The organism is Ruminococcus bicirculans (ex Wegman et al. 2014), assembly GCF_000723465.1.
Lineage (GTDB): Bacteria > Bacillota > Clostridia > Oscillospirales > Ruminococcaceae > Hominimerdicola > Hominimerdicola aceti.
On the sequence record NZ_HF545616.1, the window covers coordinates 1,268,771 to 1,326,441 of the forward strand.

Annotated in this window: 56 protein-coding genes, 1 tRNA gene and 1 pseudogene (2 of these 58 running past the window's edge); 48 read left to right on the forward strand and 10 right to left on the reverse strand. The window is 42.3% G+C overall.

Going from position 1 to position 57,671, the window contains the following annotated elements:
- On the forward strand, nucleotides 1-720 hold the final stretch of the coding sequence (locus RBI_RS05755) for a fructose-bisphosphatase class III (RefSeq protein WP_038671674.1). 1,218 nt of this gene lie to the left of the window's left edge; the window shows 720 of its 1,938 coding nt (coding positions 1,219-1,938); the start codon falls outside the window, past its left edge; the stop codon is at nucleotides 718-720.
- Between the two features lie 274 nt (nucleotides 721-994).
- Here the strand turns inward: RBI_RS05755 and RBI_RS05760 are convergent, their stop codons facing one another.
- Nucleotides 995-1,915, reverse strand: coding sequence for a S1 RNA-binding domain-containing protein (locus RBI_RS05760; protein WP_022286716.1), 921 nt, complete (start codon nucleotides 1,913-1,915; stop codon nucleotides 995-997).
- A gap of 424 nt (nucleotides 1,916-2,339) precedes the next feature.
- Between RBI_RS05760 and RBI_RS05765 the strand changes: the two genes are divergently transcribed.
- Complete coding sequence (locus tag RBI_RS05765) at nucleotides 2,340-3,218, forward strand: fibronectin type III domain-containing protein (RefSeq protein ID WP_038671676.1); 879 nt, start codon at nucleotides 2,340-2,342, stop codon at nucleotides 3,216-3,218.
- Nucleotides 3,219-3,338: 120 nt separating this feature from the next.
- Nucleotides 3,339-4,121: a helix-turn-helix transcriptional regulator gene (locus RBI_RS05770; protein ID WP_038671678.1), complete on the forward strand. Its 783-nt coding sequence runs from the start codon at nucleotides 3,339-3,341 to the stop codon at nucleotides 4,119-4,121.
- Nucleotides 4,122-4,201: 80 nt separating this feature from the next.
- On the opposite strand, the gene RBI_RS05775 is transcribed toward RBI_RS05770, so the two are convergent.
- Nucleotides 4,202-5,740, reverse strand: coding sequence for an alpha-amylase family glycosyl hydrolase (locus tag RBI_RS05775; RefSeq protein WP_038671680.1), 1,539 nt, complete (start codon nucleotides 5,738-5,740; stop codon nucleotides 4,202-4,204).
- A gap of 35 nt (nucleotides 5,741-5,775) precedes the next feature.
- On the reverse strand, nucleotides 5,776-6,966 hold the full coding sequence (locus RBI_RS05780; RefSeq protein ID WP_038671682.1) for an ATP-binding protein: 1,191 nt from the start codon (nucleotides 6,964-6,966) through the stop codon (nucleotides 5,776-5,778).
- Between the two features lie 215 nt (nucleotides 6,967-7,181).
- On the opposite strand from RBI_RS05780, the gene RBI_RS05785 reads away from it, so the two are divergent.
- The 3 genes from RBI_RS05785 to RBI_RS05795 all read left to right on the forward strand — a co-directional run bounded on the left by RBI_RS05785 (nucleotide 7,182) and on the right by RBI_RS05795 (nucleotide 9,018).
- The gene (locus tag RBI_RS05785) at nucleotides 7,182-8,288 is read left to right on the forward strand and encodes an SGNH/GDSL hydrolase family protein (RefSeq protein ID WP_022286721.1); all 1,107 of its coding nucleotides are present in this window, start codon (nucleotides 7,182-7,184) and stop codon (nucleotides 8,286-8,288) included.
- Nucleotides 8,289-8,386: 98 nt separating this feature from the next.
- Nucleotides 8,387-8,758 carry a zinc-ribbon domain-containing protein gene (locus RBI_RS05790; protein ID WP_022286722.1) on the forward strand — a complete coding sequence of 124 codons (372 nt, stop codon included), beginning with the start codon at nucleotides 8,387-8,389 and terminating at the stop codon, nucleotides 8,756-8,758.
- 184 nt (nucleotides 8,759-8,942) lie between these two features.
- Nucleotides 8,943-9,018 (forward strand) — tRNA-Lys (locus RBI_RS05795).
- 210 nt (nucleotides 9,019-9,228) lie between these two features.
- On the opposite strand, the gene eno is transcribed toward RBI_RS05795, so the two are convergent.
- The 3 genes from eno to RBI_RS05810 form a co-directional block, all read right to left on the reverse strand.
- Nucleotides 9,229-10,524 (reverse strand): phosphopyruvate hydratase, encoded by a 1,296-nt coding sequence (gene eno, locus RBI_RS05800; protein ID WP_038671684.1) that lies wholly within the window; start codon nucleotides 10,522-10,524, stop codon nucleotides 9,229-9,231.
- A gap of 412 nt (nucleotides 10,525-10,936) precedes the next feature.
- On the reverse strand, nucleotides 10,937-11,644 hold the full coding sequence (locus RBI_RS05805; RefSeq protein WP_038671685.1) for an IspD/TarI family cytidylyltransferase: 708 nt from the start codon (nucleotides 11,642-11,644) through the stop codon (nucleotides 10,937-10,939).
- A gap of 71 nt (nucleotides 11,645-11,715) precedes the next feature.
- Nucleotides 11,716-12,861, reverse strand: coding sequence for a ribose-phosphate pyrophosphokinase (locus tag RBI_RS05810; protein WP_022286725.1), 1,146 nt, complete (start codon nucleotides 12,859-12,861; stop codon nucleotides 11,716-11,718).
- Nucleotides 12,862-13,196: 335 nt separating this feature from the next.
- On the opposite strand from RBI_RS05810, the gene murD reads away from it, so the two are divergent.
- From murD to RBI_RS05930, 26 genes and pseudogenes are all read left to right on the forward strand, one after another.
- Nucleotides 13,197-14,588, forward strand: coding sequence for a UDP-N-acetylmuramoyl-L-alanine--D-glutamate ligase (gene murD / locus RBI_RS05815; protein ID WP_038671687.1), 1,392 nt, complete (start codon nucleotides 13,197-13,199; stop codon nucleotides 14,586-14,588).
- Between the two features lie 26 nt (nucleotides 14,589-14,614).
- A complete protein-coding gene (locus tag RBI_RS05820) occupies nucleotides 14,615-15,631 on the forward strand; it encodes a M28 family peptidase (RefSeq protein ID WP_038671688.1) in 1,017 nt (338 codons plus the stop codon).
- 6 nt (nucleotides 15,632-15,637) lie between these two features.
- A complete protein-coding gene (locus tag RBI_RS05825) occupies nucleotides 15,638-16,657 on the forward strand; it encodes a M42 family metallopeptidase (protein WP_038671690.1) in 1,020 nt (339 codons plus the stop codon).
- Entirely contained in the window at nucleotides 16,654-17,430 is a 777-nt protein-coding gene (locus tag RBI_RS05830) for an N-acetyltransferase (RefSeq protein ID WP_038671692.1), read from the forward strand. The genes RBI_RS05825 and RBI_RS05830 overlap by 4 nt, the downstream gene beginning before the upstream one ends.
- The gene (locus tag RBI_RS05835) at nucleotides 17,423-18,694 is read left to right on the forward strand and encodes an aminotransferase class I/II-fold pyridoxal phosphate-dependent enzyme (RefSeq protein WP_038671694.1); all 1,272 of its coding nucleotides are present in this window, start codon (nucleotides 17,423-17,425) and stop codon (nucleotides 18,692-18,694) included. The genes RBI_RS05830 and RBI_RS05835 overlap by 8 nt, the downstream gene beginning before the upstream one ends.
- Before the next feature lie 27 nt (nucleotides 18,695-18,721).
- Nucleotides 18,722-19,681 (forward strand): HPr(Ser) kinase/phosphatase, encoded by a 960-nt coding sequence (gene hprK, locus RBI_RS05840; protein ID WP_022286731.1) that lies wholly within the window; start codon nucleotides 18,722-18,724, stop codon nucleotides 19,679-19,681.
- A 39-nt stretch (nucleotides 19,682-19,720) separates the two neighbouring features.
- A complete protein-coding gene (locus tag RBI_RS05845; RefSeq protein ID WP_038671696.1) occupies nucleotides 19,721-20,443 on the forward strand; it encodes a phosphatase in 723 nt (240 codons plus the stop codon).
- Nucleotides 20,444-20,488: 45 nt separating this feature from the next.
- Nucleotides 20,489-21,403, forward strand: a complete 915-nt coding sequence (gene murB, locus RBI_RS05850) for a UDP-N-acetylmuramate dehydrogenase (RefSeq protein ID WP_038671698.1) — start codon at nucleotides 20,489-20,491, stop codon at nucleotides 21,401-21,403.
- Nucleotides 21,404-21,463: 60 nt separating this feature from the next.
- Nucleotides 21,464-22,321 carry an RNase adapter RapZ gene (gene rapZ, locus RBI_RS05855; protein ID WP_038671699.1) on the forward strand — a complete coding sequence of 286 codons (858 nt, stop codon included), beginning with the start codon at nucleotides 21,464-21,466 and terminating at the stop codon, nucleotides 22,319-22,321.
- A gap of 13 nt (nucleotides 22,322-22,334) precedes the next feature.
- A complete protein-coding gene (gene whiA, locus RBI_RS05860) occupies nucleotides 22,335-23,276 on the forward strand; it encodes a DNA-binding protein WhiA (protein ID WP_038671701.1) in 942 nt (313 codons plus the stop codon).
- 2 nt (nucleotides 23,277-23,278) lie between these two features.
- A complete protein-coding gene (locus RBI_RS05865) occupies nucleotides 23,279-26,749 on the forward strand; it encodes a DNA polymerase III subunit alpha (protein ID WP_038671704.1) in 3,471 nt (1,156 codons plus the stop codon).
- A gap of 2 nt (nucleotides 26,750-26,751) precedes the next feature.
- Nucleotides 26,752-26,919 carry a hypothetical protein gene (locus RBI_RS15040; protein ID WP_022286737.1) on the forward strand — a complete coding sequence of 56 codons (168 nt, stop codon included), beginning with the start codon at nucleotides 26,752-26,754 and terminating at the stop codon, nucleotides 26,917-26,919.
- Nucleotides 26,920-27,037: 118 nt separating this feature from the next.
- Nucleotides 27,038-28,324 carry an EF-P 5-aminopentanol modification-associated protein YfmF gene (gene yfmF, locus RBI_RS05870; protein WP_038671706.1) on the forward strand — a complete coding sequence of 429 codons (1,287 nt, stop codon included), beginning with the start codon at nucleotides 27,038-27,040 and terminating at the stop codon, nucleotides 28,322-28,324.
- Complete coding sequence (gene yfmH, locus RBI_RS05875; protein WP_038671708.1) at nucleotides 28,317-29,591, forward strand: EF-P 5-aminopentanol modification-associated protein YfmH; 1,275 nt, start codon at nucleotides 28,317-28,319, stop codon at nucleotides 29,589-29,591. Before yfmF ends, yfmH begins: the two co-directional genes overlap by 8 nt.
- 41 nt (nucleotides 29,592-29,632) lie before the next feature.
- Nucleotides 29,633-30,883 (forward strand): prolipoprotein diacylglyceryl transferase, encoded by a 1,251-nt coding sequence (gene lgt / locus RBI_RS05880; RefSeq protein ID WP_051706519.1) that lies wholly within the window; start codon nucleotides 29,633-29,635, stop codon nucleotides 30,881-30,883.
- Complete coding sequence (folD, locus tag RBI_RS05885; RefSeq protein WP_038671710.1) at nucleotides 30,884-31,738, forward strand: bifunctional methylenetetrahydrofolate dehydrogenase/methenyltetrahydrofolate cyclohydrolase FolD; 855 nt, start codon at nucleotides 30,884-30,886, stop codon at nucleotides 31,736-31,738.
- A 171-nt stretch (nucleotides 31,739-31,909) separates the two neighbouring features.
- Nucleotides 31,910-32,176: a 30S ribosomal protein S15 gene (gene rpsO / locus RBI_RS05890; protein WP_022286742.1), complete on the forward strand. Its 267-nt coding sequence runs from the start codon at nucleotides 31,910-31,912 to the stop codon at nucleotides 32,174-32,176.
- A gap of 177 nt (nucleotides 32,177-32,353) precedes the next feature.
- A complete protein-coding gene (locus RBI_RS05895) occupies nucleotides 32,354-34,468 on the forward strand; it encodes a polyribonucleotide nucleotidyltransferase (RefSeq protein ID WP_022286743.1) in 2,115 nt (704 codons plus the stop codon).
- 118 nt (nucleotides 34,469-34,586) lie between these two features.
- A complete protein-coding gene (locus RBI_RS05900; protein WP_038671712.1) occupies nucleotides 34,587-35,321 on the forward strand; it encodes a hypothetical protein in 735 nt (244 codons plus the stop codon).
- Between the two features lie 93 nt (nucleotides 35,322-35,414).
- A complete protein-coding gene (locus RBI_RS05905; RefSeq protein ID WP_038671714.1) occupies nucleotides 35,415-36,257 on the forward strand; it encodes a zinc ribbon domain-containing protein in 843 nt (280 codons plus the stop codon).
- A gap of 143 nt (nucleotides 36,258-36,400) precedes the next feature.
- Nucleotides 36,401-36,745 carry a hypothetical protein gene (locus RBI_RS05910; protein WP_038671715.1) on the forward strand — a complete coding sequence of 115 codons (345 nt, stop codon included), beginning with the start codon at nucleotides 36,401-36,403 and terminating at the stop codon, nucleotides 36,743-36,745.
- Nucleotides 36,746-36,762: 17 nt separating this feature from the next.
- Nucleotides 36,763-39,009 carry an SF1B family DNA helicase RecD2 gene (recD2, locus tag RBI_RS05915; protein ID WP_038671717.1) on the forward strand — a complete coding sequence of 749 codons (2,247 nt, stop codon included), beginning with the start codon at nucleotides 36,763-36,765 and terminating at the stop codon, nucleotides 39,007-39,009.
- Nucleotides 38,978-39,136, forward strand: a pseudogene (locus RBI_RS15575) (double zinc ribbon domain-containing protein); the annotation flags it as partial. The gene recD2 and the pseudogene RBI_RS15575, both read left to right, overlap by 32 nt.
- A gap of 60 nt (nucleotides 39,137-39,196) precedes the next feature.
- The gene (locus tag RBI_RS05920; RefSeq protein ID WP_158455111.1) at nucleotides 39,197-39,700 is read left to right on the forward strand and encodes a ComF family protein; all 504 of its coding nucleotides are present in this window, start codon (nucleotides 39,197-39,199) and stop codon (nucleotides 39,698-39,700) included.
- Nucleotides 39,701-39,742: 42 nt separating this feature from the next.
- On the forward strand, nucleotides 39,743-39,937 hold the full coding sequence (locus tag RBI_RS05925) for a hypothetical protein (RefSeq protein ID WP_022286749.1): 195 nt from the start codon (nucleotides 39,743-39,745) through the stop codon (nucleotides 39,935-39,937).
- Nucleotides 39,927-40,184, forward strand: a complete 258-nt coding sequence (locus tag RBI_RS05930) for a hypothetical protein (protein WP_022286750.1) — start codon at nucleotides 39,927-39,929, stop codon at nucleotides 40,182-40,184. The genes RBI_RS05925 and RBI_RS05930 overlap by 11 nt, the downstream gene beginning before the upstream one ends.
- A 32-nt stretch (nucleotides 40,185-40,216) precedes the next feature.
- Here the strand turns inward: RBI_RS05930 and RBI_RS05935 are convergent, their stop codons facing one another.
- Entirely contained in the window at nucleotides 40,217-41,014 is a 798-nt protein-coding gene (locus RBI_RS05935; protein WP_038671719.1) for a mechanosensitive ion channel family protein, read from the reverse strand.
- A 243-nt stretch (nucleotides 41,015-41,257) separates the two neighbouring features.
- Here RBI_RS05935 and RBI_RS05940 point away from each other — a divergent pair, with 243 nt between their 5' ends.
- From RBI_RS05940 to rpe, 4 genes are all read left to right on the forward strand, one after another.
- The gene (locus RBI_RS05940) at nucleotides 41,258-41,710 is read left to right on the forward strand and encodes an OadG family transporter subunit (protein WP_051706523.1); all 453 of its coding nucleotides are present in this window, start codon (nucleotides 41,258-41,260) and stop codon (nucleotides 41,708-41,710) included.
- A gap of 31 nt (nucleotides 41,711-41,741) precedes the next feature.
- Nucleotides 41,742-42,965 (forward strand): sodium ion-translocating decarboxylase subunit beta, encoded by a 1,224-nt coding sequence (locus tag RBI_RS05945; protein WP_022286753.1) that lies wholly within the window; start codon nucleotides 41,742-41,744, stop codon nucleotides 42,963-42,965.
- A gap of 68 nt (nucleotides 42,966-43,033) precedes the next feature.
- On the forward strand, nucleotides 43,034-43,618 hold the full coding sequence (yfbR, locus tag RBI_RS05950; RefSeq protein ID WP_038671721.1) for a 5'-deoxynucleotidase: 585 nt from the start codon (nucleotides 43,034-43,036) through the stop codon (nucleotides 43,616-43,618).
- Nucleotides 43,619-43,704: 86 nt separating this feature from the next.
- Nucleotides 43,705-44,358, forward strand: a complete 654-nt coding sequence (gene rpe / locus RBI_RS05955; protein ID WP_038671723.1) for a ribulose-phosphate 3-epimerase — start codon at nucleotides 43,705-43,707, stop codon at nucleotides 44,356-44,358.
- Here rpe and RBI_RS05960 read toward each other — a convergent pair.
- A complete protein-coding gene (locus tag RBI_RS05960; protein WP_038671724.1) occupies nucleotides 44,341-44,877 on the reverse strand; it encodes an adaptor protein MecA in 537 nt (178 codons plus the stop codon). The genes rpe and RBI_RS05960 overlap by 18 nt on opposite strands.
- Nucleotides 44,878-44,955: 78 nt before the next feature.
- On the reverse strand, nucleotides 44,956-46,899 hold the full coding sequence (abc-f, locus tag RBI_RS05965) for a ribosomal protection-like ABC-F family protein (protein ID WP_038671726.1): 1,944 nt from the start codon (nucleotides 46,897-46,899) through the stop codon (nucleotides 44,956-44,958).
- Nucleotides 46,900-47,116: 217 nt separating this feature from the next.
- Between abc-f and speD the strand changes: the two genes are divergently transcribed.
- The 11 genes from speD to nspC are packed head-to-tail and all read left to right on the forward strand — an operon-like array spanning nucleotide 47,117 to nucleotide 55,513.
- The gene (gene speD / locus RBI_RS05970) at nucleotides 47,117-47,932 is read left to right on the forward strand and encodes an adenosylmethionine decarboxylase (RefSeq protein ID WP_171028812.1); all 816 of its coding nucleotides are present in this window, start codon (nucleotides 47,117-47,119) and stop codon (nucleotides 47,930-47,932) included.
- A gap of 7 nt (nucleotides 47,933-47,939) precedes the next feature.
- Nucleotides 47,940-49,400, forward strand: coding sequence for an aminotransferase class I/II-fold pyridoxal phosphate-dependent enzyme (locus RBI_RS05975; RefSeq protein ID WP_046439735.1), 1,461 nt, complete (start codon nucleotides 47,940-47,942; stop codon nucleotides 49,398-49,400).
- Nucleotides 49,401-49,416: 16 nt separating this feature from the next.
- Nucleotides 49,417-50,268: a polyamine aminopropyltransferase gene (gene speE / locus RBI_RS05980; RefSeq protein ID WP_038671730.1), complete on the forward strand. Its 852-nt coding sequence runs from the start codon at nucleotides 49,417-49,419 to the stop codon at nucleotides 50,266-50,268.
- Nucleotides 50,269-50,279: 11 nt separating this feature from the next.
- A complete protein-coding gene (gene speB / locus RBI_RS05985; RefSeq protein ID WP_038671732.1) occupies nucleotides 50,280-51,128 on the forward strand; it encodes an agmatinase in 849 nt (282 codons plus the stop codon).
- 12 nt (nucleotides 51,129-51,140) lie between these two features.
- Nucleotides 51,141-52,052, forward strand: coding sequence for a YwqG family protein (locus tag RBI_RS05990; RefSeq protein WP_051706527.1), 912 nt, complete (start codon nucleotides 51,141-51,143; stop codon nucleotides 52,050-52,052).
- A 28-nt stretch (nucleotides 52,053-52,080) separates the two neighbouring features.
- Nucleotides 52,081-53,283 carry a saccharopine dehydrogenase family protein gene (locus tag RBI_RS05995; protein ID WP_022288393.1) on the forward strand — a complete coding sequence of 401 codons (1,203 nt, stop codon included), beginning with the start codon at nucleotides 52,081-52,083 and terminating at the stop codon, nucleotides 53,281-53,283.
- A gap of 14 nt (nucleotides 53,284-53,297) precedes the next feature.
- Nucleotides 53,298-53,537, forward strand: coding sequence for a hypothetical protein (locus tag RBI_RS06000; protein WP_038671734.1), 240 nt, complete (start codon nucleotides 53,298-53,300; stop codon nucleotides 53,535-53,537).
- A 12-nt stretch (nucleotides 53,538-53,549) separates the two neighbouring features.
- On the forward strand, nucleotides 53,550-53,780 hold the full coding sequence (locus RBI_RS06005; protein WP_022288395.1) for a hypothetical protein: 231 nt from the start codon (nucleotides 53,550-53,552) through the stop codon (nucleotides 53,778-53,780).
- On the forward strand, nucleotides 53,761-54,081 hold the full coding sequence (locus RBI_RS06010) for a YbjQ family protein (RefSeq protein WP_038673184.1): 321 nt from the start codon (nucleotides 53,761-53,763) through the stop codon (nucleotides 54,079-54,081). The genes RBI_RS06005 and RBI_RS06010 overlap by 20 nt, the downstream gene beginning before the upstream one ends.
- Nucleotides 54,082-54,366 carry a hypothetical protein gene (locus RBI_RS06015; RefSeq protein WP_038671736.1) on the forward strand — a complete coding sequence of 95 codons (285 nt, stop codon included), beginning with the start codon at nucleotides 54,082-54,084 and terminating at the stop codon, nucleotides 54,364-54,366.
- 16 nt (nucleotides 54,367-54,382) lie between these two features.
- Nucleotides 54,383-55,513, forward strand: coding sequence for a carboxynorspermidine decarboxylase (nspC, locus tag RBI_RS06020; RefSeq protein ID WP_038671738.1), 1,131 nt, complete (start codon nucleotides 54,383-54,385; stop codon nucleotides 55,511-55,513).
- A gap of 47 nt (nucleotides 55,514-55,560) precedes the next feature.
- On the opposite strand, the gene RBI_RS06025 is transcribed toward nspC, so the two are convergent.
- Nucleotides 55,561-56,346, reverse strand: a complete 786-nt coding sequence (locus RBI_RS06025) for a Cof-type HAD-IIB family hydrolase (RefSeq protein WP_038671740.1) — start codon at nucleotides 56,344-56,346, stop codon at nucleotides 55,561-55,563.
- A gap of 427 nt (nucleotides 56,347-56,773) precedes the next feature.
- On the opposite strand from RBI_RS06025, the gene RBI_RS06030 reads away from it, so the two are divergent.
- A protein-coding gene (locus RBI_RS06030) for an LTA synthase family protein (RefSeq protein WP_051706529.1) crosses the window boundary here: on the forward strand, nucleotides 56,774-57,671 show its beginning. The gene runs 1,373 nt beyond the window's last position; only the first 898 of its 2,271 coding nucleotides appear in the window; it begins with the start codon at nucleotides 56,774-56,776; its stop codon lies beyond the right edge, outside the window.

Here is a 57,671-nt window from a genome sequence, read left to right on the forward strand (position 1 = left end):
AATTTGCTTTTCCACGGCTGTATCCCTCTTGATGAAAATGGAAAGCTTCTGAGCTTAAGTATAGCAGGAGAGCAGTATTCGGGTAAGGCAATGCTAGATAAGCTTGACGAAATAGCCAACAAGGCATATTTCTTACAGCCTTGTGAGGAGAAAAGCAACTGTGCAGACCATTTGTGGTATCTGTGGAGCGGCGCACGTTCGCCTCTTTATGGCAAGGACAAAATGGCGTTTTTTGAGCGATATTTCCTTGAAGATAAAAAGCTTCACAAGGAAAATTATAATGCCTATTATCACTTCTCAGAGAAGCCTGAGATATGCGGAAAGATACTTGAAATGTTTGGGCTTGACCCACAGCGTGGACATATCATAAACGGTCATGTACCTGTAAAGATAAAAAATGGTGAAAGCCCTGTCAAGGCAGACGGCCGGCTGTTCGTTATTGACGGTGGTATCTCAAAGGCTTATCAAAAAGCCACCGGTATCGCAGGCTACACTCTTATTTATGATTCCCACAGCCTTAATCTTGCGGAGCATAAGCCGTTTATTGCAGGAGAGAGTGAGCATACTCCTGAGATACATATGGTGGAAAGACTTGACCGCCGGGCAAACATTTCAGATACCGACAAGGGAAGGGAACTGCTTTTGCAGATAAACGATCTCCGTGACCTGTTGGACGCTTATCGCTCTGGAGATATCAAAGAAGGTTATAAGGTATTTTAGATGTTCTGAAAGGAGCTTAACACATGGAAAAGGGAGAACTGAACTGGGCTGTTATCGGCTGTGGCGTTATCGCAAACGAAATGGCAAAGCTTAGAAAAGAATGGGGACTTAAATACCCAAATGAGCTATGGTGATATCCTCTTAATGATTCTAACAAGTTAAAAGGCACTGGCTTCAATTGGAAGCCGATGCCTTTTTTATTTTTTGTTTTGCTGTGAAAACAAGTACAAATTATAGTACAAATAAATTACAAGTACAAAAATATGTACGTTTATCACACGAATTCAGAGCATATATTTTTGTAACATTCATTGGTGGAATAGACCCATTTTGTGAGCCTGCCGCTGGTGATGAAATAGTTTATCTTTGAGGGAAAAACGCTGTTTTCAAATACGTCTACGATAATGAGCTTGACTTTCATTTTTTCGGGGATAAGAGCTTTTATGTAAACACTTGCTGCCTGCCCCACACGCACATTTTCTCTTGGTTCAGCAAGTCCTGCAAGGTTCGGAGCAAGCTCTATAAAAATACCGTATGGTTCAATGGAGCGTACTATCCCACCTACAGTTTCTCCTGTGGAGAACAATGCTGCATTTTCTTCCCATGTGCCTAAAAGTTCCTTGTGAGAAAGGCATATCCTGTCCTCGTCACAGCTTTTTACCACAGCATATATGTCCTGACCGTTGAAAAATCTGTCGTTGGGGTGGGTGATGCGTGAGACGGATATGGCGTCTATTGGTATAAGTGATGGAAGACCACAGCCTATGTCAACAAAGCACCCGAAAGGCTCAAGGTGTGTTACCTTTGCCGGTATAACGTCCCCTGATGTGAGGGTACTTATATATCGTTCAATGCACTCTTCTTGTGCAAGACGCCTTGACAACCTGCATATGACCTCGCCCTTTTCGTGAACAATATCTGTCACCTTGAAGCATACCGTTTTGTTTACCCTAGAAAGTAATGCTATGTCTTTTGTTTTGCCTTCTTGTATTCCGATTGCTCCCTCTGATCTTGGGATTATTCCTTTGCCAAAGGGAAGCTCTACTATTATGTTGTGTTCGCTGTCACAAAGCACAGCATGACCCTCCAGTATCAATCCCTGAGCCATTGCCTCAGCCATTGTTCGTTCGCTTTGAAGATAATATCGGTTTTCAGGGCTATTGAAGATCTTGCCCTCAGGTAAATATTTTTTCATTATTTTGCCTCTTTCCCCACAGATTTTTTTAAAACAGCAGGATCTCTGTGGTTGATCCATTGATTTTGTTCATATTCTGCACATATTTTATTTGTGATAATTGTGCGTGAACTCTTGCTGATACAGTAAATTAATATTCAATGTGCTGAAATATTAGTACAATTTTTATATTCTTTGCTTCAAATTATAAACAAAAATAAAAAAAACTATAAAAAAGCTTGACAAATGTAATTGTGCGTGTTACAATAGTGTAGTAATTTGTAATCAGTTTGTAACTTTCTTAACCGTTATCGTTACAGATTGATACATAATTTTAATCGACCGTAATAAAATTAAATAGCGGCACAGACATGACCGCCGCTAATTAAAAGAAAGGGTGTGAATTGGCAATGCAGCGTGTATGCGTTGTAAAGCCGTATTATTAATGGATCATTCAGCAAGTTTTATTTCAGCAAAGAATAAGTCACTGAAAGTTATAGTGATGTTTATTGCAGCACTTATGACATTTTTGGTAATGACAGAGGGATTTAGTGCCGATGCTGCTGCGGCAAAGCTTTCGACTCCTAAGATGACAGCTCAGATTAACTATGGAAGTGAGTTCACTCATCCGTATAACAAGCAGACAAACACTATCAAGGTGCATTGGAGCAAGGTAAAAGGTGCTTCAAACTATGAGCTATACATCAAGGGTGGCAAATATAAGAGTTGGAAGAAATACAAGACAGTCAAGAACACGAACTGCACTGTTACAGGTCTTCAGAGAACGACTTCATATCAGTTCAGAGTAAAGGCTGTAAATGGCTCTGCCGCTTCTGCTTACTCAAAGACACAGACAATAAAGACAGCAAGAATGGACTTCAATAAGGCAGGCTGGGAAGCAATGTGCCGTATAGTTTATCATGAGGTCGGCAAGATGTCAGGTTCAGAGTGGGATAAGCCTATCGTTTATGTTGCAGATTGTGTTGCAAACCAGTATGTTGCCGCAAAGTACACAAAGAATGCAATGTGGAGATCCTACTATGCAAGATATAACAATGTTCAGGATATCATTTATAAGAGCGGCGGATTTATGTCATCTGCACAGCTTTCAAGGGACGGAGCAAATTATTCAAACGTTTCCAGAAGAGTAAAGCAGGCTGTTTTTGGTGCAGTATATGGCAAAACTCACCTTAACGGTATTGCTAATGACTATAATGTTTACTTCTGGTGCAACAGAAGCTACAAGACAAACAGCAGTAAGATAGCCTACTCGTTTAAAATTCCTTGGGGTTATTTCAATGTTTGGAGAACCTATTGGGGATAATTGTAATACTATTATAGAATTATGTGAAAGAAGAGCAGAACAAAGCGTCTGCTCTTTTTTCGTTGACAAGAATGTAGCGGTGTGGTAAAATAAAGTTGATAAAAGCAGGGAGGAATCAGAATGCTTGTGGGTGCGGTCGGCTATAATTATCGCCATAGAAAAGATTTTATTATGGATTGCCCTCAAGGGGTGGGTAGTCCTCTTATATTGCTCATAAAAGAACCGTCGGTGTTCGTCATAAATGGAATCGAGCATAGGGCAGAGAAAAATTCTTTTATCCTGCTTTCACCGGATACCCCTGTGAAATACCATGCCGCAGAAGAGTTTTATACCGATGATTGGCTTTATTTCAATTATGAGAAGGGCGATAAGGAAAAATTTGAAAGTCTTGATGTTCCTAAAGATGCACTGGTATACCTTGGAAATATCGATGAGCTTAGTCAGATAATACGCTCGGTAGCATATGAGTATCAGCTCATGAAAGAGGGGCATGAGGAAGTAACACGGTGCTATATGGAGATCTTTTTGTTAAAGCTTGCAAGACAGCTAAAGTGTACAGACAAAAAGTCCTGTATTATTACTGACAGGAACAGCCGCTTTATGCAGCTCAGAGCATACATATACGCAATGCCTGAGGACATCGCAGACGTAGGCAGCATGGCATGGGATATGGGCATAAGCAGGTCAAGTTTTCAGCATATGTATAAGAAAATGTTTGGAGTGAGCGTCATGACAGACGTTATAAGCGCACGAATGGAAAGAGCCAGTCAGCTTCTTGCAACGACAAATCTCAGCGTAAGGGAAGTGGCTGAGAGGTGCGGTTATACTAATGAATATGGTTTTATGAAGCGGTTTAAAATGCACTTTGGAAAAACTCCAACGGAGTTTCGGAGTATGCTCTGACAACGGCGGATAAACTTTAGACGGCATAACAAAAGAGGTCAAGGAATGTGAAATGTGTCCTTGACCTCTTTTATGTTATTTTATTCTTCAACAAATACAGCGGCCGAGCCTTTAATAATGAGCTTTCCGTTTTCAAGGCTTGCGCCATGACCTACTGTATAAATTATCTTGCCATTGACGTTTTCGATCTCTGTCGTTTCGTCTTTTGGATTTATGACCGCCATTATGCTCTGTCCCTCGCCCTTACGTCTGTATACCAGAGGATATCCGCTTGACAAAAACTCTATCTCGCCCCTGCTTTGCAGTGCAGGATTTTTCTGCCTGAAGCTTATAAGCCCTTTGACTTCGCTTCTAAGTGATGTGCTGTCCTTGGATTGGCTTTCAGCGTCAGGTCTGTCTTTACTGCTGTCCAGTGGTACATAGAGCATTTCAGCCTTAGCTGATGAGAAGCCTGCATTAAGCCCCTTGTTCCACTGCATAGGCGAACGTGAGCCGGTTCTGCCATAGCCACCCTCAACTGATGTCAGATTCTCCACATATCTCATGCCTATTTCGTCACCATAGTAGATAAACGGTGCGCCCGGCATTGTGAGCAGGAAAGCAAATGCAACACGCATTTCGTCTGTATCAAGGGTTCTTGCAAGTCTGTCCATATCGTGGTTGCCTGACGGGATACAGATAAGACCCTTGCCGTCTGTCTTGGCATAATTGGTTTTGTATGCTTCAACAAATTCTTTAGCCGAACCCTTGCCACGCTTAGAGAAATAAGGCTCTTCACAGCGGAAAAGGTCATTATAATGTGACGGACCAAAGTGCAACAGAAAGTCCATATGGAAACCGCCGATTATTGACTTGTCAGGTTCTCCCCACTCTGATACCATAGCGGCATATGGGAACTCCTTATTAAGAAATTCTCTTACGTTTTGCCAAAGTGCGATAGTGCCTTTGCCGTTCTCGTCATTCTTTACAAGAGAGCCTGCCATATCCACTCTGAATCCGTCTGCACCGGCACTGAGCCAGAAGCGCATTATATCCTTGAGAGCCTCAAGTGTGGCTCTCGGACCCTCGTCATTCATAGACTGCTGCCACTTTTTATCAGGATCAGGCTTATAATAGCCGTAGTTAAGTGCAGGCTGATGTGAGAAGAAATTCACGGCACAAGATCCGTCCCTGTCGGAGATACCACGGATACTAGCCATGCCGTCAGGCTCTACCCATATGCTGTCTGTCCACACATAGCGGTCTGTGAACTCGTTCCTCTCGGCTTTCATTGATTCCTTAAACCATTTGTGAGTAACGGCAGTATGACCAGGTACAAGGTCGAGAAGGACGTGCATACCACGCTTGTGAGCCTCGTTAAAAAGCTCCACCAGGTCCTCGTTAGTGCCATAACGTGGTGCGACTGTGTAATAGTCCTCAACGTCATAGCCTGCATCGCCAAAAGGTGATTTGAAGCATGGGTTTATCCAAATAGCGTTACACCCCAGCTCGCAGATATAGTCAAGTTTTTCTGTAATACCCTTGATATCACCGATACCGTCTGAGTTTGTGTCATTGAACGATTGTGGATAGATCTCGTAGAAAACTGCGTTGTCAAGCCACTTCGGTTGCTTTGTCATGATAATTCCTCCTGAATATCGTCAGAATATATTTATTAGTCTTCCATGCCCTTCATGTATTCCACGAACTGCTTTGCAACTCTCGGTGAACGTCCTGCTCTTGAAAGCGCATAAGCCTCAGCCTTTTGAAGCACCTCATCAATAGGAGTTTTAAGCTCGTATTGCTTTGCAAGTTTCTCAACTACATCAAGGTAAATCTTCTTGTCAGGCTTCTGATATGTGACAGTAAGACCAAAACGGTCTGACAGTGAAAGAAGCTCCTGCATAGTGTCTTTGAAGTGTATCTCGTCACCCTCTCGTGAGGAGAACGTCTCGTGTACAAGATGTCTTCTGTTTGAGGTAGCATAAATGCAGAGATTGTCCGCAGTTGATGAAACGCTTCCCTCGAGGATAGCTTTCAGTGCCGCAAAATCATCATCGTCCTCTGTGAATGAAAGGTCGTCTATGAAGATAATGAACTTCAATGGATTTTTGCTTACCGTTTCTACAATGGCTGGTATCTCATGGAGCTGCTTCTTTTTAAGCTCGATAAGTCTTAGACCCTTGCAGGCATATTCGTTTGCTATAGCCTTGACAGTTGAGGACTTGCCTGTACCGCAGTCACCATAAAGCAGAACGTTGTTGGCAGGCTTGCCTTTCAAAAGCGCAAGAGTGTTGTTTATGACCTCCTGACGCTCACGTTCATAATTGTGCAGGTCGGAAAGCTTTATGTCATCAGGATATTCAACCGGAACTATCTTTCCGTCTTTGATAACAAATACATGATACTGAGAATAGATGCCGTAACCGTACTGACCGATAGCATGTATCCTGTCAGCATATATCTGCGAGAAGTCAAGCTTTTGTGTAGCATATCTCGGCAGAAAGCCGTCATAGTCTATCTTTGAGATTATCTCGTCACTTGGTATCTGTGAAAGCTCCTCGATAACGGCAAGCTCGTTTGCAAGACATTCCTCCAAAAGCGCACCTGTCTCCTTGCCTTCTCCCTTTTTAAGCATAAAAAGGTTTTCATTTTCAAGAACCAGCTTGAGCATATATTCTGTAAGATTATCCGAATATGCAAAAAGCTCAGCCACAAAATCTGAGTATTTTTCTATAGCCATGTCGCTGTCAGATTCGCATACAGCAAGTGTTTCAAGTAGCTTTTCAAAGACAGGAACTTCATGTAAGCTCTTGAATATTACTAATGTGTGTGCCTGACGGCAGAGTGCCTTAAAATCGTGCATTATGAACACTTCTTTCTTCATATTTTATATTTATTCTTTATTATACAACATATCATTACTTTTCGTCAACATCTACATTGCACGATTTTAACAAAAAACATTACCGCTTTTTGTAGCTTAAAGCAAAATATTTTTGCCCGTTATGATTTACTTTTGTTTTGAAAAATGCTATAATACTATAATAGACCATTATAGAAATAAAAGGAGAAATGGATATGACGGACAAAAACGTATCTATCATGAATATCGGCAGTATGGGTTATCTTCCACAGGTATTCAAAAAGATAGAGAATGAAAAAAAGCTTAACATTGTTTATTTGGGTGGCTCGATAACAATGGGCTGTAATGCTACAAAGACTGAGTTAAGATATGTTGACCGCAGTGCAAAATGGTGGCAGACGAATTTTCCTGACGCTGAGATAAGCTACTTCAATGCTGGTATTGGTGCAACTACCTCGCAGTTTGGGGTGGCAAGAGTGCAGGAACACGTCCTTGACAAACAGCCAGACCTTGTTTTCGTTGAGTTTTCGGTAAACGACAGCAGTTCGCCCCTATTTATGGAAACATACGAGAGCCTTGTAAGACGTCTGCTGAAAGCTGAGAGCGTCAAGGCGGTTGTGCTTATAAACAATCTTTTTTACGATACAGGCACAAATGCACAGGGCATACATAACGCTATCGGTCTGCACTATGACCTGCCTATCGTCAGTGTAAGAAACTACATTTTCCCTGAGATACAGCTTGGAAACGTTTGTCTTGCAGATTACACAGCGGATATGCTCCACCCTACAGACCTAGGTCACAAGATGATAGCTGATCTTATCTGCAATCTGCTTGATACAGAATATTCATACTATAAGAAGCTTGGTGCAGAGAAGAAGCCTTCACTTCCTGAGCCATTTACAGCAAGCAGATATGAGGACGCACAGCGTTTTCAGAACTATAGCTGTTCGCCCGTTATGGAGGGCTTTGAGCCTGATACTCATGCGGCAGAGCAGTGGAGCGATCCATTCAAGGGCGGTTGGATAGCTCACAAGCAGGGAAGTTGTATTAAATTCAACGTGAGTGGAAGTATTATAATGCTGCAATACAGAAAGACTATCAACAAGCCTGCGCCTGTTGCATATGCTGTCATAGACGGTGACAGGCAGAACAAGGTTCTTCTTGACGCAAACTTTGACGAGGATTGGGGAGACCTTTGCTGTCTTGATGAGATATACAGCGGAGCAAAGGGAGAACACACCGTTGAGATAGTTATTGACACAGAGGGTAAAGAAAATAGCGATTTTATGCTTATTTCTGTCATTACAGCAAACAAATAGAAACGTAAATAAGTGAAAAATTTTACTCGAATCTATTGACTTTATGACATAACGATTGTATAATAAATATATATTATTAAATTAGGAGGCATTCTCTAATGAACGATTTTTTCAAAATTGCTGACAAGTACCTCAAGCCGGTAACTACTGGTGCAGGTGTTGTTCTGGGTCTTGCAGTTACATATGCAGCAGGAAGCTATCTTTCAGGTATGAGCAAGCTGTATGGCGGTTTCTACACATTCATGTATGTACTGTTCTGGATAGCATTTGTTCTTCTTGTTATCTGCGGCATCTATGCACTTTTTAAGAAGTATGCAGGTTCTGTTCCACAGCAGAACGCTCCACAGCAGACATATGCACAGCCACAGGCTCAGGCCGCACCACAGGGTGAAAAGTTCTGCCCTACTTGCGGAGGTAAAGTTCCGGCTGGAAATCAGTTCTGCCCTAACTGCGGCAACAAGATAAACTAATCTTAAAGTTTTGCAGATAAAACGCCCTTGATTTTCAGGGGCGTTTTTTTGTTAGAAAACGCATAAAATTATGCCAAATAGGGAATAAATATGTGCAGTTTGGAAAAAGTGAAAAAATTCTCGAAAACCCCTTGACAAATGGGTGGAAAATTGGTATAATAATTAAGTCGTTGCAGGACGATATGAGTTATTAGCTCAGTTGGCAGAGCATTTGACTTTTAATCAAAGGGTCCGGGGTTCGAATCCCCGATAGCTCACCACTAGGGAAGTATCCTTAGTCAAGATCACGCCTTACTTTGTTAGGGCGTGATTTTTTTATGTCTGTTATATGTGATGATAAAATGGACAAGCAAGTGGTGATGAGCGAGCGACCTCAGATTGCCCCTACACTGCATTTATACAACAAAAAAAGCAGCCCCTGTGGACTGCTTTTTTTCAAGCTTGTAGCTTGATCCTTATATGACAAAAAACTATCTGGTTACGTTAAATGCACCCATTTGTGGATAAACTGCGCTTTCGCCAAGTTCTTCCTCAATTCTGAGAAGCTGATTGTACTTTGCAACACGTTCGCTTCTGCTTGGTGCGCCTGTCTTTATCTGGCAAGTGTTGAGAGCAACTGCAAGGTCAGCGATAGTTGTGTCTGCTGTTTCACCTGAACGGTGTGAAGAAATCGCAGTGTAGCCTGCCTTATGAGCCATTTTGATAGCTTCAAGTGTTTCAGAAACTGAGCCTATCTGATTGAGCTTGATAAGGATAGAGTTGCCGCAGCCAAGGCTGATGCCCTTTGCAAGTCTTTCTGTATTTGTTACGAACAGATCGTCGCCAACGAGCTGCACCTTGCCGCCAAGCTCCTTAGTGAGAAGCTGCCAGCCCTCCCAGTCCTCTTCGTCGAGAGCGTCCTCGATAGAGATGATAGGATACTTTTCAACAAGCTTTTTCCAATGTTCGATAAGCTCAGCAGAAGTGAACTTTGTGCCAGCCTTTGGAAGAACGTACTCGCCCTTCTTTGAGCCTTTCCACTCGCTTGAGGCAGCGTCCATTGCTATCATGAAGTCCTTACCCGGCTCATAACCTGCGTTCTTCACAGCTTCGAGTATATACTGGATAGCCTCTTCATCGCTTGCAAGGTCAGGAGCGAAGCCACCCTCGTCGCCTACAGAAGTAGCAAGTCCCTTTGATTTAAGCAGGGCAGCCAGAGCGTGGAAAACCTCAGCGCACCAGCGAAGAGCTTCCTTAAAGCTTGGAGCACCCACAGGCATTATCATAAATTCCTGAACATCAACAGTGTTTGCAGCATGAGCGCCACCGTTAAGAATGTTCATCATAGGAACAGGAAGTCTGTTTGCTGAAATGCCACCGAGAAATCTGTAGAGAGGGATATCAAGAGAGATAGAAGCCGCTCTTGCAGCAGCGATAGAAACAGCGAGGATAGCGTTAGCACCAAGCTTTGACTTATCTTTAGTGCCGTCAGCCTTTATCATAGCCTTATCAACGGCATAGATGTCAGAAGCGTCAAGACCGCAGACAGCGTCATTGATAGCAGTGTTGATGTTCTCAACTGCCTTTGTTACGCCCTTTCCGCCATATCTGCCCTTATCGCCGTCACGCAGCTCAAGAGCCTCAAACTCGCCTGTTGACGCACCGCTTGGTGCAGTGCCTCTGCCCACTGTTCCGTCTGCGAGATATACCTCAGCTTCAACAGTTGGGTTTCCTCTGGAATCCAGAATTTCACGTCCGATTACTTTTACGATCTCAAGATAGTTCATAATATAAGCTCCTTTTTAATATTATGCAGACTACCCGAACGCACCACCATTCGGGCTGATGACATTTCGCTCTTGTCATCATAGAGAAGTCTGCATGATCTATTCTCACGAGGTTAGTAGCTACTAACCACATTTATTTTACCATGCGTGAAGCCGTATGTCAATCTTAGTTAGGCGTATCTAATATATTTTATAGGTATGCACAAAAGGTGTACCGCCTGCCGGCATGGCTATTGTCTTTTTGAACAACAGATAAGCTTTGCGAAACTTTTCGTTTGTTATTATTGACAAGCTTTGTGAGAATATTCGTTTTGGACGTGATCTTATTTATGCTGAAAACCGCACAAAGCATGGTAGGGTATAGAAAAAAGCGGTGCAGAGATCGTTCTCCGTCACCGCCTTGATTTATTTCTCATTTCTCACTTAACTCTGCAAGTGCATTCGCCATTCTTAGATCGCTATCTGTGGTTATCTTGAAATTCAATGCGTCCCCGAGGACAAGGTATATATCCTCATAACAAGCTGTAAACACAGAACAAGTGTCCGTCAGCTTTTTATTTTGCTCCTCGCTAAGCGAATAATAATTCCTCCTCAGATCCCCGAGTCTGAAAGTTTGCGGAGTTTGCGCCTGATAAAGCTCGCTTCTGTTAAGCGTTTCCCTGACCTTTTCGCCGTCAGATCTTATTATGGTATCAGCCGCAGGCATATAAGTTCCGCAGGCGGAATGTTTCGCCATTGCACTTATATTGTCCTTTATTATCTTCTCCGTCACGAACGGTCTAACTGCGTCATGGGTGAGTATTATGTCCCCCTCATTCTTACCATGTTCAGCGACTATTGCCTCAGCTATGTTCATTACAGTGCCGTTTCTGTCAGCTCCGCCGTCTATAACTCTTACACGCTCTTTGTCTATCCCGAAGCGTTCAAAAAGCTCGTTAGTGTATTCGTGCCAGTCAGGTTTTATGCCCACATAAGCCATATCTATCTCCTCCACTGCAAGAAACGCTCTCACTGTTATAACGATAACAGGCACTCCGCCTATCTCTATAAATTGCTTTGGTATAACCGCACTTTTTACCCTAGAGCCACAGCCTCCTGCAACTATCCCTGCAAATATCATTTTATCTTCTCCTCATATAAAAAAAGTTCGGGACAGCCGTCCGCCCCGAACTTTATCGTTGTGTATTGAATTTACTTTATGCCGTATTTTTTCAGCAGAGCTTCGATCTTTGTGTGTGGGTCGATGACCTGTGAAATTGACTTGTCATGATTGAGTGATGCAATGAAGTAAGCAATGTACTTAGAGCAGTCTACCTCGTAGAACCATGGGCTTGAAAGCAGCTCAGGAGTTCTGTATGTGAGGTTCGTACCGAATACGCCGTCGATAATGCCGTCAGCATAAGCCTTGTTGAATGATTCAAGACCATTTGTGAAAATTGGATAAGTAGCATAGCAGTAGATCTTGTTAGCTTTACGCTTTTTAAGCTCTACAGCGATATCCAGCATCGACTCGCCTGATGAGATGATGTCGTCGGCAATGAAAACGTCCTTGCCGGCAACGTCATTGCCCATGTATTCGTGAGCAACGATAGGGTTTCTTCCGTCGATGATAGTTGAATAATCTCTTCTCTTATAGAACATACCGAGGTTTACGCCCAGAACAGAAGCGTAGTACATATTTCTGTTGATAGCGCCCTCGTCAGGGGAGATTATCATGAAGTGATCCTTGTCAGGTCTGAAATCTGAAAGGTTTTTAAACATTGCCTTGAGAACCTGATAGGAAGGGATTATGTTGTCAAGACCCATGAGTGGAACAGCGTTCTGTACTCTTGGATCGTGAGCGTCAAAAGTAAGGATATTTGAAACGCCCATAGACTGAAGCTCCTGAAGAGCAACTGCACAGTCAAGAGATTCTCTGTAGTTTCTTCTGTGCTGTCTGCCGCCGTAAAGGGAAGGCATGATGATGTTTATTCTGTGAGCCTTACCGCCTGCAGCCTGGATTATTCTTTTAAGATCCTGATAATGATCGTCAGGTGACATACAGTTTTCCCTGCCGAAATAGTTGTATGTGCAGCTATAGTTTCCTACGTCGCAGAGAATGAAAAGATCGTCGCCTCTGATAGATGACTTGATAAGGCCCTTGCCGTCACCGGAAGAAAATCTAGGACAAACAGCCTCAACAAGGAAAGTATCCTTAACAAATTCGTTTTCATTAGCCCATTTTGTAAGATAACCATCTACCTTCTTGCCAAGCTCGGAAGCGCCTGCCATAGCAATAAGACCAAGCGGTGCAACTCTTGAGTCATTGTCGAACAATACATTGTCAGCATTACCCATTATTATCATATCCTCCAATACTAATTGTTGTCTGACCTCAGGTCAGTACGAAACATACCAATATACATATATTATACTTTATAAATCCCGATTTTACAATAGCTTTTTTGCAAATAATAAATTTTTCTCACTTTTCACAAAAAACACACTGTTACTGCGGCACATTTAGACACAAAAATCAAGTAAACGTTTGCTAACCGCACGACAGGTAAACTTTTTTTGCATATATAAAAAAGTCCTTGCGTTTTTGGATAAAATGATATATAATAAAATAGAATAGGTATGTGTGCAGTATATTGCACACAACTGACAGAATTATTGAAGGAGTTAATGATATGACAAAAGCACAAAGATATTTCATGGAAATAAAAGATAAGAGAGTAGCGTTCATAGGCACGGGCGTAAGTCACCTTGAGCTTATAAAGCTTTTTCTCTCAAAGGGCATAAGATGCGTTGTCTGCGACAAAAAGACAGAGGACGAATTTGATGAGCTTATCTATGAGGAGCTTTCCGCAAAGGGCTGTGAGTTCTCATTGGGCGAGCATTATCTTGATATCATCTTCAACTGCGATATAGTTTTCAGAACACCTGGTATGTACTATAATGATGAAACTATCACAAAGGCAAGAAAAGCAGGCGTTGCCATTACATCAGAAATGGAAACTTTCTTTGACCTCTGCCCATGCAAGATATACGGCGTAACAGGTTCAGACGGAAAGACTACTACTACTACCCTTATCAGCGAAATGCTCAAAGCCGAGGGCAAGCGTGTCCATATCGGCGGAAATATCGGCAAGGCTCTTCTGCCTATAGTTGAAACAATGTCAGACAGCGATGTTGCAGTAGTTGAGCTTTCAAGCTTCCAGCTAATCTCAATGAGACAGTCGCCAAACGTTGCCGCAATCACAAACATCACTCCAAACCACCTGAACGTTCACGGAACAATGGAGGAGTATATCAGTGCAAAGGCCAACCTTATCGCTCATCAGAACGGATACTCAAGAACTGTCCTCAATGAGGATAACGAGGAAACAATAAAGCTTGCAGACCTCGTAAGAGGAAAGCTTGTCACATTCTCCCTTAAGCACCCTGTTCAGACAGGCGCATATCTTAATGACGACGGTATGCTTTGCTACACGGAAAAGGGCAGAACTACAGAGATAGTGCACAAGGACGATATAAGGATACCTGGTATCCACAACGTTGCGAACTATCTCACAGCTATCGCCGCAGTATGGGGCGAGGTATCTATCCAGAGCATAGTTCAGGTAGCAAAGAACTTCGGTGGCGTTGAGCATAGAATTGAATTTGTAAGAGAGATAGACGGCGTTAAGTGGTATAACGATTCTATCGCAACAAGCCCTACAAGAGTTATCGCAGGACTTAATTCATTCAATCAGAAGCTTATTGTTATCGCAGGCGGCTATGACAAGAAGATACCTTTTGAGCCTCTTGCCGAGCCTGTGAACAAGAACGTAAAGATACTCATTCTTCTTGGCGCGACAGCAGACAAGATAGAAAAGGCTGTTACAGAAAGCCCGCTCTATCCTGAAAGCGGTCTGAAAATAGTAAGAGTAAAGACACTTGAAGAAGCAGTCCTTACAGCACAGAAAATGGCTGAAAAGGGCGATGTTGTCACACTTTCACCAGCCTGTGCAAGCTTTGACCTCTATCCTAACTTTGAGGCAAGAGGCAGACATTTCAAGCGACTTGTGAACGAACTCTAATTTTATAAAAAGCAGGGATATGTATTATGGATACATTTGAGATACTGTCACAGCTTTGCTCTGCGGCAGGCGTATCAGGAGCGGAAGGCTCAGCGGCTGAGGCTGCGGCAAAGCTCCTTGAAGAGTATGGCGAAGTCACCTTGGATAACGCTCTTGGCAGCGTTATCTGTAAGGTTGGAAGCTGGGCGGACGGCAAGCCTGTTATGCTTCTTGACGCCCATATAGACGAGATAGGCATGATAGTCACATACATCACAGAGGACGGCTTTTTGAAAATATCAGGCTGCGGTGGTCTTGATACAAGGCTTCTTTTGGCTCAGCAGGTGACAGTTTACGGCAAAGAAAAGCTCACGGGCATCGTGACTTCAACTCCGCCTCACCTTGAAAAAGACAGCTCTGTCGCACCTGACCTTGACAGCGTTTTCATAGATATAGGTTTCACGAGCCGTGAAAATGCAGCAAAGTATGTTTCTCTTGGTGACAGAGTGCTTATAGAAAACAAAGCCGAAAGGCTCGCAGGAAGCCGTGTGACATCTAAAGCAATTGACGACAGGTCAGGCTGTGCGGCTATCCTAAAGACTTTGGAGCTTCTCAATGGTCAACAGACAGCTTATAATATCGCAGTGTGCTTTTCAACTCAGGAAGAAGTTGGCGAGCGTGGTGCAAAAACAACAGCATATGATATCAGTGCAGACTATGCGATAGTGGTGGACGTTTCCTTTGCTAGGACTCATTATGAAAGCGAGGAAGAGTGCGGCATAATGGGCAAGGGAGCGATGATAGGCATTGCTCCGTCCCTTTCACGAGAGATGTCAGATAGCTTTATTAGCCTTGCAGAAGAAAAGGGCATACCATATCAGCTTGAAGTCATGAGCGGAAAAACAGGTACGAACGCTGACGCTATCGGTGTGAGCGGAAGCGGAACAAAAGCCGTTACCATATCCATTCCAGAAAAGCATATGCACACGCCTGTTGAAATAGTGGATATAAACGATATTGATAATACGGCTCTGCTTATTGCAGAATATCTGAAAAGAGTGTAGATATTTATGTTGGATAAACTGAAAGACCTCTGCCTCCTTGACGGCATTTCAGGCGACGAGGGAGCGGTAAGAGAATATATAATAGATAAAATAGGCGATAAAGCTGAAATAAGGGTGGATAACCTTGGCAATCTCATAGCTTTCTGTAAGGGCAAAAATACGCCTAAAAACAAGATAATGGTGTCTGCTCATATGGACGAGGTTGGCATGATAGTCACCTATGTGAATTCTGACGGCACGCTGAAAGTGTCCTCAGTCGGCGGTGTTGACCCAAGAGTTGTTTTCGGCAGACGTGTCAAAATCGGCAGGAATAACGTCCTTGGCGTTGTGGGGGGAAAGGCTATCCATAACCTCACTGCCGAGGAGAGAAAAAAGTCTGTGCCTTTTGATAAGCTTACCATAGATATAGGCGTTGACAGCCGTGAGGAAGCCTTAAAGCTTGTGCGCCTTGGGGACAGTGTGAGATTTGTTTCCGATTTTGTAGAGTACGGCGAGGGCTTCGTGAAGTGCAAGGCTATAGACGACAGAGCAGGCTGTGCAATAATGCTCAGAATGATAGAAGAGGGCGTGGAGTATGACACATATTTCACCTTCGTGGTGCAGGAGGAGATAGGTTTGCGTGGCTCTACCTGTGCAGCGTTCACTGTTGCGCCTGATTATGCAGTGGTGCTTGAATCCACAACTGCGGCGGATATTCCATCGGCTTCTGGAGAGAAAAGGGTATGTGAGCTTGGAAAAGGTCCTGTTGTTTCATATATGGACAGACACACAATGTATGACCGTGAGCTTTATGAGCTTGCATTTTCTGCGGCGGAAGAAAAATGTCTGCCGTGCCAGACCAAAACAATGGTGGCAGGAGGAAATGACGCAGGTGCGATACACGTTTCCCGTGGTGGTGTAAAGACTGCCGCAGTGTCGCTCCCTTGCAGATATCTTCATTCTCCAAGCTGCGTGATAAATAAGGCGGACTTTGAGAACGCTTATGTTCTTACAAAATTGATCTTGGATAGGACTTATAACAAATGATCTATGAAACCAAAGAGATCAGCTCAGAACTGCTGAGCGGTCTTAAACCTAACAATTATACAAGGCGTATAAAGTCGCACTTTGCGGCATACGGCACAGGGTATGATTTTCTGCATTTCTATGCCGTTGAGGAAAACGGAGAAAAGCTTGGTATCATATCAGTATTCAACGCCTCTATGATGATATCGACTTTTAAGGATAAGAGATTTGACGATAAGGTATTGGGCGAGCTTGCTGGGTTTATCCTTATGAATAAGCCTGCCGCAGTGGAGTTCGAGGCGGAGTATTCAGATAAGCTTGCAGAGCTTACTAAGGCAGAGTATAAGGGCGACAAAAGGACGGAGTTCAGCTTTGTTGCAAAAAACGATATTCCGCCCCTTGACGTGAACGAGCTTCCAAAACTCGATGATGTTTTCAGGATACTCGCACCGTGTTTCCCTGCCATAAAAAATTCCTATGAGCTGTGGCTTACGGATACTTCCCACCGAGTAAGAAGAGGACTTTCGCAGTCATTCCTGCTTGGAAACTACACCACTGCCACTATACAGTATATCATAGATGGAGTGGCACTTGTGGGACACGTTGGAACGATACCTGAGGAGCGTGGAAAGTTCCATGCAAGACAGCTTTTGTATTGGATAGGTGAAAAGCTCACGCAGGACGGTTTTCAGGTTAGATTGTTTGCAAGACCCCATAGAGTGAGCTATTATGAGGAGATAGGCTTTAAAGCCTGCGGAATAGATCTTGTATTGGAGAGAATTGAAAATGAATGAATGTATATTTGATATAGACCCAAAGCTTTTATCTCTTGCCTCCGAAGCAGAGAATGAGTGCAGGGAGATGTTTGAAAAAATAGACAGCAACGCCGAGTATAACGGACAGAAAGTGCTGAAAGCTTTTATCGACAATCGTGTGAGCGAGGGCTGTCTTAAAGGCACAACAGGCTACGGATACGGCGACATGGGCAGAGATACTATAGACAAGGTGTTCGCTCAGGCGCTGGGCGGTGAGGATGCTTTGGTAAGACACACTTTTGTGAACGGCACTCATGCACTGTCAACAGCGCTTTTCGGAGTGCTTAGAAGTGGAGACACAATGCTTGCCTGCACTGGAAAGCCATATGATACCCTTGAGGAGATAATCGGTATCAGAGGTGAAAAGGGCAACGGCTCACTTATTGATTTCGGTGTAAAGTATGAGCAGGTAGACCTTGTTGACGAGATGTACCCTGATTATGACGAGATAGCAAAGAAAGCCGTTGGCGCAAAGATAGCCTATATCCAGCGTTCAAGAGGCTATTCTCTCAGACCGTCACTGACAGTGGAGATAATCGGAAAGATAGCAGAAACAGCAAAGAAAGCTAATCCTGATATAATCGTCATGGTGGATAACTGCTACGGCGAGTTCGTTGAAAGAAAAGAACCTCTGAGCGTGGGTGCAGATATCATCATAGGCTCGCTTATCAAAAATCCGGGCGGTGGAATTGCTTCTACAGGCGGATATATCTGCGGCAGAGCAGACCTAGTGGAAAAGTGTGCAGACAGGCTCACCTGTGTTGGCATGGGCAAGGAGGTCGGCTGTTCACTTAATCAGAACAGAGAAATGCTCCTTGGCTTTTTCTTAGCACCGCAGGTGGTCGCATCAGCACTGAAAACTTCCGTTTTCGCCTGCCGTTTCTTTGAAAAGCTTGGCTATAAGACTCTCCCTGAAAGTGGCGAAACAAGAACGGATATAATCGCATCTATTCTTCTTGAAAACGAGGAAAACCTCGTGGCTTTCTGTCAGGGAATACAGAAAGGCTCGCCGGTTGACAGCTATGTTACTCCAGAGGCATGGGATATGCCGGGTTATGACAGCAAGGTTATAATGGCGGCAGGAGCATTCACAATGGGTGCGTCCATAGAGCTTTCAGCCGACGCACCTATAAGACCGCCGTTTGCCGCATGGCTTCAGGGCGGTATCACATACCCAACAGGCAAAGCAGGCGTTATGCTTGCCGCACAGGAGATGTATAACAAAGGTTTACTTAGAATATAAAATTTGACTGGAAAGGAATGATATTCAATGGCAGAGATATTCAGCGTTACTGTCGAGGAGATAATCAAACAGCTTAATATGGAGATAATCTATGCTCCTGAGAACATCAGCAGCCTTGTTGTTACTGAGAATGATTGTAACAGACCTGGACTCCAGCTTATGGGATTTTATGAGTATTTCAATGCAGAGCGTGTTCAGATATGCGGAAATATGGAGTTTGCTTATCTTGCTTCACTTGACGAGAAAACAAGATATGAGAGGATAGACGCTCTTTTTGCTACAAAGATACCGCTTTTTATCGTGGCAAGAGGTCATGAGCTTTACCCTGAAATGGTTGAGATAGCTAAGAAATACGGCGTGCCTATCGCAAGAACGCAGGACAGCACAACAGCTTTTATCGCCGCACTTATCGGCTACCTGAACGTTGAACTTGCTCCAAGAATAACACGCCACGGCGTTCTTATCGAAGTATACGGCGAGGGTATCCTTATCGTGGGCGAGAGCGGCGTTGGTAAGAGCGAGACCGCTATCGAGCTTGTAAAGAGAGGTCATAGACTTGTGGCTGACGATGCCGTTGAGATCAGAAAGACATCAAACAGAACGCTTGTCGGCTCATCACCTGATAATATCCGTCACTTCCTCGAACTGAGAGGTATCGGTATCATCAACACAAGACGTCTGTTCGGTATGGGTGCTGTAAAGGTAAGTGAGAAGATAGACCTTATCGTAGAACTTGAGCCTTGGGACAGCACAAAGATATACGACAGAATGGGTGTAGACAACGAGTATACAACTATTCTCGGAATCAAGATACCGAGCCTTACCATTCCTATAAAGCCGGGCAGAAACCTTGCTGTTATCCTTGAAGTTGCGGCTATGAACAACCGTCAGAAGAAAATGGGTTATAACGCTGCCGCTGAACTTTTGCAGAATCTTGGTCTGCAAATGGACAAGAAAGACAAGGTCAAGAACTGGGATAATTTCTAAAAACACGCATATACTTTTTTAAATAGGAGATAGATCATAATGCACTTACAGGGAGATATGCACACGCACACTATAGCTTCAACTCATGCTTACTCCACCATAACAGAGAACTGCCAGTGGGCGGCAAAATACGGAATGAAAGGCATAGCAATGACAGACCATGCCATGAAAATGCCCGATTCGCCACATATCTGGCACTTTGTGAACCTTGGCATACTGCCGAGAAAGATAAACGGGATAACCGTCCTCAGAGGTATAGAGGCTAACGTTGTGAGCGATGACGGAGAGCTTGATACCAGCGAAAAGCTGCTTTCAGGACTTGAATGGGTGGTGGCGTCTATGCACAGTGCCTGCTATACTCCCTCGACACCTGAGAACCACACTAAAAGCTGGCTGAAAGTCGCACAGAACCCTCAGGTGGATGTCATAGGTCACTGCACCACCGCACCTTTTATATTCGATTATGAAAAGGGCGTAAAGGCGTTCAAGGAGTACGGCAAGCTTGTGGAGATAAACGAAAGCTCATTTGCGTGCAAAAGGTCGCCCAGAAGAAACGTAGTGGAGCTTATGAAACTTTGCAAAAAGTATGAAGTGCCTGTGGTCTTTGACTCTGATTGTCATTTCTGTCAGCTTATCGGTCAAACACCGAAAGTGGCAAAGATAGCGGAGGAACTTGATTTTCCTGAGAAGCTTATCATGAACAGTGATTGGGAAAAGATAAGGGAATATGTTCTTGCGAAAAGACCAAACCTCGATATTTAAAACGATGAAAGGAGAAGCCCTCACAAGGGCGTTTTACAGATATATATGAATACACAAAAGCTGCTTGATCTTGCCTCAGAGCTTGAATGTAATGTTGTCTACAACGAGCCGCTTTCAAAGCATACCACATTCCGCACAGGCGGAACGTGTACTGCAATGGTGGATATAAGCTCAGAGGAAAGCCTTGCAAAACTTGTTAGAGCCGCACACGAATGGAACGTAAGATATATTGTTGTTGGAAATGGCTCAAATCTTCTCTTTGATGACAGAGGCTATGAGGGCGTGGTGTTCCTCATGGGTCAGTCAGTGGACGAGATAAAAATGATGAACGAAAACACCATATACGCCGAGGCTGGGTGCAGCCTTATAAAGCTGTGCAGATTCGCTCTTGAGCATAACCTCACAGGACTTGAGTTTGCCTATGGCATACCGGGAACTGTGGGCGGTGCTATATATATGAACGCAGGAGCTTATGACGGTGAGATTAAAAATGTTATAACCTCTGCGAACTCCGTGAGGGCAGACGGCACTGTACATACTACAGAGGCAAATAAAATGGCTCTTGCTTATCGCAGCAGCTGTTATCAGAAAAACGGCGAAGTCATAACCTCAGGAGTGTTCAGACTTGAGGCAGGAGCGTATGACGATATTCAGGACAAAATGGTGGAGCTTATGGGCAGACGCCGTTCAAAACAGCCACTTGAATATCCAAGTGCAGGCTCGACCTTTAAAAGACCTGAGGGACAGTTTGCAGGAAAGCTCATTGAGGACTGTGGTCTGAGGGGATACACAGTGGGAGGAGCACAGGTGTCTGAAAAGCACTGCGGTTTTGTGGTGAACAAGGGTGGTGCAACAACTGAGGATATAATGTCGGTGATAAGACACGTTCAGCACATTGTCAAAGAGCAGACAGGCTATCTTCTTGAATGTGAGGTAAAGATAATACCTTACAAGGAATAATTTAAATAGGGATCAATAAGTGATGATTTTTTTCAGCTTTGTAAGAAAGGAATGAACGTTATGCAGTTTGTGATAATTACTGGTATGTCAGGATCGGGAAAATCAAGTGCCGTGAATGTGCTTGAAGATATAGGATATTACTGCGTTGATAATATGCCGCCTGAGCTTATCCCAAAGTTTGCAAACATATGCAGTCAGTCTGACGGAAAAATAGACAAGGTAGCGTTTGTTGTTGATATAAGAGGCGGCGACCTTTTTCTGAAGCTTCAAGACACAGTAAAGCAGCTTCAGGGCGAGGGCGTGAGTCTTAAAATACTTTTCCTTGACAGCTCAGATGACGTTATCGTGAGAAGATACAAGGAAACAAGAAGAAAGCACCCTCTTGACGAGGTGTCATATGGAAACATAAGAAAAGCTATTGAAACTGAGCGTGAGATATTAAGACCTATAAAAGCACAGGCTGATTTTTATATAGACACGTCCAGAAGCTCAACAGCTCAATTTAAGGAAAGGCTTTATTCAATATTTCTTGGAAACAACGAGTTTATGCATATTGATGTTCAGTCGTTCGGGTTCAAGTTCGGTGCAATGAGCGAGGGCGACCTTGTATTTGACGTAAGGTGTCTGCCTAATCCGTTTTATGTACCTGAGCTTAAGAACAAAACAGGTCTTGACAAGGACGTTTATGATTATGTTTTGAGCTTTGACGAAGCCAAAGTGCTTCTAGGCAAGCTAACAGATCTTATCGACTATCTCATACCTCTTTACGAAAAAGAGGGCAAGTCACAGCTTGTTATAGCGTTCGGCTGTACGGGCGGAAAGCATAGGAGCGTTACCTTTGCAGAAGCAGTTGCGGAGCATCTGAGAAAGCAAGGTCACAGGATAAGAATAACACACAGAGATATAAATAATCAGTAAGGCGGTTTGAAAGTTGGAGGACGTATCCTTTTCATACAGAGCAAAAGAAGAAATAATCAGCAAGATAAATTCAAAGCCAAAGGCTGACGTGTGCATGATGGGTATGCTCACGTACTGTAACTGCCTGTCAGATGATGAGATATCTTTTCTCACTGAAAACAAAGCGGTAGCAGACTTTTTCGTGTTGAACACCGGCAGGATAACCGGTAATGAAAACGCAGTGTTGGTCACAGAGCAGAAAAAGCGAAACGGCGTTGTGCTTTATGCTTTGGATATTCCTGAGCGTGAGGACAGGCTCACACTTCTTGACTATTTCAGAATGGATAAGAGCAGGCGTTTGGAAGAAGCTGACCTGCCTAAAGAGAAGTTTTATCCACAGCTCGTGGCTGGTATATTTCTTGCCTGCGGTTCGGTGAACAATCCTGAGAAAAAATATCATATGGAGTTCGTTATGCCAACGATAGAGCTTTGCAATGATTTTGGTATGCTGCTTATAGATAATTACGATATCACTCCAAAGCATGTTGAACGTAAGAACGCACAGATAGTTTACATAAAAGAGTCTGAGAATATCATAGATATGCTTACTCTTATGGGTGCGCCTATGTGTTCGCTTGAACTTATGAACGTAAAAATGATGAAAGATATGCGCAACAAGATAAACCGAGCGGTGAACTGCGATAACGCCAATATAGAGAAGTCGCTGAAAGCAGCGGAAAAGCAGATAAGCGATATCGAGCTTATAGACGAGACAGTGGGGCTTTATTCTCTTCCTGATAATTTGCAGGAGATAGCTGAGCTTAGATATAATAATCCCGACTACAATCTTAAAGATCTTGGTGCAGCCATAGATCCTCCTATCTCACGTTCGGGGGCAAACCACAGATTGCAGAAGATAGCAGAGATAGCTGACAGGATAAGAGTTGAAAAAGGTCTTGCACTGAAAGAGGAATAAAAATGCCTGAGTTTGTACATCTACATCTTCATAGTGAATATTCGCTCCTTGACGGCGCCTGCCGTATCAAGGAGCTTGTTTTGCGTGTAAAGGAGCTTGGACAGAAAGCTGTTGCGGTCACAGACCATGGAAATATGTTCGCGGCGGTGGAGTTTTACAACGAATGTCTTGCTCAGGGCATAAAGCCTATAATAGGCTGTGAGGTGTATGTTGCACCAAGAACACGATTTGACAAGCTAGCGAAGATAGACAGTTCGCCTTACCACCTTGTGCTTCTGTGCGAAAACAATGAGGGTTATCAAAATCTTATAAAGCTTGTGTCGGCGGCATATACAGAGGGCTTTTACAGCAAACCGAGAGTAGATGTTGAATTGCTTGAAAAATACCACAAGGGGCTTATCTGCTTGTCGGCTTGTCTTGCGGGTGAGATACCTAGAAAGCTGACAAATGGCGATTATGAGGGCGCGAAGCAGACTGCTCTTAAATATCGTGATATATTTGGCAGGGATAATTACTTTATAGAGCTTCAAAATCATAAGTTTGCAGACCAGCAGAGAATATTGCCTATGCTTATAAAGCTTTCACGAGAAACAGGAATACCGATGGTCTGCACTAATGACGCACACTATCTCAGACGTTCAGACGCTAATGCGCAACGTGTGCTAATGTGTATCTCAACAGGCACGACACTAGACGACCCAAGCAGGCTTGAATTTCCGACAAACGAGTTTTATGTAAAGTCAGCAGAAGAAATGGCGGCGCTTTTTCCCTCTCAGCCTGAGTCGCTGGAGAATACAGTAAAGATAGCTGACAGATGTAATGTAAGCTTTGAGTTTGGCAAAACAAAGCTTCCGTATTTCCATATAGACGGTGTTTCAGATAATGAAAAGTTTCTTCGTGATATGTGCATGAAAGGGCTTTATAAACGTTATGAAAATCCTACAAAAGAGGCTTTGAAACGTGTTGACTATGAGCTTGACGTTATAACGAGAATGGGATATACTGACTATTATCTTATAGTATGGGATTTTGTTCACTATGCAAAGACCCACGGCATACCTGTTGGCTGCGGACGTGGTTCAGGCGCAGGAAGTCTGTGTGCTTATTGCATAGGCATAACGGGTATAGACCCGCTGAAATATGACCTGCTTTTTGAACGTTTTCTCAATCCCGAAAGAGTTTCCATGCCTGACTTTGATATAGATTTCTGCATGGAAGGCAGACAGCGTGTTATTGATTACGTTGTGGAGAAATACGGCTCTGACCATGTGGCGCAGATTGCGACCTTTGGCACGCTTGCGGCAAAGCAGGCAGTGAGAGATGTGGCAAGAGCAATGGGTCTGCCTTATCAGACCGGAGATATGCTTGCAAAGAAAATACCTAGAGGTCAGCCACTTAAATATTCCATAGAGAATATACCTGAGCTTAGTTCCCTTTATAGGACTGATATGAAGATACGACAACTTCTTGATATTGCCATGAGCGTGGAGGGTATGCCACGAAATGTATCTACCCACGCAGCAGGCGTTGTTATCACAAAAGAGCCGGTTGACTTTTACGTTCCTCTCTATTCTCGTGACGGACAAGTTTCCACACAGTATACAATGACAGTGCTTGAACGATTGGGACTTCTTAAAATTGATTTTCTCGGACTCCGCAACCTTACCATTATAGACCACTGCCGAAAGCAGGTGATAGAAACTCACCCTGATTTTGACTTGGAGAAGATACCTCTTGATGACAAGAAGGTATATGAAATGCTGTCACAGGGCAAAACGGAGGGCGTTTTCCAGTTTGAAAGTGCAGGAATGACTGCAACTGTCATGAAGCTTCGCCCTGAAAGATTAGAGGACCTTATCGCTGTTATCTCCCTTTACCGCCCAGGACCTATGGACTCGATCCCAACATATATCCGAAACCGCCATGAACCTGACAGGATAGTGTATAAGCACCCATTGCTCAAAGGCATACTTGAAGTGACATACGGCTGTATAGTTTATCAGGAGCAGGTAATGCAAATATTCCGCACTCTTGCAGGATATTCATACGGCAGAGCGGATATCGTAAGGCGAGCAATGGCAAAAAAGAAAGCGGCTGTTTTGGAAAACGAGCGAAAAGCGTTTATCTACGGTGAGAAAGGGCAGTGCTGTGGTGCAGTGGCAAACGGTGTGCCCGCTAATGTTGCCAATGAGATATTTGACGAAATGACCTCTTTTGCAAGCTATGCCTTTAACAAATCCCATGCGGCGGCTTATGCAACTATCGCATATCAGACAGCGTATTTAAAATGTCATTTCTATAAGGAATACGTGGCGGCACTTATGACTATCACGCTTCTTGACAGCACCGATAAGCTTTACGGATATATTGCAGATGTTGGCAAAAGTGGCGTTAAAATTTTGCCGCTGGATATAAATAAGAGCGAAAGCGGTTTTGTGGCAGAGCCTGAGGGAATACGCTTTGCACTTCTTGCGGTTAAGTCGCTTGGTGAGGGGGCTATCGACAGGATAGTTTCTGAGCGTAAATCAGGTGGAGCGTTTCGTTCGCTTCAAGACTTTTGTACACGAGTTTCGGGCAGAGATATCCACCTGAGAACAGTGGAAGCACTTATAAAGAGTGGAGCTTTTGACGGTTTTGGATACACCAGACGTGAACATCTCAATGCTTGCGAGGACATAATGAAAAGCGTAACTCGGTCAGACGGAAGTGTGATTGAGGGTCAACTTGACTTGTTTGGCATGGGTTCTGCTTTGCCAATGGAAAAGAAGATAGAACGCTGCGGTGAGTTTGACGAACAGCAGCTTCTTGAATTTGAGCATGAAGCTCTTGGTATGTATATATCAGCCCACCCTATAGACCGCTTTGAGTGTGTGATTTCAGCCACAAGGTGCGTCACCTCTGCACAGCTCATAAAAGCCTGTACAGACGAGGGCGGAATGGCTGATAAACGTTTCGCTGATGGGGCGGAAGTAGATTATGCAGGAATGGTCAGGGGCAGAAAAATGCTAAAGACCAAAAAAGGCGATATGATGTGTTTTGTGGAGCTTGAAGACAAGTTCGGAACGTTAGAGATAGTGGTTTTTCCGTCAGTTTTTCAAACTATGGGAGGCCTTATAAAAGACAGAGCGCTTCTACACGTCAAAGGCAAGATATCATGCAAAGAGGAAGAAGAACCTAAGATACTTGCGGATATGCTTGAGCCTGTCGATAGATTTTGCTCATTACAGCTTCAAAGGGATATTTGCGTAAGGCTTGTTTCAAGAGATGCAGAGGGCATAAAGGCTGTTAGAACTATAGCCGAGAAATACAGAGCACAGACTGGTTCAAAGTTTGCGGTATTTTTCAGCGATATACGCAAAATGACAGGCATAAAGTCTGTTCATGCTGTGAAAATGTGTCCTGAACTGCTTGTCGAACTTGAAAACAGACTGGGTGCTGAAAACGTGGTATTTATGGACAGAAAAGGAGAATAAAAATGGAGCCAAGAACATATAAGGTAACAAAAATTGACGGCGATTATGCACATCTTCTCAATGTGGACACAGGCGAAGATCTTCTTATGGCAAGAGCGCTTTTGCCTGACGAAACAGACGAGGGAACAATGCTTCACTGGGAAAATTTCATTTATACGGTAATAGAATAAGTGTATTTATGAAATTCTTGTGAAAAGTATGGAAATCTGCACAGGAATGTGATATACTATATTATTATCGTGTTATCACGAAAAATTTTAGCGTGAAAACGCTTGAAGGAGTAATCAAATGGCTGTATCTTATAGTAGGGAAGAACTCGGCAGAGGAATATCTCTTACAAGAATATATGACAAGAAATTCAAGTCAAACTGCGTGAAGATAGCATTTATATCACCGCTGAACGAAAAAACAGCCTGCGTCAATGCAATGCTGCAAACAGTGCTTGTGACATCAAATGCAGAGATACCTTCACGAACAAAGCTTACATCTACACTCACAGGGCTGTATGGTTCGAGCATAGGCACTAACTGTGGTACCATAGGCGATTATCAGTCTGTCGGTCTGTTTGCGAGCTTTATCGGTGACGATTATACTATAGACGGCGAAGTAATATCCGTTCAGGTTGTAAGACAGCTTCTGAACTGTCTGCTCAGACCGCACCTTGTTGACGGAAAGTTCTGTGAGAAGTATTTTACTTTGAGAAAGCAGGAACTTATCGACGCTATTGTTGCCACTGTCAATGACAAGCGTGGCTATGCACTTTTGCAGGCGAAAAAGGTCATATTTGAGGGCGAGCCTGCGGCTGTGTCTGCAATTGGAACTGTGGAGCTTGCGGAGAACATAACTCAGGAGGATTTGTTAAGACAACACAAAAAGCTTCTTGAAAGTGCAAAGATAGAGATAACCATATCAGGCGGTGGAAACACGGCTGCTGCGGAAAAGCTTATAAGAGATGAAATGGCTGCCCTCGAAAGAGTTTCACCCGTGGAGAAGATAGACTACAGACACAATTCACCTGCAAAGGCAGAGCCTGTTTATAGAGAGCTTAAAATGCAGGTAAGCCAAAGCAAAATGGTCATGGCATTCAAGTCTGATTATGAGGATATCTACACTGCAAAGCTTTTCTGTATGCTTCTCGGAGCAACGCCTTTTTCAAAGCTTTTTGCAAACGTAAGAGAAAAGATGAGCCTTTGTTATTATTGTTCCTCTGCATATGCCGACAGAAAGGGCACGCTTTTTATCGACAGCGGAGTTGAAAGTTGCAATATCGAAAAAGCAAAAAAAGCTATTGAAGAACAGCTCGAAGCTATATGTAATGGTGACTTTACAGATGAGGAGCTTGAAAACACAAAGAAATCTCTTTGCGGAGGCTTTAAGTCAAATTATGACAGCATATATGATATCATGGGTTGGTATGCTGCACAGAACACACGAAACACAGCTTTCGCCCCTGAGGAGATAAACGAGCGGATAGCAAAGCTTACCCGTGAGGACATAATAAGCTGCGCAAAGACTTTTAAGCCTGATACTGTTTTCGTGATCAGGGGCGAGGAAGAGGAGGACTGTGATGAATAAGGAGATCGTAAAAAGCGAGCGGTTGGGCGAGAGCTACAGCGTTTTTCATCACCCGTCAGGACTTGACGTGCTTGTGTGGAAAATGGAGGGCTTCACAACTACAGAAGCCATATTTGCCACAAAGTACGGCTCAATTTACAACTGTTTCAAGACCAAGGACAGCAAAGATTTCATCACTGTGCCAGAGGGCATAGCCCATTTTCTTGAGCATAAGCTTTTTGAAAACGAGGACACAGATGTTTTTGACTTATATGCAAAAACTGGTGCCAACGCAAACGCTTTCACGTCTTTTGATGAAACGGCATATACGTTCAGTTGCTCGGAAAACTGGGAGGATTCTCTTGAAATACTTCTTGACTTTGTTCAGAAGCCATATTTTACAGAGCAATCTGTGGCTAAGGAGCAGGGAATAATCGGTCAGGAAATAAAAATGTGTGCAGATTCTCCTGAAAGACAGTGCTTTTATAATCTGCTGAAAGCTCTGTATGTAAACCACCCTATAAAGATAGATATTGCAGGAACTGTTGATACTATTGCTGAGATAACCCCTGAGCTTCTTTATAAGTGTTACTACACTTTCTATAATCTTCACAACATGGTCCTTGCCATTGCAGGAAATGTTGACGAGGATAAGGTCATGGAAATATGCGATAAAATGTTGAAGCCATGCGAGAATATGGAGCTTGAAACAAAGCTTCCTGATGAGCCTGAGAATGTAGCGCAGAAAAAGATATTTCAGAGCTTCCCTGTGGGTCTTCCACTTTTCAATATCGGCTTCAAGTGCAAGCCTTATGAGGGCAGAGAACTTTTCAAAAAGGCTGGAACAGCGTCAGTTGCGCTTCATCTGCTTGTAGGCTCGTCTTCGCCACTTTATAAGCAGCTTTTTGACGACGGACTGATAAATTCGCAGTTTGGTGTCGAAGTGTTCACAAGCGGCGGAGTATTCTCTCCAATAATATCAGGTGAATCCCATGACCCCGAAGAGCTTTATCGCCGCTATCTAGCTGAGATAGAGCGTGTAAAGAAAGAGGGCTTTGACAAGTCGCAGTTTGATATGATAAAGCGTTCTATGTACGGCGAAATAGTAAGAGGAATGAATAATCCTGAAAGAGCAGCAGATTATCTTGCAGAAAGCTATTTTGAAAACTCTGACGCTTTCTATGAAGCACAGGTTCTTGCAGAAATGACTGTGGAGGATTGCGAAAACGCCGTAAGAGAAATGTTCGACCCTGAAAAGTCGTCTATCTCCGTGGTAGATAATAAGTAGGTATTTTGAGCTACAGACTCAGTGAAAGGAATGATAAATTTATGACAGCATTGCAGTTTCTTGCCGACTCTTCGGCAAATGACGCAATAAGGGAAAAACTCAGAGAGTTTCCGAACAGAGTTTATTTCCCCAATTTCGGAAAGGGTGACAATATCTTCAAAGAGGGTATTGATATCGACAGAGTGCTTTTTACAGTGCCAGGTACGAATTTCAAGATATATTGGTATGGTTTTTTGATAACCATCGGTATTCTTCTTGCGATGATATACGGCTTCAGAAGAATGAAGACCGTAGGCATCGACCCTGATAGAGCGACAGATTCCGTTATCGGCGGACTTATTGGAGCTATCTTTGGCGCAAGATTTTATTATATCATCTTTAATACAGAGGGCATGAAATTCTCAGAGTTTTTCGATATTCGTGACGGAGGTCTTGCTATCTACGGCGGACTTATCGGTGCGATAATCGTGGGCGGAATTATAGCAAAAGTAAGAAAGCTGAAGCTTACTGCGCTTCTTGACGTGGTCGCACCATGTTTTCTTATCGGTCAGTGTATCGGACGTTGGGGCAACTTCTTCAATCAGGAGGCTTTCGGTGCAAATACAAAGCTTCCTTGGGGCATGATAAGCAACACCACAATGGAATATATCTCAAACCATTATGACGAGCTTGGCGGCAAAGTGTCGGCTCTTGACCCTATCCATCCATGCTTCCTTTATGAATCTATTTGGTGTCTTATTGGATTTATAATCCTGCATTTCTATATTAAACACCGCAAGTTTGACGGCGAAGTATTCCTTATGTACACAGGCTGGTACGGTCTGGGAAGATTTTTCATCGAGGGTCTGAGAACAGATTCGCTCTATCTTGGAAACATAAGAGTATCACAGCTTGTTGCAGGCACTTGTGTTCTTGCTTCACTTGTACTTATAATCGTGTTCAGAGGTATCACAAAGAGAAACAGCGACTACAAGCTGTTCGTTGATACAGAGCTTTCAAAGGCACAGCTTGAACAGTATAACAGCTATAATGATATGCAGCAGGAAAAGAAAGAGCTTAAACATAAGATAAAGGAGGCTAAGGATAAGGGCGAAAGCTTTATCGAGCTTCAAAAAGAATATGACGAAAAATTCGGCAAGCAGGCTCAAAAAGACAAGCTTAAAGAAGCCGAGGAAAAGGACAAGGAGTCACACACCAAAGCCGAGACAGAGTATAAGTCTATCCTTGGTGACGATAACGATGAGGACAGCGAAGTAAAAGATACAGATGAAAAGGATACGGAGGAAGAATAAATGGGACAGATAATTGACGGCAAGGCAGTATCAGCCAAGGTCAAGGAAGAAATAAGACTTGAAACAGAGAAGCTTAAAGAGCAGGGCATAGAGATAGGTCTTGCAGTGGTCATCGTCGGTGATGACCCTGCTTCTCAGGTCTATGTAAGAAACAAGGAAAAGGCTTGCGAAACTGTGGGCTTTAATTCATTCAAGTATGCTCTCCCTGCGGAAACAACAGAAGAAGAGCTTCTCGACCTTGTCAAAAAGCTCAATGATGATGACAGAGTGGACGGAATACTCGTTCAGCTCCCACTGCCAAAGCACCTTGACGATAAAGTGATAATAAATAACATCAGACCTGACAAGGACGTTGACGCTTTCCACCCTGTAAACGTGGGCAAAATAATGATAGGCGATTACAGTTTTCTGCCATGCACACCTGCCGGCGTTATGGAGCTTATCAAGTCAACAGGTACTGACATTGCAGGCAAGGAGTGTGTAGTGATCGGCAGAAGCAATATCGTTGGTAAGCCTCAGGCTATGCTGTTGCTGCACAATAACGGCACTGTAACTATATGCCACTCAAAGACAAAGAACCTCAAAGAGGTCTGCTCAAGAGCAGATATACTGGTTGCGGCTGTTGGCAGACCAAAGATGATAACCGCTGATTATATCAAGGAGGGCGCAGTAGTTATTGACGTTGGTATGGATCGTGATGAAAACGGCAAGCTTTGCGGTGACGTTGATTTTGAGGACTGCAAGGATAAGGCTTCATTTATCACACCTGTTCCAGGCGGAGTTGGCCCTATGACCATTGCAATGCTTATGAGAAACACACTCACAGCAGGCAAGGCTCATCACGGCATAGAATAGTTGTAAAATTTCTGTTAAGACTATTTACAATTTGTCTGAAATAATGTATAATATATGAGTTGCTTACTGCAACATATCCATGCAACAGAATATGGGTCACGCCCGTAAGTGGGAAAGTTACCTGCCATATTCTTTTACATCGGAAATATTTTAACGAAAGAGGTACAAAAAATGCTTAGAAAAGACGAAAAGACAGCTGTTATCGAAGCTAACAGAACTCACGAAACAGACACAGGTTCACCTGAGGTACAGATCGCTATCCTTACAAAGAGAATCAGCGACCTTACAGAACATCTTAAGACACACAAGAAGGACAATCACTCAAGAAGTGGTCTGTTCAAGATGATCGGTAAGAGAAGAAATCTTCTCAACTACCTCAAGAAGAAGGATATCGAAAGATACAGAGCTACTATCGAAAAGCTGGGTATCCGTAAGTAATCATGTAACTGACATCAAGGCAGAGGCATTTATTGCCACTGCCTTTTGGTGTTTATTTGAACTGTTGGTGAAAGGTAACTTAGCATTAAACAGAATGTATGAAGCTCGTATGTCCTGTTTATTGCTAATGCTTTCACCATACAGAAAAAACTAAATTTCTAAAATGGAGGAAAGACAATGTTTGAGAATTTCAAAACTTTTGAAACGACATATGCAGGCAGACCTGTAGTAGTTGAAACAGGTAAGACCTGCGGACTTGCTAACGGCTCTTGCTGGGTAAGATACGGTGAAACGGTTGTAATGGCTAACGTTACAGCTTCCGCAAAGCCAAGAGAGGGTGTTGACTTTTTCCCACTTTCAGTTGACTTTGAGGAGAAAATGTATGCAGTAGGCAGAATACCAGGTTCTTTCACAAAGAGAGAAGGCAAGGCTTCTGACAAGGCTATCCTTGCTTCAAGATGTGTAGACAGACCTATCAGACCTCTTTTCCCAAAGGATATGAGAAATGACGTTTCAGTTGTTATGACAGTTCTTTCTGTTGACCCTGACAACTCACCTGAGATCACAGGTATGATAGCTACATCTATTGCACTTTCTATCTCTGATATTCCATGGAACGGCCCAGTTGCATCTATCAACGTAGGTTACGTTGACGGCGAACTTGTTCTTAATCCAACTCTTGAGCAGAGAGCTAAGAACAGACTTAACCTTACAGTTGCAGGCTCTGCTGAAAAGATAGTAATGATCGAGGCAGGTGCAGACCAGATACCTGACGATCTTATGCTCAAGGCTATCATGACCGGTCATGAAGAGATAAAGAAAATGGTAGCTTTCATCAACGATATCAAGGCTCAGATCGGTAAACCTAAGTTTGAGTTTGAGTCAATGGAAGTTGACCACGATCTGTTCGACGCTGTTGAAGCAATGGTAGGCGAGCAGGTAAAGGTCGCTCTTGATACAGATGATAAGAATGTAAGAGACGCAAGACTCCAGCCAATAATCGACGCTGTTCATGAGAAGTTCGACGAGCAGTGCGAGGATAACACAGCTGTTCTTGACGAAGTTATGTATAAGCTCCAGAAGAAGATAGTTAGAAACTGGCTCTATGAGGGCAAGCGTGTTGACGGCAGAGGTATCGACGAGATAAGACCACTTGCTGCTGAAGTTGGCGTTCTCCCAAGAGTACACGGTTCAGGTATCTTCACAAGAGGTCAGACACAGGTAATGACTATCGCAACACTTGGCCCTGTTTCAGACGCTCAGAAACTTGACGGTATCGACGAGGAAACTTCCAAGAGATATATGCACCAGTACAATTTCCCTTCATATTCTGTTGGTGAAACAAGACCTTCAAGAGGTCCGGGAAGAAGAGAGATAGGTCACGGCGCACTTGCTGAGAGAGCACTCGTTCCGGTTATCCCTTCTGTTGAAGAGTTCCCATATGCTATCAGATGCGTATCTGAGGTGCTTTCTTCAAACGGTTCTACATCACAGGGTTCTATCTGTGGTTCTACACTTGCACTTATGGACGCAGGCGTTCCTATCAAAGAGCCTGTTGCTGGTATCTCATGCGGTCTTATCACTAAGGAGGACGGCAGCTGGATGACTATGGTAGACATTCAGGGCCTTGAGGACTTCTACGGCGATATGGACTTTAAGGTAGGCGGTACAAAGAACGGTATCACAGCTATTCAGGTGGATATCAAGGTCGACGGTCTGACACCTGAGATAATCGCAAGTGCTTTTGAAAAGACAAGAAAAGCAAGAATGTATATTCTTGATGAGATAATGCTCAAGGCTATCCCTGCTCCTCGTGCTGAGGTAAGCAAGTGGGCACCTAAGATGCTGGCAACAAAGGTACCGGTTGACAAGATCAGAGAAGTTATCGGTTCAGGCGGAAAGGTAATTCAGAAGATCTCTGCTGAGTGCGACGTTAAGATAGACATATCTGAGGACGGTAGCGTATTCGTTTCAGGTATCGACAAGGAAAAGGCTGAACAGGCAATCAATATCATCAATACTATCGCTAATGACCCTGAGATAGGTGCTATCTATAGAGGTAAGGTAGTAAAGATCATGAACTTTGGTGCTTTCGTTGAAATAGCTCCTGGTAAGGACGGTTTGGTACACATTTCTAAGCTTGACAAATCAAGAGTAGAAAAGGTCGAGGACGTTGTTTCAGTTGGCGACGAGATCGTTGTTAAGGTAATGGAGATCGACGATCAGGGCAGGATCAATCTTTCAAGAAAAGACGCTCTTGCTGATATCGAAGCTAAGAAGAACGCTAAGTAATAAGTTTTTAAGAGCGGGCGGCTATGTGCTGTCCGCTTTTTTTTGTTGACAAATTTGTTGACAAAAAAGAAGAAATATGTTAATATAAAAGTAATAAATTTTTATAGGGGGTATCTTTATGAGATGTACAGTATGCGGGTGCGATATTCTGCCTAACAGCATTTGCTGTCAGAATTGTGGCACAAGAGTTATTGAAATGACAGGGGTAAATTCGGCACAGCCGAGGTATGGCAATAGTTTCAATAATAGCTTTAATAATGGCTTTGACAATGGTCTTAACAGCAATGTGAGGGCAGTGAGAAAGAATACGTCTATAGGCAAAAAGGTGCTTATCCTTTTGCTGGCATTGTTTGTGGGCGCAGCTATCGGTTTTGGATATTGGTACTATCACAATGTTTCAACTCATACCATTAGAGAGGAGAACTTTAGCGTTGAACTGCCAAGGTCACTTGAAAAGGCAACCACAATAGATTATGCGGCACAGAGCAGTGATGGAACTGTAAAAGCCAACGGAAAGTACGCCGATGTTAATAGCGATTTTCAGTATATGATCCTTGATTACTCTTCACTTGCTGGCGAAACAACGGATATTCTTACTGAGAAACTGTTTGTTACCTACATGAAGGGCAATTTGAAAAGTCAGTTTGGAAGCAGCTATAAAGAAGTGTATGCTGATGGTAACAAGCTTAAAATGACCTATCGTGCAAAAACGGGCGACGAAGTTTATAACTATGCTATATGCAAAAAGTCAGGTTATAAATATTATTGGTTTGTTTTTGGCTGTAAGGCTGATGAAAAGGATTTCTATGACCCGAAATTTGAAAAGTGGGCAAGCACTATCCATATCAATTAATACAAAATTTATAAAATCGATTTGTTAAATTATTGACATAATAAACAGTATATGTTAGAATAAAAGCATAAATTATATGAGGGAGAAAAGAATATGAAATGTCCTATTTGTTCGGCAAAGATCAGTGATACTGACGCTTTTTGTCCTAATTGTGGGTCGGCTGTGAAGTCTGAAACAAGCGGTTATATGGATTCTATCGACACATCAAACCTTGGTGAGAATGTTGGCTTTGGCAAGCGCAACACTACAGGTGCACAACCTGTGAATGCAGTACCTCAGCAGAATTATGCTCAGGGTCAGCAGTCTTATGGTCAGCAACAGAACGGCTACGCTCAGCAGAGTTATCCGCCTCCGCAGAATGGCAATGCTCAGACGCCTTATGGCAGTGCATATGAGCCTTATAAGATAGCGCCTGTTACATCTGCTAAAAAGGGCATACCAAAGCCTTTGATGTCAGTTCTTGTGTTTATCCTTGCGTTCTTGGTTGCTTTCGGCGTGAGATATTTTTACAAAAACACAGCTACGAAAACATTGCAGGGTACAGGATATACAATGACCGCTCCTGCGGATATTGAGAAATCTAGCAGTACAAATCTGTATGCCCTTGATAACTTTTCCAACAACGAGGTGGGCATAAACGCTGTTAAGCTTTCATATTCTGATATTGCACTTTATGGCTATGGCAAGGGCGAGTCTGCATCGGATATCTTTGATTTTATCCTTGAAAACGGCTCAACAACCTTAAAAATAACAGGTAAGGATTCAAAATATATTTATTATACCCAGAGCATAGGAGATAAACATTATTACGGCATGAGTTCTATAACAGAGGGCAACGGTGGCTACTACATTTTTGATTTTCTGTGCGAGCAGAAAAATAAGTCAAAGTATGAAGATAAGTTCAAGGATTGGGCTGCTTCAGTTGAGATAAAGTAAATAATTCAAGCTGTCCTTCGGGGCAGCTTTTTTTGTTTTGCATAAAAATCTTGCTTTTTTCGTCAAAAAGGTGTAAAATGAATCATATGACACAAAATCTGCTTTCCGCATAAAATGTACTAATAATATGTGGAGGTGATCTTGTGTTGAATCTTATACTTCTTCTGGCTCTTGTGCTGGCGGTCGTTATTTGGTTTTGGGTGAAATGGTATAAGGTGCGAAATGTTGGCAAGCGTGGAGGATATTTGCTTATCCCATGTAAAAAGAATACACGTGAGCTTGAACATATGGTAAAAAGCTGTTATTGGGAGGAGTTTTTTCAGCCTGAATATTATGGGAGAGAAATAATCCTCGTTCAGCTTGACAAAAGCGAGATAAATTATGTTTCAAAGCGTTTGGAACAGGATTATAGCATCGTTCACTGTGTTGATATAACTGAACTTGCAGATTTTATCAAGCGCAGAGAGCTGAAATGCCATGAAAAATAGATCATTCGGAGAATAATATGGAAGATTTAAAGACCCTCAAGGGTGAGGTTGACAGCATAATATTTAAAAGTGAGGACACAGGCTTCTGTGTGCTTATGCTTAACTGTGACAATGACCTTATCACAGTTGTTGGCGAAATGGGTGACGTTGAGGAGGGCGAAGATCTCGTTGTAACAGGGGAGTTCACTTCACATCAGAAGTTCGGCGAGCAGTTCAAGGTGCATATCTTTGAGCGTTCTTTGCCTACTACCTCTGCAGCGATTCAGCGTTATCTTGCAAGCGGTGCTATATCAGGCGTAGGGCCTGTACTTGCCAAAAAGCTTGTGAACAAGTTCGGGGACGATACCCTTGACATAATAGAAAATACTCCCGACAGGCTCACGGAGATAGACGGGATAACAGTGAAAAAAGCGGAAAAAATATCTCAGGAGTTCAAAACCACTTTTGCCGCAAGGTCTCTTATGTCATATCTTAACAAATTCGAGATAGAAACTTCTTATGGCATAAAGGCGTGGAAGCGTTGGGGCAACACTGCCGAGCAGATTATAAAATCAAACCCTTATGTGCTTTGTATTCAGGGCGTCGATCTGTCATTTTCCCGTGCGGACGCAGTTGCGGCAAAGTCTGATATCCCTGCTGACAGCGAGTGCAGGATAAAGGCAGGCATTACATATATTCTAAGACAAAACGCTGACCAAGGTCATACCTGCCTGCCTTTAGACAGTCTTGTGAAAACAGCGGTAAGTTATCTTGATGTTGATGATAAGCTTATAAAAAAAGTAATCGAGGATGAAACTGAGGAGGAAAACCTCTACTATTACGATAAGCATGGCAGACGTTTTGTTATGCTTGCAGATTTTTACAAAGCTGAGGACTACATAGCAAGGCGACTTGCCATAATGAGGCAGATCTCTTATGACAATAAGATAGATTTTTCCGAAGTAATTGATCTTGAAGAGGAAAATAACGGCATACAATATGAAAAAATACAGCGTGAAGCCATAAATCTTGCACTGTCAAAGGGTTTTCTTGTGCTGACGGGAGGACCAGGTACAGGAAAGACCACAACGCTCAACGCTATAATTTCTCTTTATCAGCAGCAAGGGCTTAACGTTATGATATGTGCACCAACAGGCAGAGCCGCCAAAAGGCTTTCTGACCTTACGGGATTTGACGCAAAAACTATCCATAGGCTTCTTGAAGTGAAGCATACAAGCGGTGACACACTTGCGTTTATACATGATGAAAACAATCTTCTCGATTGTGACGCTTTGATAATCGACGAGATGTCCATGGTGGATTCCTGCCTTTTTGAAGCCGTTTTGAGAGCCATAAGCGTTACCTGCAAGCTCGTTCTGGTGGGGGACAGCGATCAGCTTCCGTCAGTAGGTGCAGGAAATGTGTTAAAGGATATTATTGACAGCGGAGTAATGTCTGTTGTAACACTAAAAGAGATCTTCAGACAAGCACAGGAGTCTGAGATTGTTATGAACGCCCATAAGATAGTAAACGGCGAGCATATCGACCTAGCCAGCAAGGACAAGGATTTCTTTTTTATGCAACGGCTTGAATATGGAGAACTTCAGGATCTTGTGGTGGAGCTTTGCAAAACAAGGCTGCCAAAAGCCTACGATTACTCGCCTATAGACGACATTCAGGTGCTTTCGCCTACACGTAAAGGTCCTGCGGGTACTGTGGAGCTAAACAAGCGTCTGCAGCAGGAGCTTAATCCTCCTGCCGCAGGAAAATCAGAGGTCAAGACCCCTGTTTATACTTTCAGAAAAGGTGACAAGGTCATGCAGACCAAGAATGATTATGAAATTCTTTGGAAAAAGTATATAACCGAGGACAAGACCGAAAGTGGCGCAGGCATTTTTAACGGTGATATAGGCATAATAATTGCAGTGAACAAGATACTTAAAACTGTGACTATAGATTTTGAGGGCAGAATAGCTGTCTATGACAAGCAAATGCTGGATAATCTGGAACTTGCCTATGCCATAACAGTGCATAAAAGCCAAGGTTCTGAGTTTGATGTTGTCATTCTCACTGTATTCGGTGGATTTGACAAGCTTTATTACAGAAATTTGCTTTATACGGCTGTGACAAGAGCTAAAAGAATGCTTATAATAGTTGGCTCGAAAAAGCGTGTTGATTTTATGATAGATAATAATAAACGCACTTTGAGGTATACTGCGCTTAAAAATATGCTAATGGAGCTTGTAGAGGGTGATGACAGTGGTCAGCAGACGCTTGATATATAAATTTCTGCTTGATTTTGTTTATCCTAATCGTTGTCCTATATGTGGAAGTTTTATAAAATGGGACGAGCTTTTGTGCAAAAATTGTGAATGTAAGCTGCCTTTTCATAAAAAAATATTGTGCGAAAAGTGCGGCAAGGATAAGTGCCTAAATCATGATTCACTACATTTTGATAGGATTTATACTCTTATGAGATATGAGGATATCTGCGTGAAAGCAATATATCAGCTTAAAAACGACAGACAGCTTAATTTTGCGGAATATTCTGCGAAGCTTCTGGGTAATGTGCTAAGAGAAAATGGTATCGCACAGCAGGCGGATATCATCACATCAGTGCCAATGCACAGATCAAAACGCCGTAAAAGGGGATATGATCAGGCACAAAAGCTTGCACACTTTACGGCTATGGAGCTTGGGATAAGAGAAGATCATCGCCTGCTTGGACGGACAAGGGATACCGCAGAACAGCATACTTTGACTGCCGCTCAACGAAAAACTCATGCGGAGGATATTTATTATTCTCTTGCAAAACACGTTGACATAAAAGGTAAAAATGTCCTGCTATTTGATGATGTTTACATAACAGGTTCAACGCTTAACGTGTGCAGCGGACTGCTAAAGAATATGGGTGCAAAAAACGTCTTTTGTGCAGCTATCGCCACCACCTTGCTCGATGAAAAACACAAAGAATAAAACAGACCGCCTTCGGTATAATAATATCGGGAGGCGGTCTTTATGATAACTGAGGAACAGTTTGCGGCGATAAAAAGACTTATCGTGTCTGAAAACTGCATGATAGACAGGTTTGAGCATTATGTGAGTGAGATAAAAGAGCCGCAGCTAAAGGAAGATATGCAAAAGCTTACAGCGGCTTTGAAAAATCAGCGTTCAGGGTTGCTCACAAGTCTGGAGGATAACAATGGTAACTGACGGAAATATAATAAAAGAAGCAAGATTTTTTGTCAAGGCGTATTCAAAGGAGTTTTGTCAGACCTACAGTGATCTATGCGGAAGTCCTTTTGCAGAGTGTATAAAAAGTGCGCTTGATGGTCAGCTTAGAATAGCAGAGAAGCTTGAAAGTCTTGAAAAAACATACTGTGACAAAACCAAGCTGCCAATTGCAGACAGTATTGATGTGAACAGATTTTTATATAAGAACAGGGAAGATATGAGGTAAAAAGTCCGCAGATGCTCGTCTGCGGACTTTTGTTATTTTGATATATGTACGTCAAGTTGGTCGAATGGTATGGAAATGCCGTTTGCGTCAAAGCGTTCCTTTGCCTCTTTGAGAAATTTGTATCGTATCTCCCAGTAAGCATCGGTCGGTATCCATACACGCATGATAAGGATTATAGCGCTTGCGCCATGCTCGCAGATAGCCACAAGCGGCTTGTCAGGCTCGTTTATTACCCTTGGCTCATCATTGAGCATTTCTCTAAGAATAGCCATTGCCTTGTTGTGGTCGTCATTGTAGCTGATAGAGAATTTCAGTTCAAGGCGACGTTTGTCGTCAGCAGTTATATTCGTAATAGTCGATTGTGAAACAACACCGTTTGGTATAAATATCATCTTATTCTCAAGGGTCTTTAGGGTGGTGTAAAGTATAGAGATAGCGTCAACAGTTCCCTCTGAGTCGCCTATTTTTACATAATCACCGCATTTAAAAGGCTTTGAAAAAAGTATGATAAAGCCGCCTGCGACGTTTGAAAGACTGTTTTGAAGAGCAAGACCGATAGCAAGACCTGCTGCACCAATAGTTGCGACTATTGAGGACATAGGTACTTGAAGTGCTGAAAGTGCCATTACTATTATTATAATAAGCAATACAGTGTGTACCACAGATGTGAGAAATTTATGTATAGTCACATCTGTTCGACGCATGCTCAAACCTTTGTGCATGACCTTCAAAACAAGCTTGTCAAGAAGTATTCCTAAAAGAAAAATAACAGCCGCCGCAATAAGATGTGGTGTAAATTCCTCAAGCCAATTTAAAAATTTGTCAGACAAAAAATCATCTCCGTAACATTATTATGTAAAGATATTATAACATCTTAACATGATATTTGCAAGTGTGCCCAATATATAAGTTTTTTTGCGTATTTATGCACTTTTATCAGAAATCATAACAAAAATAGGTGTTGACTTGGAGATAATTTTGTGAAAAAAATGTGGGAAAAAGTCTTGCTATTTGTGTGGCTTTGGTGTATAATAATATTAAGTTTTATTATACTTACAGTAAGGAGAATTTTTATGATCAATTTTCTTAACACTGCAGCTCAGATGGTTGCGGCAAAGAGTACGATCAGTCCTGATCAAAAAGATCTGGGTGCTGGAACTGTTGCCTCTGTCGTTATCACGGGTATAGTTGTGGTATTTATCGGACTTGTTCTGCTTATTCTGCTTGTGTCGATATACGGCAAGATATTTGACGTTATCAACGGCAGAGCTGCAAGAAAGGCTGAAGAGGCAAAAAAAGCTGCTGAAGCTGCAAAGGCTGTTGCTAAGCCAGAGCCAATAAAGGCTGCTGCCCCTGTTGTAGAAGACGGCATTGAAGAAGAAACAGTTGCTGTTATCATGGCTGCAATTTCGGCTATGAGTAGTGCAGAGGGCAAGAAGCTCGTTCTTAAGAGCGTTAAAACTGCCAAGCCTCAAAGACCAGCATGGTCTACCGCAGGCATAATAGACAATACAAGACCATTTTAGTGCAGTTGACGTGAAAGGAACGTGATAATAGATGTCAATAATTAATTCATTTCTTGATACCATGGCGTCTTTGGCGTCACAGTCGGGTTTTGCGGGTTTCCTCGTAGACGGCGGCTGGAAAAATATCATAATGATACTTATTTCATTCGTATTTATGTATCTGGCTATTGCAAAGGGCTTTGAGCCGCTTCTGCTTTTGCCTATCTCATTCGGTATGCTGCTTACAAACCTGCCATACGCTGAGATGTATCATCCAGACTTCTGGAACTACAAAACGGTTGCAGGCAATGACCACTATATAGATTACGGTCAGATACTTCAAAAGGGTGGTCTGTTGGATATTCTTTACATGGGCGTTAAGCTTCAGATCTATCCACCACTCATATTCCTTGGAATCGGTGCAATGACAGACTTTGGTCCGCTGATCGCAAGCCCTAAGAGCTTTCTTATGGGTGCTGCTGCACAGGGCGGTATCTTCTTTACATTCATCGGTGCGGCTCTCTTCGGCATGAGTGCTGCTGAGTGCGGTTCTATTGCTATCATCGGCGGTGCTGATGGTCCTACATCTATTTATGTATCTTCAAGACTTCTAACCTCAAACAGTAATATCGGCGTTGGTACTATTGCACTTGCAGCCTATACATATATGGCTCTTGTTCCTATTATCCAGCCGCCTATCATGAAGGCTCTTACAACAAAGAAAGAGCGTTCTGTAGTAATGGGTCAGCTAAGACCTGTTTCTAAGGTAGAAAAGCTTATTTTCCCTATCCTCGTAACTATCGTTATCTCACTCATGGTTCCTTCAGCAGCTCCACTGGTTGGTATGCTCATGTTTGGTAACCTTCTTAAAGAGAGTGGCGTCTGCGACAGACTTGTTAAGACTGCTCAGAACGAGCTTATGAACATCATCACTATCTTCCTTGGTGTAACAGTTGGTGCAACAACACAGGCAGATAAGATCATGAACATTCAGTTTGCAGAAGTTATGGCACTTGGCGTTGTGGCATTCTCAATTGGTACAGCCTGCGGCGTACTTCTTGGTAAGCTTATGTATGTTCTTTCAGGTCACAAGATCAATCCTCTTATCGGTTCAGCAGGTGTATCTGCCGTTCCAATGGCAGCTCGTATCTCTCAGAAGGTCGGTCAGCAGGAAGTTCCTACAAACTATCTGTTGATGCACGCTATGGGTCCTAATGTTGCCGGCGTTATCGGTTCAGCCGTTGCTGCTGGTGTTCTTCTTACAATTGTAAGATAAGATCAGAAATTTTTCGGGACGATGAAAAGCATCGTCCCGATTTTTGTGTATAGTTTAGGAGAGTTGATATGTCAGAAAGTAAATTTTTTGCAGTGATATCCCGTATGAAATATATAAATCGTTGGGCACTTATGAGAAACACGATCAATGAGAATATTAGCGAGCATTCCCTTGAAGTTGCTTTTATCGCACATGTGCTTGCACTTATCAGAAATAAGCGATTTGGCGGTAATGTTTCTCCTGAGAGATGTGCGCTGCTTGCTATGTATCATGATGTCACCGAGATAATCACAGGTGACTTGCCTACGCCTATAAAATATTACAGCCATGAGATAAAGGGCGCATATGATGAGATCGAGCAGAAAGCCAAAAATACTCTGGTGTCTTATCTTCCTGATGATCTGAAAGAGGACTTTGAGCCGCTTTTCTGTAAAACTCCACAGGAAGAAGAAGCATGGACTCTTGTTAAAGCGGCTGATAAGCTTTCTGCACTTATAAAGTGCCTTGAAGAAAGACAAATGGGAAATACTGATTTTGCATCAGCTGAAAAATCTACACTTGAATCTATTGTCGCAATGAATATTCCAGAAGCAAATGTTTTTCTTGATGAATTTATTCCAGCTTATACATTAACTCTTGACGAACAAGCTTGACAATGCCCCAGTGGTGTTGTATAATAGAAACTGAAATTATAGGACAATATTAAGTGGGAAGATATTGAATTAACGGAGGCTTTCAATTGGATATTATCGTTTCTGCGTCGCTGCTTGCCTGCGACTTTTCAAACCTTGCGTTCGAGATAAAGCGTGCTGAGGACGCTGGTGTTGACTGGATTCATTATGATGTCATGGACGGAATGTTTGTGAGAAATATAAGTTTTGGCGAACCGCTTTTGAAAAGTGTGGGCAAAAGCATAACTATTCCAATAGACGTTCATCTCATGATTTGCGATCCTATCAGATATATTGACAACTACGCAGATCTTGGAGCTGACCTTATAACTTTTCATTATGAGGCGGCTGATGATCCGCAAGCTGTTATTGACAAAATACATTCGAGGGGGATCAAGGCAGGAATCTCCATTAAGCCTGCAACACCTGTAAGTGCGATCCAGCCATTTCTTAAATCTGTTGATATGGTACTCGTTATGACAGTAAACCCAGGTTTTGGCGGTCAAAAGTTTATTCCTGACACTCTTGAAAAAATAAGCGAAGTGAGATATCTAATTGACCAGACGGAAAGGGATATCAGACTTCAGGTTGACGGTGGCGTAAATCTCGAAACTGCTGGTTTGCTTAAAGAATCGGGTGCAGATACTTTAGTAACGGGAACATATGCTTTTAAGGCAAACGATATGCCAGAGGCTGTTAAGCTTCTAAGAGAAATAGTTTAGTTTTTCAAAAGGAGTACTGCTCAATAATGGGCTGTACTCCTTTATTTTGTTTATAATCACGTTGTCAGCAGCACAGGTTTTCAGTAAAGCTTTTTTCGCAACTGTTGAGCGTGCGTATCCTATGGTGAAGATTAGAGCATGACCACTAGGAAGCTGATACAGACTGCTTTTTATAATCTTTTCGGAGTATTTTTGGTTTATTTCAGTGGCTTTTGATATTAGCTCGTTTGGATCGTAGCTGATTATGGCAAGTTCAGTGGTGTGATGATTGTCGTTTTTAGGTAGTATAAAATATATGTTTATTGTTTCTTCACTTGTCAAAGCAACATCAACTTCAATATTTCCTTCGGATATTTTTATAAGTCCTGCCTCCTTGAGTATAAACATGAGTTCAGATAAAAAATCTTTGCTTCTTTTGTTGTTTTTCTCAAAATCTTCAAAGGATATATTCATTATCCGCATATCATTTTCGTTAAGAATAACTTTTATTTCATACTCTGACAGCCTTTTTATCTCCAAAACAAACACCCCTTATGTATAATGTCAGTCTGTGCTGTATCATTATACTCATAAAGGGTGATTTCTGTGAAAATTTGTTTATGAAAGCTGGTCGGAAAGCTCAGCCCACTCGTCCATTTTCTGGTCAAGGGCGGTTTTGGCTTCTTCAAGCTCTTTGCATTTCTCGCTCATTTTGCTGTAGTCAGAAGCTATCTCAGGGTCAGATATGGCATTTTCAAGCTCAAATATAAGAACTTCTGTGTCTTCGATCTCCTTTTCAAGTTCTCTTATGCGGTTGCGTTTTTGAGCGTCAGCGGCACGCTGTTCCTTACTGCGATATTGTTTTGCTTTGTTTTCTTTGTACGCTTTTTCCTCTTCAGCACGCTTTATCTCTGCTTCGCTCTGCATCTTGAGCTGACGGGCAGCGTTCACCGCTTCGCTGTATGCGTCAAAGTTGCCCTCGTATGAGTTCACCTCGTCATGTTTTATCTCTATTATCCTGCTTGCTACTTTGTTGAGTAGATATCTGTCATGAGATACAAGGATTATCGTTCCACCAAACTCAGCCAGTGCGTCCTCAAGAACTTCCTTTGTGCTTAGGTCAAGATGGTTTGTAGGCTCGTCAAGCACAAGTACATTTCCACGATTGAGAGCCATTATGGCAAAGCAAAGCTTCGCCCTTTCGCCACCGCTGAGAACCGAAATAGGCTTGAACACATTCTCGCCTGTAAGCAGAACTGCACCTAGCACGCTTCTTGCCTGTTGTTCTGATAATCTTGGATAGCGATCCATTATTTCTTCAAGCACTGTCTTATGGGGATCAAGTATAGCGTGTTCCTGTTCAAAATAGGATATTTTCACGTTTCCGCCCCAGCTTATATTGCCGCCCTCATGTGGGATAATGCCTTGGATAAGTTTCAGTATGGAAGTTTTACCGATACCGTTCGCACCGATTATAGCAACGTGCTCTCCACGGCGAACGTTCATGGTAAGTGACTTTATAAGCTCCTTTTTGTCAGCACCTTCGCCAACAACCAGTGGACAGTCAACAACTCGCACGATATCCTTTGTTGGTTCAATATCATATTCAAGCTTTATCTTGGGCGGCTTTGAGTACATAAGCGGTTTGTCGATTCGCTCGATACGGTCAAGCATATGCTGTCTTGACTTCGCCATTTTTGAGGTTGACGCCCTGACGAGATTTTTCGCCACATAGTCCTCAAGCTTTGCTATCTCTTTTTGCTGTGCCTCATATTCTTTGAGCTGACGCTCTGAGTTCATTTTCTTTTGCACAAGATAGGAGGAATAGTCCCCTCGATATGAAGTGAGCCTGCCTTGTTCTATCTCACATATTCTCGTACAGACCTTGTTTAGAAAATATCTGTCGTGTGAAACTATGATTATTGCACCCTTGTAGCCTTTGAGATAGTCCTCTAACCACATGAGCGTTTCAAAATCAAGGTGGTTGGTAGGCTCGTCAAGTATAAGCAGATTAGGTTCTTCAAGAAGAAGCTTAGCCAGTGCAAGACGTGTTTTTTCACCGCCTGAAAGGGTAGAGATGACTCTGTCTGTAGGTGTTGAGCCAAATCCCATGCCGTTAAGCACCTGCTTTATTTTTACATCTATCCTATATCCGTCCCGAGCCTCAAAGTATGAAGAAAGCTCGGCATATTCGTGGCTTATACTGTCAATATCTCCGCCATATGCCATTTTCTTTTCAAGGATTTTCATTTTATCCAGTGTTTCAAGGAGGGGAGCGAAAGCGTTCTTCATTTCCTCACCGATGGTAAGTTCAGAATTAAGTCCGCTGTTCTGCCTTAAAAAACCAATTGAAGCCTTGCCTGCGATATTCACAGAGCCTAGTCCTTCGGGGGTCTTGTCATAACCCTCACTGCCTGTAATGATGTTAAGCAGGGTAGACTTTCCGCATCCGTTTATGCCGATAAGTCCAACGGCTTCTCTGTCTTCAACTGTAAAATTTATATCCTTGAGCAGTGCTTGCCCATTGAAATATTTGTAAAGATGTTCAACATTCAATAACATTGTATATTTCTCCTGTAACAATTATCAGAACTTATTATACACTATTTTCTTCTTGATTTCAACCTTTTTTATTTTATTGCCACACTTATGCCATGCTTAATAAAAAAATATGAAAAAAGTGCGTAAAACTATGTACTTTTTGATCGAGATGTGGTATAATGAAAACAAGTCTATAATTTTAGTCTTGATAGGCTGATTATTTTATCCGAAAGGACGGGTGATGTTAGGGTTGGAGCAGAAGCTTTCTTTGTATGGTTTTAATAATCTAACCAAGACCCTTAGCTTTAACATATATGATGTATGTTATGCCAAAACTGAAAGAGAACAAAAGGAATATATTGCTTATATTGACGAGCAGTATAATTCAGAGAGACTTACGAAAATTCTTTGCGACGTTACTGAGATGATAGGCGCAAGGATACTTAATATATCAAAACAGGATTATGAGCCGCAGGGTGCGTCTGTGAACGTGCTTATTGCTGAAAAAGCCCTCGATGAGGACAGTATCGACCCTTCGTGCAATCAAGGAAAAATAGGCGGCGATGTGCCTGAAATGATACACGCTCACCTTGACAAAAGCCATGTAACTGTTCACACATTTCCTGAATATCACCCAGACAACTCCATTTCCACATTCCGAGTGGATATAGATGTTTCTACTTGCGGAACTATTTCTCCGCTAAACGCACTGAATTATCTTATCAGCAGCTTTGACTCTGATATTATAACTATTGATTACCGAGTAAGAGGCTTTACGCGAGATGTTTTGGGAAAAAAGTTTTTTATAGATCACAAGATAACTTCGATTCAGGATTATATAGATAAAAATACGCTGACTAAATATGACGCTATAGACGTCAATGTTTACCAGTCGAACATTTTCCATACCAAGCTTCTCATTAAGGATATCGACTTGCAGAATTATCTTTTCAAGCAGGACGTATATGAGCTTACGCCGAAGCAAAGGCTTGACATAACAGATAGTCTGCGCCGTGAGATGATCGAGATATACAGCGGCATGAACATATACTGATAAGGTAGTGATAGATTTGAACTTAACACAGAATAATGCACCTGTGTATGAGGCTTTAAAAAAACATATGAGGAACAGAGTGGTGCGTCTTGACGTACCTGGTCACAAGGGCGGAAGAATGAATAAAGAGCTTCGTGACTTTTTGGGCGTGGATTGTCTGAAGTGCGATGTGAACTCCATGAAGCCACTTGACAACCTTTGTCACCCTGTTTCTGTGATAAAAGATGCTGAAATGCTTGCCGCTGAGGCTTTTGGTGCAAAGCACGCTTTCTTTATAGTAAATGGTACTACTGCTGCAGTCCAGACGATGATATTTACAAGCTGTAAGGCAGGAGATAAGATAATAATGCCGAGAAACGTTCACAGAAGTGCTATCAATGCACTTGTTGTGTGCGGTGCTATACCTGTTTATGTAAATCCAGGCACAAACAAACAACTTGGAATACCTCTTGGAATGTCCGTTAAGGACGTTGAAAAAGCTATCAAGGAAAATCCTGATGCAAAGGCTGTTTTGGTGAACAACCCGACTTATTACGGAATTTGCTCTGATATAAAAAGCATCGTCAAGCTTGCCCATGAGCATGGTATGTTGGTGCTTGCGGACGAAGCACATGGCACTCACCTTTATTTTGGTGAGGGTCTGCCTTGCTCTGCAATGGCGGCAGGAGCGGATATGGCGGCAGTATCAATACACAAAACAGGAGGAAGCCTAACGCAGTCATCGCTCCTTCTTTGTGCAGACACTGTTTCAGAGGGTTACGTAAGACAGATAATTAACCTCACTCAGACCACAAGCGGCTCTTATCTGCTTATGGTATCCCTTGACCTTGCAAGAAAAAATCTTGCGCTCAACGGCAAGGAACTTTTTAAAAAGGCAGTTGACTATGCCGATTATGCAAGGGAAGAGATAAATAAGATAGGTGGCTATTACGCTTTCGGTCGGGAGCTTGAAAATGGTGATGATATCTTCGCATTTGACAGCACAAAGCTTTCTGTTCACACAAGAGCCATGGGATTGGCAGGCGTTGAGGTCTATGACATTCTCCGTGACGATTACGACATTCAGATAGAGTTCGGTGATATCGGAAATATACTTGCTATAGTTTCCGCAGGAGATAGAGAGCTTGAGATAGAGCGTTTTATATCCGCACTTTCCGAAATTAAAAGGCTTTATTCAAAAGACCCGTCAGGAATGTTTGACCACGAATATATCAATCCTATCGTTGAGATACCGCCGCAGCAAGCTTTCTACAGCGAGAAAAAATCAGTGCCTATAGAAGAAAGCAACGGTATGATATGCGGAGAGTTTGTTATGTGCTATCCTCCGGGAATACCTATCCTTGCCCCTGGTGAGAAGATAACTTCCGACATACTTAATTATATCGCATACTGTAAAGAAAAGGGCTGTTTTCTTACAGGTACGGAGGATCTTGAGATAAACAACATAAACGTAGTGGTAAATTCATAGAGAGGAGATACATTTTATGGATCTTTGGTTTACTGAGAAACATACGGACGATGTTAATTTCACCATTCGTGTAAAAAAACAGCTTTATTCTAAAAAAAGCTATTATCAGGAAATAGACGTTTTTGACACATATGAGTTCGGCAGGGTATTAGTGCTTGACGGCTTTATAATGCTTACCGAAAAGGACGAGTTCATCTATCATGAAATGGTAACTGCAGTTCCTATGGCGGTCAATCCTGAGATAAAAAAGGTGCTTGTTATTGGTGCGGGGGACGGTGGAACTATCCGTGAGCTTTGCAGATATAACACTATTGAAAAGATAGATATGGTGGAGATAGATGAGCAGGTAGTAAATGTGTGCAAGGAGTATCTTCCACAGACAGCCTGTGCATTTGACGACCCTAGACTTACCCTCTATATTGAGGACGGTCTGAAATTCGTTCGCCGCAAGGAAAATGAATATGACCTTATTATAGTTGATTCAACTGACCCGTTTGGACCTGGAGAGGGACTTTTTACAAAAGAATTTTACGGCAACTGCTCAAAGGCGCTCACAGATCAGGGAATATTGATAAACCAACATGAAAGCACTTATTATGATTCCTATGTGGATATGGTAAAGCGCACACACAGAAGAATAGGCAGTGCGTTTCCAGTTTCAATGGTCTATCAGACACATATACCTACCTATCCGTCTGGTCATTGGCTTTTCGGCTTTGCTTCGAAAAATCTTCACCCTATATATGACCTTAAGGCTGATGAGTGGAAAAAATTCGGCATAAAGACAAGATATTATAACACAGAGCTTCACAAGGGCTGTTTCGCACTGCCAAATTACGTCCTTGATGTACTTGAGGACTGTGACTAAAGGAGAGAAGTATGGAAAAGAATGTTCATACCTTTATAGGCTGTGACTGTGAATATGATGATTCAAAGATAGTCCTTTTCGGCGCACCATATGACAGCACAACTTCGTTCAGGCCGGGTACAAGATTTGCAAGCTCTGCAATGCGCAATGAGAGCTTCGGCATTGAGACTTATTCACCATATCAGGATAAGGACCTTCTTGACGTGAATGTGTTCGACAGCGGCGACCTTGAACTGCCATTTGGCAATCCTGAGGGAGCACTTAGAGATATCCATGACCGCACTGCTGAAATACTTGACGACGGCAAAGTGCCTTGCATGATAGGCGGCGAACACCTTGTCACTCTTGGTGCGGTCAGAGCTGTGGCAGAGAAATATCCAGATCTGCATATCATTCACTTTGACGCTCATGCCGATCTGAGGGACGATTACCTTGGAGTGAAAGAGTCACACGCCTGTGTGCTTCATAGATGCTGGGATATTGTGGGCGACGGAAAGATATATCAATTTGGCATCAGAAGCGGTGACAGGGACGAGTTCAAGTTTGCGAAAGAGCATACTTTTATGGAAAAGTTCGGCTTCTTCAGACTTGACAGCATAGTTAAAAAACTTCAGGGAAAGCCTGTTTACTTTACACTTGACCTTGATGTGCTTGATCCTTCAGAGTTTCCCGGCACTGGTACTCCAGAGGCAGGCGGAGTTACTTTTAAGGAGCTTATGTTCGCAGTGGAGGAAGTTGCAAAGCTCAATATCGTGGGCTTTGATGTGAATGAGCTGTCCCCTGTGTACGATCAGACAGGACGTTCAACGGCACTTGCCTGCAAGCTGCTGAGAGAGATACTTTTGTATTTTTATAAATAAAAGGGGGAAAACATGGGGTTATTTGATATTTTTAAGAAAAAGAATACTGACGCCAATGTGCAAAATGAATCAGCGGAGAAAACTTTAGACCACGAAACAGAACTTAAAGTTGCCGAGCAGGCACTTAAAGCTGTTGAGAAAAAGACGTTAACACCTTGCGTGAGGCTAGAACTTGCAGGTGATAAGCCCTCTATTTTTGAGAGCAAGGTCGGCGGAATTGGTTATGTCCCACATGACGGCACTATCCCAGAGGACAAAAAGGGCAGGCAGTTAAGGCTGCTGGCTCAGTTAGATTGTTCGCAGGTGGTTGGTATCGAAGATTTTCCTAAAAGTGGACTTTTGCAGTTTTGGATATTAAATGATGATGTTTACGGAATGTCTTTTGATGATATTACTTGTCAAGACACGTTCAGAATAGTTTATCACAAGGATATCGACAATACCGTTACTGAGGAAGAAGTCAAAGCTAAGTTCAAGGAAAACGGACTTGACGGAGAGTACAGTATGCCTGTAAATGGCGAGTTTGGCTTGAAATTCACTTCAAGTACTGATGTTATGAGCGAATCTGACGTTAGGTTTGAGAAGATGTTTTGTGAGTACTATAATGCTGCTCAACCGAAAAAGAAAATAAATTCTCTTATGGACATGGATATCGCTCCTGCTGATGAGATAGAGGCTTATGAGCAGAACTATCAGAACGCTTATGGTCATAAGATAGGCGGCTATCCTGCTTTTACGCAGTGGGACCCTCGTAAGGAAGATACCAAGTATGACTTTTTGCTTTTGCAGCTTGACAGCGAATTCGGCAATGGCGATGAGAAGATAATGTGGGGAGATGCAGGTATCTGCGGATTTTTTATAAACAGACAAAAGCTTAAAAATCTCGATTTTGATGATGTTATTTATAATTGGGATTGCTGTTGATAATAAATTTAGAAAGGAATGATCTAATATGTCAAGAGCATTGATAATCGGTGCAGGCGGAGTTGCAGGTGTTGTTATACACAAGTGCTGTCAGAACAGCGAGGTGTTTACTGATATCTGTATCGCCAGCAGAACAAAGTCAAAGTGCGATAAATTCAAGGAGGAACTTCAGGATAAGACAAAGACAAATATCACAACTGCACAGGTGAACGCAGACAACGTGCCTGAGCTTGTGGCTCTTATGAAAGAATATAAGCCTGATATTTGTATCAACGTGGCTCTGCCTTATCAGGATCTTCACATTATGGACGCTTGTCTTGAGTGTAAAGTAGACTATGTTGACACAGCTAACTATGAGCCTGAGGACACTGCAAAGTTTGAATATAAGTGGCAGTGGGCTTACAGAGAGAGATTTGAAAAGGCTGGTATCACAGCGCTTCTCGGATCTGGCTTTGACCCAGGTGTAACAGGTGTTTTCTGTGCATATGCTCAGAAGCATTATTTTGATGAAATAAACTATATTGATATCCTTGACTGCAACGGCGGCGACCATGGCTATCCATTCGCAACGAACTTCAATCCTGAGATAAACATAAGAGAAGTTTCCGCAAAGGGCTCTTATATTCAGGACGGCAAGTGGGTAGAAACTGAGCCAATGGAGATAAAGAGAGTTTATAACTTCGATCAGGTTGGCGAAAAGGATATGTATCTTCTTCACCACGAAGAGCTTGAATCACTGGCTCTCAACATCAAGGGTATCAAGAGGATACGTTTCTTTATGACATTTGGTCAAAGCTATCTTACACATCTTAAGTGCCTTGAGGACGTGGGCATGACATCTATCGAGCCTATTGACTTTGAGGGCAAGAAGATAGTACCGCTACAGTTCCTTAAAGCAGTTCTTCCTGATCCAGCTTCACTCGGTCCAAGAACAAAGGGTAAGACAAATATCGGTTGTATCTTCCAGGGCAAAAAGGACGGCAAGGACAAGACATATTACGTTTACAACGTATGCGATCATCAGGAGTGCTATAAGGAAGTCGGTTCACAGGCTATCTCCTACACAACAGGCGTGCCTGCAATGATAGGCGCAATGATGATTCTCACAGGCAAGTGGAAAAAGCCGGGCGTACACAATATAGAGGAGTTTGATCCGGATCCATTCATGGACGCACTTAACAAGTGGGGTCTGCCTTGGACAGAGAACTTTGATCCTGTTCTTGTTGACTAATAGGATAACAAAAAATGATGATCGAAGAAGCATTTGCAAGATATCTCGGACAAGAGGTGCTTGTTTATACAGTTTCGCAGGGAGGTTCGCTCTCGTCAGTTATCGACGGCACCCTTGAAGAGATAGGCGACGGCTGGGTGAGAGTTACTCAGGGTGACGACAGAAACGAAAGTATCGTGAATACAGCCAATATCATCAGGATAAGAGAGTATCCACGAAACAAAAACGGCAAAAAGAAAATGGTTTTTGATTAAAGGTGACGAAAAGTGAAAACCAAAACAAAAAAAATGATAGCACCAGTTGTGATAGTTGCTTTGATATCTATTTATTATATAGCTATTGGCGTTATTTTTGCATATATGAATGGTGTTCCTATGCTTGCAAAGATAATTGCTCTGGTAGTTCCTGCCTTGCTGTCAGGCGTTGCGATAACGGTGCTTATTCAGCGTATAAAAGAAATAAAGAAGGGCGAAGATGATGATCTTAGTAAATACTGATTATATTTCTGGCAAAAAGCTTGAAATGCTTGGGCTTGTCAAAGGCTCAACTATCCAGACCAAAAATGTGGGAAAGGATATCATGCAGAGCTTTAAAAATCTTGTTGGCGGAGAACTTACAGCCTATAATGAGATGATGAATGATGCAAGAGCTCTTGCCACGAAGAGAATGGTGGTTGAAGCTGAACAATTGGGTGCTGATGCAGTAGTTAATATAAGATATGCTTCATCTGCTATTGCGGCAGGCGCGGCTGAGGTCATTGCATACGGAACAGCAGTAAAATTTATGGGGGACGAGTAAATGATATTGATGATAGACGATGTTAAAATGGTAAATGCTGATATGTTTTACCCATATGTCAGCAAGGCGCTTGCTCATGATATGGATTCTATAGCTAACGGCGACAAGCTTTATGAGAAGCTCTGTGAAGTCGAAGAACCGCTTGAAGTAATGATACATGACTTTGACGATATTCCTGAGGAGAGTCTTGAATTTGCCAAGGGTGTTCTTAGTGTTTTTATGGACGCAAGAATGAAAAACAAAAATATTACAGTAAACTTTATCAACGATGGTTCATATAGATGAGCTGTGGAGGAAAAGAATGTTTGATATTTCTAAGGTGAAAACCCCTTGTTATGTTGTTGACGAAGCAAAGCTTCTAAAAAATCTGACTATCTTGGATAATGTCATGGAGAAAACGGGTTGTAAAATACTTTTGGCACAGAAAGCTTTTTCCATGTATAGCACATATCCTATGATATCACAACACTTGAAAGGCACTACCGCCAGCGGTCTTTATGAGGCAAAGCTTGGCAGGGAAGAGTTTGACGGAGAAGTTCATGTTTATTCTCCTGCATATACAGAAAAGGACATGAATGAGCTTGTTCAGATATGCGACCATATCGTGTTCAACTCACCAAAACAGTGGCAGAAATTCAAGGGCATTGTTGAAAAAAGCGGCAGGAAGATATCCTGCGGAATAAGGTGCAATCCTGAGTATTCGGAGATCGAAACGGATATCTACAATCCATGCTTCAAGAATTCAAGGCTCGGAACAACTTTAGATAATTTTGATGACAGTCTTATCGATGGCATAGATGGTCTGCATTTTCATACTATGTGTGAGCAAGGCTCTGATGTGCTAAAAAGAACGATACCACATATTGAGGAGAAGTTCGGCAAGTATCTTTACAATATGAAATGGATAAATCTTGGTGGTGGACATCATATAACCCGTGATGACTATGACCTAGATACCCTTATCGAGTGTGTGAATTATCTTCATGACAAATATGGTGTTCAGGTTTATCTTGAGCCTGGTGAAGCTGTGGCACTTAATGCAGGATATCTTGTTTCAGAGGTGATAGACACGGCTAAAAACGGCATGGATCTTGCTATCCTTGACGCATCAGCAGCCTGTCATATGCCTGACGTTCTGGAAATGCCTTACCGACCGAATATCATCGGTTCAGGGCAGGCAGACGAAAAGGCTTACACATATCGCCTTGGCGGTCCGACCTGTCTTGCAGGAGATATAATCGGTGACTATTCCTTTGACGAGCCGCTTAAAGAGGGTGACAGGCTTGTTTTCTGCGATATGGCTATATATTCCATGTGTAAAAACAACACTTTCAACGGAATGCCTTTGCCGTCAATATATCTTCAAAAGCTTGACGGCGAATTGGAGCTTATAAAAGAGTTCGGCTATGATGATTTTAAAATGAGATTATAAGAAAAAGCGGTCTGATTTTTGGTCAGATCGCTTTGTTTATGTTTTATTTATGCAAGGCAGTGTTTTTCGATTTCTTTCATAACGCTGTTGTCATTGTTTGAGCCTGTCATGAAATTTGCTACCTTTTTAATAGACTCATGAGCATTTGACATTGCAAAGCTGTAGTAAGAATTGTTGAGCATATCAACATCGTTAAGATAATCGCCGAAAGCCATGGTTTCTTCATATCGTACTCCAATGCGGTTTTCTATGGTTCGCAGTGCAGTGCCTTTTGTTACGCCCTTATTCATTATATCCGTCCAGTATTTACCTGAAAGCTGCACGTTGAAATTTTCGCCGAAGCGTTCTTCAAGCTTGCAGTAGCCGTCATTTTCAATGCCGCTTTCTTCAAAAACGGCTATCTTGAAAATATCATCGTCGACAAGGGTGAGATCCTCCATCTTTACTTGATTTACATAGTATGAAGCTATTTCTTGGTGCTGACTATCATTTCTTGAGTTATGCCATGTGCCATTTTTTCCGCAAAGAAGGACTGTAAGTCCTAATTTGTCGCAAAATCTAACTGCTTCTTTAACGGTATCCTTTGGCAACACTGAAACCGAAAGAAGTTTTCCTTTATCAACAACATATGCACCATTGTCGCAAATAAATGTCATGTCGTCAAGATATTCAGAAAACTGTTTTTTTAGCGTGCAGTAGCTTCTGCCACTTGAAATAACAAATCTGATATTTTTATTAAACAGCCGTTTTACTATGTTGTCAAAATTTTTGGGAAGCTGCTTGTTATCGTCAAGCAAAGTGCCGTCCATGTCAGTTGCAATAAGTTTTATCATTGTTTTCCTCCGTGATCATTGTTATGCTCAGACATTCATATTATAATGTATTTCTATACTATTTTCAATTATTTTTGATTTTTGACAAAAAACTTTGTCGATTTTAATATATTTATTCCATATAAACAAAAGCACATTGAGATTATTGTACAGTTAAATTTTTTGAACATACATAAAATGTAAATTGTTTTACGCGATTATTACAAAAGTGAAAAATAGCTGAAATTTCAGCTTAATTTGTTGACATTAAGGTTCAATGGGAGTAAAATATACTTTGTTCAAGGAATATTGCCTTTAAATTAGTTGGCTAGTTTGAGGAAAGTTTTGTGTATTTCACTGAAAAGGTTTTAATATGCTTGACTTTTATCAGAAAAAATTATACAATATTCTTTGCGACTGAATAAAGTAAATTGAAAAGGAGATATAAATGAATAAGGTCATAACAAAGATCCGCAGCGGAATAGGCGGATATCTGAAGGATAACATCTTGTTTCTAACATTTGTATTTGCATCTGTTCTGAATGGATTTCTTCTTAGAGCATTTACTGTTAAGTTTAATTACAGCCAGATAAAACCGCTCATGGCTGATATGGCAGTTATACTGTTGCTTGCTCTAATTTCATATGTGTTTAAAAAGCCAAGAAAGCAATTTGTATATTTGCTTATACTCACCATAATTTTTTCTATTCTTTGTACGGCAAATTCTATATACTATACAAATTATAAGTCGTTTATCTCAGTGTCGCTTATTTCAACGGCTTCACAGCTCGGCGGAGTAATGGACGCTGTTACTGAGAACATCATGGAACCAAAGGATCTTATTTTCCTGTGGGATATCCCTGTGATCATAGTTGTGTACATACTTCTTAAAAGACGTACAAGAGATTATATCACCGAGGTCAAGGAAAAGAGAAAGCGCCGTGGATATGCTCTTGGAACATTTTGTGTTTCCATAGGTCTTGCAGGAATATTTTGCTCAACACTTACCGGCACTGATTATTCAAGACTTGCTAAGCAGTGGAACAGAGAATATGTTCTTGGCACTTTTGGTCTTTACACATATCAGTTCAGCGATGTTATTTCCTGCACTCATGCGAAAATAAACATGATGTTTGGTTACGAGGAGAGCGAGGAGGTTTTCAATAAGTTCTATGACGATAAGTCAAAGACTGAAGAAACTTCCGAAAAGAGTAACAAGTACACAAATATTTTCAAGGATAAGAACATTATAGTTATCCACGCTGAAAGTTTTCAGCAATTCTGTATGGATACATATATAAACGGAGAAGAGCTTACACCTAATATGAACAAGCTTGCGAGAGAGG

Excerpts from the sequence above, each read along its gene's own strand:
- RBI_RS05760 (WP_022286716.1), bottom strand. The coding sequence starts at position 1,915 with ATGAAAAAATATTTACCTGAGGGCAAGATCTTCAATAGCCCTGAAAAC.
- RBI_RS05765 (WP_038671676.1), top strand. The coding sequence starts at position 2,340 with ATGGATCATTCAGCAAGTTTTATTTCAGCAAAGAATAAGTCACTGAAA.
- RBI_RS05770 (WP_038671678.1), top strand. The coding sequence starts at position 3,339 with ATGCTTGTGGGTGCGGTCGGCTATAATTATCGCCATAGAAAAGATTTT.
- RBI_RS05775 (WP_038671680.1), bottom strand. The coding sequence starts at position 5,740 with ATGACAAAGCAACCGAAGTGGCTTGACAACGCAGTTTTCTACGAGATC.
- RBI_RS05780 (WP_038671682.1), bottom strand. The coding sequence starts at position 6,966 with ATGCACGATTTTAAGGCACTCTGCCGTCAGGCACACACATTAGTAATA.
- RBI_RS05785 (WP_022286721.1), top strand. The coding sequence starts at position 7,182 with ATGACGGACAAAAACGTATCTATCATGAATATCGGCAGTATGGGTTAT.
- RBI_RS05790 (WP_022286722.1), top strand. The coding sequence starts at position 8,387 with ATGAACGATTTTTTCAAAATTGCTGACAAGTACCTCAAGCCGGTAACT.
- eno (WP_038671684.1), bottom strand. The coding sequence starts at position 10,524 with ATGAACTATCTTGAGATCGTAAAAGTAATCGGACGTGAAATTCTGGAT.
- RBI_RS05805 (WP_038671685.1), bottom strand. The coding sequence starts at position 11,644 with ATGATATTTGCAGGGATAGTTGCAGGAGGCTGTGGCTCTAGGGTAAAA.
- RBI_RS05810 (WP_022286725.1), bottom strand. The coding sequence starts at position 12,861 with ATGGGTAATGCTGACAATGTATTGTTCGACAATGACTCAAGAGTTGCA.
- murD (WP_038671687.1), top strand. The coding sequence starts at position 13,197 with ATGACAAAAGCACAAAGATATTTCATGGAAATAAAAGATAAGAGAGTA.
- RBI_RS05820 (WP_038671688.1), top strand. The coding sequence starts at position 14,615 with ATGGATACATTTGAGATACTGTCACAGCTTTGCTCTGCGGCAGGCGTA.
- RBI_RS05825 (WP_038671690.1), top strand. The coding sequence starts at position 15,638 with ATGTTGGATAAACTGAAAGACCTCTGCCTCCTTGACGGCATTTCAGGC.
- RBI_RS05830 (WP_038671692.1), top strand. The coding sequence starts at position 16,654 with ATGATCTATGAAACCAAAGAGATCAGCTCAGAACTGCTGAGCGGTCTT.
- RBI_RS05835 (WP_038671694.1), top strand. The coding sequence starts at position 17,423 with ATGAATGAATGTATATTTGATATAGACCCAAAGCTTTTATCTCTTGCC.
- hprK (WP_022286731.1), top strand. The coding sequence starts at position 18,722 with ATGGCAGAGATATTCAGCGTTACTGTCGAGGAGATAATCAAACAGCTT.
- RBI_RS05845 (WP_038671696.1), top strand. The coding sequence starts at position 19,721 with ATGCACTTACAGGGAGATATGCACACGCACACTATAGCTTCAACTCAT.
- murB (WP_038671698.1), top strand. The coding sequence starts at position 20,489 with ATGAATACACAAAAGCTGCTTGATCTTGCCTCAGAGCTTGAATGTAAT.
- rapZ (WP_038671699.1), top strand. The coding sequence starts at position 21,464 with ATGCAGTTTGTGATAATTACTGGTATGTCAGGATCGGGAAAATCAAGT.
- RBI_RS05865 (WP_038671704.1), top strand. The coding sequence starts at position 23,279 with ATGCCTGAGTTTGTACATCTACATCTTCATAGTGAATATTCGCTCCTT.
- RBI_RS15040 (WP_022286737.1), top strand. The coding sequence starts at position 26,752 with ATGGAGCCAAGAACATATAAGGTAACAAAAATTGACGGCGATTATGCA.
- yfmF (WP_038671706.1), top strand. The coding sequence starts at position 27,038 with ATGGCTGTATCTTATAGTAGGGAAGAACTCGGCAGAGGAATATCTCTT.
- yfmH (WP_038671708.1), top strand. The coding sequence starts at position 28,317 with ATGAATAAGGAGATCGTAAAAAGCGAGCGGTTGGGCGAGAGCTACAGC.
- lgt (WP_051706519.1), top strand. The coding sequence starts at position 29,633 with ATGACAGCATTGCAGTTTCTTGCCGACTCTTCGGCAAATGACGCAATA.
- folD (WP_038671710.1), top strand. The coding sequence starts at position 30,884 with ATGGGACAGATAATTGACGGCAAGGCAGTATCAGCCAAGGTCAAGGAA.
- rpsO (WP_022286742.1), top strand. The coding sequence starts at position 31,910 with ATGCTTAGAAAAGACGAAAAGACAGCTGTTATCGAAGCTAACAGAACT.
- RBI_RS05895 (WP_022286743.1), top strand. The coding sequence starts at position 32,354 with ATGTTTGAGAATTTCAAAACTTTTGAAACGACATATGCAGGCAGACCT.
- RBI_RS05900 (WP_038671712.1), top strand. The coding sequence starts at position 34,587 with ATGAGATGTACAGTATGCGGGTGCGATATTCTGCCTAACAGCATTTGC.
- RBI_RS05905 (WP_038671714.1), top strand. The coding sequence starts at position 35,415 with ATGAAATGTCCTATTTGTTCGGCAAAGATCAGTGATACTGACGCTTTT.
- recD2 (WP_038671717.1), top strand. The coding sequence starts at position 36,763 with ATGGAAGATTTAAAGACCCTCAAGGGTGAGGTTGACAGCATAATATTT.
- RBI_RS05920 (WP_158455111.1), top strand. The coding sequence starts at position 39,197 with ATGAGATATGAGGATATCTGCGTGAAAGCAATATATCAGCTTAAAAAC.
- RBI_RS05925 (WP_022286749.1), top strand. The coding sequence starts at position 39,743 with ATGATAACTGAGGAACAGTTTGCGGCGATAAAAAGACTTATCGTGTCT.
- RBI_RS05930 (WP_022286750.1), top strand. The coding sequence starts at position 39,927 with ATGGTAACTGACGGAAATATAATAAAAGAAGCAAGATTTTTTGTCAAG.
- RBI_RS05940 (WP_051706523.1), top strand. The coding sequence starts at position 41,258 with ATGATCAATTTTCTTAACACTGCAGCTCAGATGGTTGCGGCAAAGAGT.
- RBI_RS05945 (WP_022286753.1), top strand. The coding sequence starts at position 41,742 with ATGTCAATAATTAATTCATTTCTTGATACCATGGCGTCTTTGGCGTCA.
- yfbR (WP_038671721.1), top strand. The coding sequence starts at position 43,034 with ATGTCAGAAAGTAAATTTTTTGCAGTGATATCCCGTATGAAATATATA.
- abc-f (WP_038671726.1), bottom strand. The coding sequence starts at position 46,899 with ATGTTATTGAATGTTGAACATCTTTACAAATATTTCAATGGGCAAGCA.
- speE (WP_038671730.1), top strand. The coding sequence starts at position 49,417 with ATGGATCTTTGGTTTACTGAGAAACATACGGACGATGTTAATTTCACC.
- speB (WP_038671732.1), top strand. The coding sequence starts at position 50,280 with ATGGAAAAGAATGTTCATACCTTTATAGGCTGTGACTGTGAATATGAT.
- RBI_RS05990 (WP_051706527.1), top strand. The coding sequence starts at position 51,141 with ATGGGGTTATTTGATATTTTTAAGAAAAAGAATACTGACGCCAATGTG.
- RBI_RS05995 (WP_022288393.1), top strand. The coding sequence starts at position 52,081 with ATGTCAAGAGCATTGATAATCGGTGCAGGCGGAGTTGCAGGTGTTGTT.
- RBI_RS06000 (WP_038671734.1), top strand. The coding sequence starts at position 53,298 with ATGATGATCGAAGAAGCATTTGCAAGATATCTCGGACAAGAGGTGCTT.
- RBI_RS06010 (WP_038673184.1), top strand. The coding sequence starts at position 53,761 with ATGATCTTAGTAAATACTGATTATATTTCTGGCAAAAAGCTTGAAATG.
- RBI_RS06015 (WP_038671736.1), top strand. The coding sequence starts at position 54,082 with ATGATATTGATGATAGACGATGTTAAAATGGTAAATGCTGATATGTTT.
- nspC (WP_038671738.1), top strand. The coding sequence starts at position 54,383 with ATGTTTGATATTTCTAAGGTGAAAACCCCTTGTTATGTTGTTGACGAA.
- RBI_RS06025 (WP_038671740.1), bottom strand. The coding sequence starts at position 56,346 with ATGATAAAACTTATTGCAACTGACATGGACGGCACTTTGCTTGACGAT.